The organism is Persicitalea jodogahamensis, from assembly GCF_014651615.1.
GTDB classification, from domain to species: domain Bacteria; phylum Bacteroidota; class Bacteroidia; order Cytophagales; family Spirosomataceae; genus Persicitalea; species Persicitalea jodogahamensis.
In genome coordinates this window covers 1,700,475-1,758,145 of record NZ_BMXF01000001.1, presented here as the reverse complement: position 1 = coordinate 1,758,145, position 57,671 = coordinate 1,700,475, and the positions used below count along the sequence as shown (strand labels likewise).

At 50.3% G+C, this 57,671-nt stretch carries 36 protein-coding genes (2 of these 36 cut by a window edge); 21 read left to right on the top strand and 15 right to left on the bottom strand.

Annotated elements, in window-relative coordinates; translation table 11 throughout:
• The 7 genes from IE117_RS07220 to IE117_RS26530 form a co-directional block, all read left to right on the top strand.
• Positions 1-2,004 carry the 3' portion of a ferredoxin-like domain-containing protein gene (locus IE117_RS07220; protein ID WP_189563629.1) on the top strand. 192 nt of this gene lie to the left of the window's left edge, so only the last 2,004 of its 2,196 coding nucleotides appear in the window; its start codon lies beyond the left edge, outside the window; it ends in the stop codon at positions 2,002-2,004.
• Between the two features lie 95 nt (positions 2,005-2,099).
• Complete coding sequence (gene cobA / locus IE117_RS07215; RefSeq protein WP_189563628.1) at positions 2,100-2,861, top strand: uroporphyrinogen-III C-methyltransferase; 762 nt, start codon at positions 2,100-2,102, stop codon at positions 2,859-2,861.
• Positions 2,862-3,000: 139 nt separating this feature from the next.
• On the top strand, positions 3,001-3,981 hold the full coding sequence (locus IE117_RS07210; protein ID WP_189563627.1) for a sugar phosphate isomerase/epimerase family protein: 981 nt from the start codon (positions 3,001-3,003) through the stop codon (positions 3,979-3,981).
• 337 nt (positions 3,982-4,318) lie between these two features.
• The gene (locus tag IE117_RS07205) at positions 4,319-5,479 is read left to right on the top strand and encodes a glycosyltransferase family 61 protein (RefSeq protein ID WP_189563626.1); all 1,161 of its coding nucleotides are present in this window, start codon (positions 4,319-4,321) and stop codon (positions 5,477-5,479) included.
• Positions 5,480-5,852: 373 nt separating this feature from the next.
• Entirely contained in the window at positions 5,853-12,449 is a 6,597-nt protein-coding gene (locus tag IE117_RS07200) for a polyketide synthase (protein ID WP_189563625.1), read from the top strand.
• 6 nt (positions 12,450-12,455) lie between these two features.
• Complete coding sequence (locus IE117_RS07195) at positions 12,456-16,532, top strand: non-ribosomal peptide synthetase (RefSeq protein ID WP_189563624.1); 4,077 nt, start codon at positions 12,456-12,458, stop codon at positions 16,530-16,532.
• A 15-nt stretch (positions 16,533-16,547) separates the two neighbouring features.
• Positions 16,548-17,339, top strand: a complete 792-nt coding sequence (locus tag IE117_RS26530) for a 4'-phosphopantetheinyl transferase family protein (protein ID WP_374757952.1) — start codon at positions 16,548-16,550, stop codon at positions 17,337-17,339.
• A 33-nt stretch (positions 17,340-17,372) separates the two neighbouring features.
• Here the strand turns inward: IE117_RS26530 and IE117_RS07185 are convergent, their stop codons facing one another.
• Positions 17,373-18,533: a Gfo/Idh/MocA family protein gene (locus IE117_RS07185; protein WP_189563622.1), complete on the bottom strand. Its 1,161-nt coding sequence runs from the start codon at positions 18,531-18,533 to the stop codon at positions 17,373-17,375.
• A gap of 209 nt (positions 18,534-18,742) precedes the next feature.
• Between IE117_RS07185 and IE117_RS07180 the strand changes: the two genes are divergently transcribed.
• From IE117_RS07180 to IE117_RS07155, 6 genes are all read left to right on the top strand, one after another.
• Positions 18,743-19,654, top strand: coding sequence for a glycosyltransferase family 2 protein (locus tag IE117_RS07180; protein WP_189563621.1), 912 nt, complete (start codon positions 18,743-18,745; stop codon positions 19,652-19,654).
• Between the two features lie 4 nt (positions 19,655-19,658).
• Positions 19,659-20,864, top strand: coding sequence for a glycosyltransferase family 2 protein (locus IE117_RS07175; protein ID WP_189563620.1), 1,206 nt, complete (start codon positions 19,659-19,661; stop codon positions 20,862-20,864).
• Positions 20,861-21,718, top strand: coding sequence for a glycosyltransferase family 2 protein (locus IE117_RS07170; protein WP_189563619.1), 858 nt, complete (start codon positions 20,861-20,863; stop codon positions 21,716-21,718). Before IE117_RS07175 ends, IE117_RS07170 begins: the two co-directional genes overlap by 4 nt.
• Before the next feature lie 33 nt (positions 21,719-21,751).
• Complete coding sequence (locus IE117_RS07165; RefSeq protein WP_189563618.1) at positions 21,752-22,525, top strand: glycosyltransferase; 774 nt, start codon at positions 21,752-21,754, stop codon at positions 22,523-22,525.
• Positions 22,526-22,892: 367 nt separating this feature from the next.
• On the top strand, positions 22,893-25,292 hold the full coding sequence (locus tag IE117_RS07160) for a T9SS type A sorting domain-containing protein (RefSeq protein WP_189563617.1): 2,400 nt from the start codon (positions 22,893-22,895) through the stop codon (positions 25,290-25,292).
• A 17-nt stretch (positions 25,293-25,309) separates the two neighbouring features.
• Positions 25,310-27,934, top strand: a complete 2,625-nt coding sequence (locus tag IE117_RS07155) for a hybrid sensor histidine kinase/response regulator (protein WP_229580447.1) — start codon at positions 25,310-25,312, stop codon at positions 27,932-27,934.
• Here IE117_RS07155 and IE117_RS07150 read toward each other — a convergent pair.
• The 8 genes from IE117_RS07150 to IE117_RS07115 all read right to left on the bottom strand — a co-directional run bounded on the left by IE117_RS07150 (position 27,897) and on the right by IE117_RS07115 (position 39,072).
• On the bottom strand, positions 27,897-29,114 hold the full coding sequence (locus IE117_RS07150; protein ID WP_189563615.1) for a glycosyltransferase: 1,218 nt from the start codon (positions 29,112-29,114) through the stop codon (positions 27,897-27,899). The genes IE117_RS07155 and IE117_RS07150 overlap by 38 nt on opposite strands.
• 38 nt (positions 29,115-29,152) lie before the next feature.
• Positions 29,153-30,520 (bottom strand): flippase, encoded by a 1,368-nt coding sequence (locus IE117_RS07145; protein WP_189563614.1) that lies wholly within the window; start codon positions 30,518-30,520, stop codon positions 29,153-29,155.
• 315 nt (positions 30,521-30,835) lie between these two features.
• Positions 30,836-32,293: an O-antigen ligase family protein gene (locus IE117_RS07140; protein WP_189563613.1), complete on the bottom strand. Its 1,458-nt coding sequence runs from the start codon at positions 32,291-32,293 to the stop codon at positions 30,836-30,838.
• Between the two features lie 192 nt (positions 32,294-32,485).
• Positions 32,486-33,679, bottom strand: a complete 1,194-nt coding sequence (locus tag IE117_RS07135; protein WP_189563612.1) for a glycosyltransferase — start codon at positions 33,677-33,679, stop codon at positions 32,486-32,488.
• 2 nt (positions 33,680-33,681) lie between these two features.
• Positions 33,682-35,862 (bottom strand): exopolysaccharide transport family protein, encoded by a 2,181-nt coding sequence (locus IE117_RS07130; RefSeq protein ID WP_189563611.1) that lies wholly within the window; start codon positions 35,860-35,862, stop codon positions 33,682-33,684.
• The gene (locus IE117_RS07125) at positions 35,859-36,518 is read right to left on the bottom strand and encodes a TolC family protein (protein ID WP_189563610.1); all 660 of its coding nucleotides are present in this window, start codon (positions 36,516-36,518) and stop codon (positions 35,859-35,861) included. The genes IE117_RS07130 and IE117_RS07125 overlap by 4 nt, the downstream gene beginning before the upstream one ends.
• Positions 36,519-37,276: 758 nt before the next feature.
• Positions 37,277-38,560 carry a sugar transferase gene (locus tag IE117_RS07120; RefSeq protein ID WP_189563609.1) on the bottom strand — a complete coding sequence of 428 codons (1,284 nt, stop codon included), beginning with the start codon at positions 38,558-38,560 and terminating at the stop codon, positions 37,277-37,279.
• 113 nt (positions 38,561-38,673) lie between these two features.
• Positions 38,674-39,072, bottom strand: a complete 399-nt coding sequence (locus tag IE117_RS07115) for a response regulator transcription factor (RefSeq protein WP_189563608.1) — start codon at positions 39,070-39,072, stop codon at positions 38,674-38,676.
• 382 nt (positions 39,073-39,454) lie between these two features.
• On the opposite strand from IE117_RS07115, the gene IE117_RS07110 reads away from it, so the two are divergent.
• Complete coding sequence (locus IE117_RS07110) at positions 39,455-42,226, top strand: M14 family metallopeptidase (RefSeq protein ID WP_189563607.1); 2,772 nt, start codon at positions 39,455-39,457, stop codon at positions 42,224-42,226.
• 144 nt (positions 42,227-42,370) lie between these two features.
• Complete coding sequence (locus IE117_RS07105) at positions 42,371-43,546, top strand: sialidase family protein (protein ID WP_189563606.1); 1,176 nt, start codon at positions 42,371-42,373, stop codon at positions 43,544-43,546.
• A gap of 10 nt (positions 43,547-43,556) precedes the next feature.
• Here the strand turns inward: IE117_RS07105 and IE117_RS07100 are convergent, their stop codons facing one another.
• Positions 43,557-43,877 carry an antibiotic biosynthesis monooxygenase family protein gene (locus IE117_RS07100; protein WP_189563605.1) on the bottom strand — a complete coding sequence of 107 codons (321 nt, stop codon included), beginning with the start codon at positions 43,875-43,877 and terminating at the stop codon, positions 43,557-43,559.
• Between the two features lie 2 nt (positions 43,878-43,879).
• On the bottom strand, positions 43,880-45,118 hold the full coding sequence (locus IE117_RS07095) for a multidrug effflux MFS transporter (RefSeq protein WP_229580445.1): 1,239 nt from the start codon (positions 45,116-45,118) through the stop codon (positions 43,880-43,882).
• 177 nt (positions 45,119-45,295) lie between these two features.
• On the opposite strand from IE117_RS07095, the gene IE117_RS07090 reads away from it, so the two are divergent.
• Entirely contained in the window at positions 45,296-46,873 is a 1,578-nt protein-coding gene (locus IE117_RS07090; protein ID WP_189563604.1) for a sulfatase family protein, read from the top strand.
• Positions 46,874-46,882: 9 nt separating this feature from the next.
• On the opposite strand, the gene IE117_RS07085 is transcribed toward IE117_RS07090, so the two are convergent.
• On the bottom strand, positions 46,883-48,469 hold the full coding sequence (locus IE117_RS07085; RefSeq protein WP_189563603.1) for a sulfatase family protein: 1,587 nt from the start codon (positions 48,467-48,469) through the stop codon (positions 46,883-46,885).
• 137 nt (positions 48,470-48,606) lie between these two features.
• Here IE117_RS07085 and IE117_RS07080 point away from each other — a divergent pair, with 137 nt between their 5' ends.
• From IE117_RS07080 to IE117_RS07060, 5 genes are all read left to right on the top strand, one after another.
• Positions 48,607-50,016: a sulfatase family protein gene (locus tag IE117_RS07080; RefSeq protein WP_189563602.1), complete on the top strand. Its 1,410-nt coding sequence runs from the start codon at positions 48,607-48,609 to the stop codon at positions 50,014-50,016.
• Between the two features lie 23 nt (positions 50,017-50,039).
• On the top strand, positions 50,040-51,821 hold the full coding sequence (locus tag IE117_RS07075) for an SGNH/GDSL hydrolase family protein (RefSeq protein ID WP_189563601.1): 1,782 nt from the start codon (positions 50,040-50,042) through the stop codon (positions 51,819-51,821).
• 83 nt (positions 51,822-51,904) lie between these two features.
• Positions 51,905-52,879 carry a hypothetical protein gene (locus IE117_RS07070; RefSeq protein WP_189563600.1) on the top strand — a complete coding sequence of 325 codons (975 nt, stop codon included), beginning with the start codon at positions 51,905-51,907 and terminating at the stop codon, positions 52,877-52,879.
• An 85-nt stretch (positions 52,880-52,964) separates the two neighbouring features.
• Positions 52,965-54,293 carry a Gfo/Idh/MocA family protein gene (locus IE117_RS07065; protein ID WP_189563599.1) on the top strand — a complete coding sequence of 443 codons (1,329 nt, stop codon included), beginning with the start codon at positions 52,965-52,967 and terminating at the stop codon, positions 54,291-54,293.
• Positions 54,294-54,345: 52 nt separating this feature from the next.
• Complete coding sequence (locus tag IE117_RS07060) at positions 54,346-55,269, top strand: DUF6454 family protein (RefSeq protein ID WP_189563598.1); 924 nt, start codon at positions 54,346-54,348, stop codon at positions 55,267-55,269.
• 1 nt (position 55,270) lies between these two features.
• Here the strand turns inward: IE117_RS07060 and IE117_RS07055 are convergent, their stop codons facing one another.
• From IE117_RS07055 to IE117_RS07045, 3 genes are all read right to left on the bottom strand, one after another.
• Positions 55,271-56,116 (bottom strand): HAD-IIA family hydrolase, encoded by an 846-nt coding sequence (locus tag IE117_RS07055; protein WP_189563597.1) that lies wholly within the window; start codon positions 56,114-56,116, stop codon positions 55,271-55,273.
• 1 nt (position 56,117) lies between these two features.
• The gene (locus IE117_RS07050; protein ID WP_189563596.1) at positions 56,118-57,164 is read right to left on the bottom strand and encodes a hypothetical protein; all 1,047 of its coding nucleotides are present in this window, start codon (positions 57,162-57,164) and stop codon (positions 56,118-56,120) included.
• A 172-nt stretch (positions 57,165-57,336) separates the two neighbouring features.
• Positions 57,337-57,671, bottom strand: partial view of a glutamine synthetase family protein gene (locus IE117_RS07045; RefSeq protein WP_189563595.1) — the 3' portion only. The gene runs 1,024 nt beyond the window's last position; only the last 335 of its 1,359 coding nucleotides appear in the window; its start codon lies off the right edge, out of view; the stop codon is at positions 57,337-57,339.

Here is a 57,671-nt window from a genome sequence, read left to right as displayed (position 1 = left end):
GGCTACGTGACTGCCGACCAACTGGTACGCATCGCCGACTGCTCCGACAAGTACGCCACGGGCAACCTTCACGCCACCACCCGGCAGGATATTCAGCTACACTTCGTAAAACTAGCCGATTCACCGCAGTTGTGGGCCGACCTGGAAGACGCCGACATTACCCTGCGCGAGGCTTGCGGCAACACCGTTCGCAACGTGACCGCTTCGGCTACTGCGGGTATTGATCCCGATGAGCCTTTTGACGTGTCACCTTTTGCGCAGGCGATTTTTGAGTACTTCCTGCGAAACCCCATCTCGCAGGAAATGGGGCGTAAGTTCAAAATTTCCCTTTCCTCTTCGGAGAAAGATTCTGCATTGGGCTTCATGCATGATGTCGGACTGATTGCCAAAATGGGCAAAAACGAAAATGGCCAACCCGTCAAAGGTTTCAAAGTCGTGATTGGGGGTGGACTCGGAGCGCAGCCGTTTCCGGCCCAAACTGCTTACGAGTTTTTGCCCGAAGATCAGGCGATTCCGTTTATCGAAGCCGTCATCCGGGTGTTTGACCGTTACGGCGAGCGCACGCGGCGCCACAAAGCCCGCATGAAGTTTCTGCTCAATGACCTGGGCCTGGAAAAAATGATGGAGCTCGTGCAGGAAGAGCGGACTGCCTTAAAGAACAAGGTATACCCTGTCCAAGACATCGCCTATTCCTGGAAAAATCTTGGAGAAAGAGTCCCGCTGGCAAAGGAAGAAATCTTGGCATTGGCTGATGCCCAGCTGGAAGATTCGGAGAAAGAACTATTCCAAAAATGGCTGGCTACCAACGTATTCGAACAGAAACAAAAGGGTTGGTACGGCGTGTCATTGCGCGTACTATTGGGTGACATGCACTCCAGCACTGCCCGCAAACTCGCGGACGTCATGCGCCAGTACGCCGCTGACGACCTGCGTGTCACTATCAATCAGGGCTACCTGCTCAAGTTCGTGAAAGCCGAAGATTTGCCCGCCCTGTTTAAAGCACTCAGTCAACTGGGGCTGGCCGATCCGGGCTTCGACAGTACCGCCGACATCACGACCTGCCCCGGCACGGACACCTGCAATCTGGCAATTTCGAGCAGCTATGGTATCACGCGGGCCTTGGAAGTGATGATGAAGGAGGAGTACCCCGACCTGATTTATAATAATGATATCAAGATAAAAATCAGCGGCTGCATGAACGGCTGCGGCCAGCACAGCGCGGCCAATATTGGCTTCCACGGCAGCTCAATCAAGAATAAGAAATTGGTACTTCCGGCTCTGCAGGTCATTTTGGGCGGTGGATTTACGGGTGCCAACAGCGAAGGGCAGATGGGTGACAAGGTCATCAAACTACCCTCCAAGCGCGGCCCCGAAGCGATGCGGACACTCCTGGACGATTACCAGAATAACGCTTACGAGGATGAGTACTTCAACCAGTACTACGCCCGGCAAACCAAGAATTATTTCTATCAGCTCCTCAAACCCATCGCTGACCTCAGCGAAGTGAAAGACGACGAGTATCGCGACTGGGACCATGATGAGCTTTTCAAAACCGAAGTTGGCGTAGGCGAATGCGCGGGCGTGATGATCGATCTTGTTGGCACGACGCTTATTGAAGCGGACGAAAAGCTTTCTCTGGCTCATGAAATGCTGGCCGAGGGCGTTTGGGCCGATGGGATTTACCACGCTTACAATACCTTCATCACGGGGGCGAAGGCGCTGCTGATCGGTGAAGGCATCTCGACCAATTCCCAGCACAGCATGGTAAAGGAATTCGAGGAAAACTTTGGCAAGACCTTCTATCCCGAAGCCGGTGATGATAGCAAGCCGTTCTCGCAGTTGGTGTTCAGCATCAATAAGAATGAACCGACAGAAGCATTCGCGCGCGGATTTGTGGGCAAGGCAGAGGATTTTTTGAAAAACGTGAAAGCCTTCCGCGCCGGACAACTGGCCGAAAACTCAATTCCCGCATTGCAGGAGTTGGTGTATGGGCAGGACAGTTGATCAACGAATAATTGACCGTGGAGAAGTGATAATTTTCACGACCAGGTAATTTTCTGATAAACTCAGAGAAACCCTGTGTCCGAAAATCAGAAAAAATGAAATTAACTCTTATAGGTGCCGGACCCGGCGACCCTGACCTGATCACTTTAAAAGGTGTGAAGGCTTTACAAAAAGCGAAAGTCGTACTTTACGACGCCCTGATCCACCCCGATTTGCTCGACCATTGCCCCGAATCCTGCGTGAAAGTCCATGTAGGCAAGCGATTCGGCAAGCACAGTTGCAGCCAGGATGTGATCAACTACCTCATCGTTGAATATGCCTACCAGTACGGTGATGTCGTACGATTGAAAGGCGGCGACCCTTACGTATTCGGGCGGGGCTACGAGGAGGCGGAGTATGCCGCCAAACATGGCATCGAATCCGAAGTCATTCCGGGCATTTCCAGCAGCTATGCCGTTCCTGCCCTGGCCGGAATTCCGCTGACGTCGCGCGGCGTGAGCGAAAGCTTTTGGGTCGTGACCGGCACCACTAAATCGCACAAAATATCGAGCGACCTAGTACTTGCCGCGCAATCCACCGCGACGGTAGTCGTGTTGATGGGCGTCAACAAACTACCTGAGATCGTCGAGATCTATTCAGAGCTGGGAAAACTGAGCGAACCCATTGCCATCATCCAGAATGGTACTTTGCCAGACGAGAAAATAGTGACCGGAAAAATCAGCAATATTTTGCCCCTGGCCCAGGTCAGTGGCGTTGGCTCACCGGCCATAATTGTCATTGGCCCGGCGGCCGCTCTGCCCGATACTGCAGTGGACTATGCTCAGAAAGTAGCCAACCAGACGGATTTGATGTCATAAATTCAGGCTACTGGATTTCGGGGTAAAGCAGCTCCTCCGATGCGTTTTATTTTAAATAATTCCCTATGCGTAGGTTAGGCCCGCGGCTTTCTTATCTTTTGAATAAAAACGAAGGCGATTTTTATTCAAACCTATCCATATGAAAGATCAAGAGTTTTCAAGAAGGAAGTTTCTGGGCAATGCGGCATTGGCCCTGGGCGGTGTGACGCTGCTGCATGATAAGGGATTCGGTATGCCTGCCTACATTAGGAATCTGGACAAGCCCAATTCCAAATTCAACGGTGTGCAGGTGGGAGCCATCACCTACTCCTGGCGGAGCATGCCCAGCGATGCCGAGAGTATTTTGCAATACTGTAAAGACTGCAACATCAGTGCCATCGAGCTGATGGGTTCGACGGGAGAGCCTTTTGCCGGTGCACCCGAAGGTCCCTCCTTTCAGCGCGGCGGACTCACCGCCGACCAGAAACGCGAGCAGGAGGAATACTACGGCAAACTGGCCGCCTGGCGCGCTTCGGTGTCGATGAAGAAATTTGAACAGCTCCGGAAAATGTACAACCAGGCGGGAGTCAGCATTTACGCTTACAAGCCCAATGCCCTTGGCCCCAACAATACCGACGCCGAAGTTGACTACGCCCTCCGCGCTGCCAAGGCGCTTGGTGCTACCCACGTTACCGTGGAACTACCCAGAGATGCCGCCCAAAGCAAACGGTTGGGTGATATTGCGGCCAAAAACAAGGTTTACGTTGCCTATCACGGTCACCTGCAGCAAACTCCCACAGCCTGGGATGAAGCCATGGCACAGTCGAAGTACAATGCCATGAACCTGGATATGGGCCATTACGTGGCGGCGGGCTACGACCCTCTGCCACTCATCAAAGAAAAGCATCAGCAAATCCTTAGTATGCACACCAAAGACCGTAAGTCGAAGGAAAACGGTCAGGCGAATGTATTTTGGGGAGAAGGCGACACGCCCATCGTGGCCGCGTTGCAACTGATTCGCGACAACAAGTACAAATTCCCCGTCACCATCGAACTCGAGTACCCCATTCCCGAAGGCTCCGACGCCGTTAAGGAAACGGCCAAATGCGTAGAATACGCTCGTAAAGCTTTGATGGCGTAGAAAAGAATAAATCCCAAACATAAAAAAAGTCGTTGAGCGAAATCGCGCTCAACGACTTTTTTTATGACCTCCCAAATAGCTATTCCTTTGCGACGCTTTGATTTTATTTTTATGTACTACTTTACAGACTTCAGCGCGGACTTCTAACGTATCATCGTATTTTGCAAAGTCATGCAATATTATGCGGTCAGATAACCTGAATCCAACCGAACCTCAAAGTTTTCGAATCAATTTTAGCAGGGAAAAAAATTCTTCGCGAAACATATTTCAAACTCAAGAATCTGAGTCAGTGCAATACCATCAGCGAACTGACCTTGCTTCCTGTACTAAGTAGACGATGATTACACACCTATTCCGCACACTAAAGAGCCGGGGTCGACGGTATTGGCCCGCAATTGCCCGTTGGCGGTACCGATTGAGTGGAGTCACGTTTCTGGACGCCGGCCAAACCGAGTCGTTTCTTGACAGCCATCGGATTAGCAGGCATCCCGCCGACACATTTACCTTACCCGAAACGGTGGACTTAGGCCAACCGGCCAAAAGGTACTTTGTGACTGAACAGATTGCCACACAGGCAGTCTCGGTCTGGCTTTATGAGGGTCCAGCCGAAATTGCGAAACAGTATCCCTACGGCAGTATCCAGATTGGCAGGAAACTCTTGTGTCTGGATATTAACACGGATGATTTTCACCGTAATCTTTACCCCCCGATCAAAAGAAAGACCCGGTCTGCGCCAACGCTGATTGCTCCATGGAGCCATTATTTGGACGGAGTCATGTGGGGAGGCTATTATGATTTTGTCTTTTTGGTAGCCGCCAAACTATGCCGAATCAAGGAGGCCCTACCCGAATCCGAATTTAAGGCGGCGTTGGTATCCTACCCATTGTTTGGCACCGCCTACGAGCGTGATTTTCTGGCGTTGTTGGGCATTGACTCAGACCACGTGGTGGATAGCCGCACTACGAACGTAACTTTTGAACGGTGCGTACTTGCAAATGCAGGTCACTGGTTTTATCCTAATACAGCCGACATACTCTCCCTCCGTAAGTACGTGTTGGCTCAGATTCCACCCACCGAGAAGCCACACAAGCGGATTTACGTGAGCCGATCAGGCCGTCGACGCATCCTGAATGAATCGGCGGTAATCGCGCTCCTGCAAACCTATGGGTTTGAAACTATCGAGGATACTCCCCGTTCCGTCACCGAGCAGGTACAAATATATCAGAATGCCGAGTTTATCATTGGCCCGCACGGGGCATCCTTCAGCAACATCATCTGGTGTCAACCGGATACCCATCTGTTTGAAATCTTCGCTCCCGCGTATACACCTGGTTTCTTCCGGTATCTGGCCCACACCCTGGACCTTGGTTACTCGGCGTATTATCACGGTCCGGCTGGCACAGGAGACTGGGCATCAGGGTTGGAAGATGACATTTACGTGTCGATGCCGGAGTTGGAGCTTTGCCTGAAGGAATGGTTGCCTCCCAACTCGCCTTAGTTTACCTTGTTTACATTTCGCCTCAGTAACTGTTCGTTCAACGATGCGATGATAACCGTTCTCTTACTTACTAGTACGATACAAAAACGGCGCTGAGGACGAAATAGAACTATTCGAGTAACCATGCCTGCCCGGTATTTGGAGAGCATAAGTATCCTAAGATTTTTATGCGCACCTGCAATGTCAAATCCGATATAATTTCATATTATTGTGTTTAGGTTTAGGCAAGTAGGCTTTAATCGAGCCTGCAGACTCCGGTTATAAGAAACTTTTCGGTTTTGGCCTGAGAAGGGGAAAATACCCGATTATACACACATTAAGAATCTAGATTAGGACGGATATCTTTGTATATTCTTCGTCCCCCTCCCATGTCATGAAACTCCATTCTTTGCTAATTCATGAATTGGTAGAGGGGGCGGCACATCTGTATGCCGACCAGACTGCCATCGTTTACAAAACCGAAACGTTAACTTTCAGGGCACTTAATAAGCGCGCAGACGAACTTGCCCAGGCCATTCTGCACCAGTTCCCCCAGGACGATATAATAGGTGTAAGTACTACCCGAAGTATAAGTATGGTAGTGAGCGTTTTGGCCGTTCTCAAAGCCGGAAAAGCGTATCTACCTCTCGACCCTACCTACCCTACCCTAAGGCTGGAGCAAATAATTGCTGATTCCGGTGTAAGCGTATGCCTGACCAATGCCACTGACGAAGCTTGCTTTGCAGGTTTACGTCTGACTGTGCTCAGGGCTGATTTGGATTATGATCTTGATCCCCTGCCTGTTCTCCGTCGTAACTCCACGGCTTGTATCCTCTACACATCAGGCTCGACCGGCAAACCAAAAGGCGTGTGCCTGGGCCAGGCCGGACTGGCCAATCTGCTGAATTGGCAGCAGGGTCACGCAGTTGCCGGACCAGGGCTTCAGACGCTGCAGTTTTGCCACCTGAGCTTTGATGCTTCCTTTCAGGAAATATTCCTGCCCCTCATTACGGGCGGCACCATTCATCTGATCGACGACAGCATCCGGTTGGATGCCGGACGGCTACTGAATTATATTCGCCAAAACCGTATTCATAGGGTTTTCCTGCCTTACGTAGTGCTACAATATCTGGCAGAAGCTGCCGACGAGGAGCCGGATGTTACGGACAACCTCCTGGAAGTAATTACGGGCGGCGAGCTCCTGAAAATAACGCCTCAGATCGCCCGTTTCTTTGCCGCCCGCCCCGAATGTACCCTCATGAACGTGTACGGACCCACCGAGGCCAGTATCTGGGTGACAACGCTGCGGCTGAAAGGCGATGCGCAGGACTGGCCAAAAGTACCTAGTATCGGCCAGCCAATTGCGGGTGCTGACGTTCTGATTCTCGACGAAGCCCACCAGATAGTACCCGCTGGTGAAGTGGGTGAAATTGGGATTAGTGGCGTTTGTTTGGCGGATGGGTACCTCAAGAGGCCTGAGTTGACCGCTGAAAAGTTCGTATCCTGGACCCATCCGCAAAAAGGGCCGGCAACTTTGTACCGAACCGGGGATCTGGCGCGCTATATGCCCGACGGCTCCATTGAGTTTCATGGGAGGAGAGATGATCAGGTAAAAATAAGAGGAAATAGGGTTGAACTCGGGGAAGTGGAAGTTGCCTTGACCAGGCAGCCCGGTGTCCGGCAAGCTGTGGTAGTGGCCCGCGAAGATATTCCCGGGCAGAAGCAACTTGTGGCATATGTAGTCACGGCCGATGAGCTTGACCCGGAAAAATTGCGAAAGGGGGTAGAAAAGCAATTACCCGATTTCATGGTACCCGCGCACTTTATCCGAATGGAGGATTTTCCCCGAACGATAAGTGGCAAAGTCGATAAAAAGCAACTACCCAAACCTGGTAACCAGCGTCCCGCACTGGGTGTTTTGTACCGGGAACCGGTTTCGGAACTCGAAAAGCAGATGGCTGCCTTGTGGGGTACCATCCTGGGCATAGAACGCGTAGGGCTGGATGATAATTTTTTCGAATTAGGGGGTAATTCGCTGTTAGCCCAAAAAACGATTGCCGCCTTGAAGCAGCAACTCGGGCGCACCTTGCTGATCACCAGGCTTTATCAGTACCCTACCATTGCGGGGATTGTTGCAGCCCTGGAATCTAAGTCACTGGCACCGCAGCCAACTGCATCAGATCGAATACGACCCACTGAATCCGCTGATGTGGCCGTTATTGGGATGGCGGGCCGCTTTCCTGGTGCTGATACCATTGCTGAACTATGGGAAGTACTTAAAGACGGGCGCGAAACTATTCAATTCTTTGATTTCGAGGAGTTGGATGCTTCTATTTCAGAAGTGGCCAAACGGGACCCCTTGTATGTAAAAGCGCGCGGGATAATCGAGGGTGTCCAGGGGTTTGATGCGGCCTTTTTCGGGCTGACGCCAAAACTAGCCGAAGTGATGGACCCTCAGCAACGGGTCTTCCTCGAAATCGCTTGGGAAGCACTGGAACAAACCGGGTACTTACCTCAACTCTACCCCGGGCGAATTGGGGTGTATGCCGGATGTGGCAACAATACCTACTACCTCAACAACGTCCTGCCGAACCAAGCCGTTGTCAACCAGATCGGGTCATTTCAGGCCATGACCGTCAACGAAAAGGATTATATCGCTTCACGGACGGCGTATCAATTGGATCTGAAAGGACCTGCTGTAAGCGTTTACTCGGCATGTTCCACCTCGCTGCTCGCTATTACGCAGGCTGTCGAAAGCCTGCGCAAAGGCCAGTGTGACCTGGCACTGGCCGGAGGCGCCAGTGTAACGGCTCCGGTCAACAGCGGCCATTTGTATCAGGAAGGGGCTATGTTTAGCCGTGACGGCCACACTAGGTCGTTCGATGCCAATGGTACCGGAACCGTCTTTAGTGACGGAGCGGGGGTAGTTTTGCTTAAAAATCTGGAAGCCGCCCAACGGGATGGTGACCGGATTTATGCCGTAATCAAGGGGGTTGGGGTCAACAACGACGGAGGCGGCAAGGGTAGTTTTACGGCACCCAGTACCGAAGGCCAGGCTGCGGCTATACGGATGGCACTCGACGAAGCCCGGGTGGACCCGGCCACAATTGGGTACCTTGAAGCGCACGGGACCGCCACGCCTCTGGGCGATCCCATTGAACTGGAAGGTTTGATGATGGCCTTTGGGCCCCAACCACGCAATCAGTATTGCCCTATCGGTTCGATCAAAAGTAACATGGGCCACCTGACCCAGGCGGCGGGCGTGGCGGGTTTCATTAAGGCCGCGCTGGCGTTGCACTATAAACAAATTCCGCCTTCGCTGGGCTTTGAGCGACCTAATCCCAACATCGATTTCGCGAATAGCCCATTTTTTGTTCCGACAAAACTGACCGACTGGGCTTCGGAGGAGGTACGCCGAGCGGGGGTAAGTTCCTTTGGTGTGGGGGGTACCAACGTCCACGTAGTTTTGGAAGAAGCGGTAAACGCACCGGAGCAGTCCGGCGATAGCCGCTCCCTTCAACTGCTGACATGGTCGGCCAAGTCGGCGGAAAGCGCCACCGCTTACGCCGGACGGCTTGCTGATCATCTTCGGCAATACCCTGACCAATCTCTGGCTGATCTGGCTTACACGTTGCAAACTACCCGCGCAGGCTTCCAGCAAAGGCAGTTTGTGGTGGCATCTGATGTACCAGAAGCCTTAACTACCCTGCCCAATCCAACTGTCAACACCTTAACGCAACATCCTGGTGCACTGGCATTTCTGTTTCCAGGACAAGGCGCACAGTACCTCAACATGGGCCGGGAGCTTTATGAAAATGAAGCGGTGTACCGAAAGTCGGTCGATGAATGCGCCGAATTGTTGAAAAGTGAACTTGATTTCGATCTACGGGATGTGGTATACCCCACCTCGCCTGATGCAGAGGCACAAGCCCGTCTGACGGATACGCGCTATACTCAACCAGCACTGTTCGTGACTGAATACGCGCTGGCGCGGTTGTGGATGAGCTGGGGGCTTGGGCCCACCATTTTGTGCGGGCATAGTATCGGAGAATTCGTCGCGGCTCATCTGGCCGGGGTTTTCTCATTATCCGATGCGTTGAAATTAGTCGCGGCCCGGGGGCGCATGGTGAGCGAATTACCTCAGGGTAGTATGCTGTCGGTTCGGATGGAGGCCAATGCGTTGCAGGCTATACTACCTGAAACCCTATCCATTGCGGCCATCAATACCAAGCGGTTATGTGTAGTGGCTGGTCCCGACGATGCGGTAGCTTCTTTTGCCGGGCAACTGAATTTGCAGGAAGTACCTAATCGACTACTGCCCACGAGCCACGCATTTCACTCAGCTATGATGGACCCCATCGTACCGCGTTTTACTGCGCTAGTGGAGAGCGTGCCATTGCAGCGGCCCCAGCGCCCTGTCGTTTCGACGGTGACGGGTACATACCTAACTGATGCCGAAGCAACGGACCCGGTTTATTGGGCAAATCATCTTCGGCAAAAAGTCAGCTTTGCCGACGCAAGCGAAACCCTGCTCGAGCGCAACCAATCGGTTTTTCTGGAAGTAGGACCCGGGCAGGCATTGACTACGATGGTTCGGCAGCAGGCCGGTTCGCGTGAAGTGACGGCCCTGAACAGTCTGAAACTACCCAAAGCGGATTCCTCCGAGTACCGGATGGTCTTGGAGACACTCGGGCAACTCTGGCTCAATGGGGTCGAGCCGGACTGGAGCCTATTTTATGCCGGACAAAAGAGGTCCAGGCAGGTACTTCCCACCTATGCATTTGACAAAAAACGTTGCTGGATTGACACGATACTCCCCCCAACTGTTAGTACTCCCACTGTCAGTACATTGAATAGTACTCCCGTAAGTGAGGTCCCACTTATCAACGAAGAAACGAAAGTAATGAGAAACGATATTTTGCTGGCAAAAGTCAAAGCCATCGTAGAAGATGCTTCGGGCTTTGAGATGGCGGATGTTAGGCCCGACCAGACTTTTATTGAATTGGGACTGGATTCGTTGCTGTTGACGCAGGTGGCAATCGTCCTGAAAAAAGAATTCGGTCTTCCATTGACTTTCCGGCAACTGAATGAAGAATACGCATCACCCAATCTGTTGGTGGCCTATCTCGATCAGAATCTACCTGCCGGGGCGTATCAGCCCGCGCCATCGGCTCCAGCCACTCCTGCTCCGGCGATGGCATCGACTGCGCCCATCAACTACGCTACGAACCAGGGGGGCGCCAATCCGGCAATTGGATTGATTGCGCAACAATTGCACATACTCTCGCAGCAGATTGCCTTGCTACAGGGGACTAATCCCGCCCTGCCGCTGTCCGCGCCGGCTGCGGTTGTTCAAGGCCATGATCACGTCAACGGAAAACAACAGGCGAACGGACTTTCGAATGGAGAGGCTTCGGCCGTCACCGCAACCGATCTGACCGCCGAAGAGGCGGTTGAAATTAAAAAGCCTTTTGGCGCGGCCGCACGAATCGAACGGCAGGAGACGGAACTGACTGCTCCACAACAGGATTTTCTCGATCGATTGACCGAACGATACACGAAGAAGACTGCCGGCAGCAAGTCCTACACGCAGAAGCACCGTCCGCACATGGCTGATCCCCGTGTGGTGTCGGGCTTCAAGCCGCTGACGAAAGAATTGGTGTATCCCATTGTGGTCAATCGCTCAAAAGGCAGTCGGTTGTGGGACATCGATGGGAACGAGTACATCGATATGCTCAATGGGTTTGGCTCGAACATGTTTGGCTACCAACCCGATTTTATAAAAGAAGCACTGCACAAGCAGGTGGACGATGGCTTTGAGGTCGGCCCCCAACACGAATTGGCGGGCGAGGTTTGTGAGCTGTTTTGTGATATGACCAGCTCCGACCGGGCCGCATTGTGTAATACAGGTTCGGAAGCTGTTTTGGGAACCATGCGCATAGCCCGAACGGTAACGGGCCGATCGCTGATTGTGGCCTTTACCGGATCGTACCACGGTATCATCGATGAGGTGATCGTACGTGGAAGCAAGAAATTAAAGTCGTTTCCGGCTGCTCCGGGCATTATGCCGCAGGCTGTACACAACATGCTGATTCTGGATTATGGCACCCAGGAAAGCCTGGAAATCATCCGCGAACGGGCGCAGGATATTGCTGCCGTTCTGGTAGAACCCGTGCAGAGCCGACGTCCGGAGTTCCGACCCGTTGACTTTTTGAAGGAATTACGCACCGTAACCGAAGCCACCGGAACCGTGCTCATTTTCGACGAAGTAATAACCGGTTTCCGAATGCACCCGGCCGGAGCGCAAGGTTTGTTCGGTATTCAAGCCGATTTGGCGGCGTACGGAAAAGTGGTGGGAGGCGGGTTATCCATCGGGGTGATTGCCGGAAAGAAACGGTTCATGGATTCGCTCGACGGGGGATTCTGGGACTATGGGGATCGGTCGTTCCCGGAAGTGGGCGTCACGTACTTTGCCGGAACGTTCGTGCGTCACCCTCTGGCGCTGGCCTCCGCCCGGGCTTCGTTGCGTCACCTGAAACAGCAAGGCCCGCAGTTGCAGCGTAGCCTGACTGCTAAGGCTGAGCGCCTCGCCGACGCGCTCAACACCGAATTCAGGCGTCAGCAACTACCGCTCTTTGTCGCGCAATTTGGCTCGCTTTGGAAAATAAAATTTCATCAGGAAATTGCTTACAGTGAGCTATTGTTCACGCTGATGCGGGAAAAAGGCATTCATATTTGGGACGGCTTTCCCTGCTTTATAACTGAGGCCATGACGGACGAAGAAATTGAGCGGGTGATCCAGCTTTTTTGTGAAAGCTTAGCGCAAATGATTGAAGCTGGCTTCTTTAAGGCCATGTTACCGGAGACAGATGAGTTAAATCGACCACCGGCTCCGGGGGCTAAGCTAGGCCGGGACCAGGCAGGTAATCCGGGTTGGTTCTTGGCTGACCCGGACAGGCCCGGAAAATATTTGCAAATCGGAACAAAATAGGCTCTTATGGTCGACTCCCTCCTATCTGACACCACCACTTCGCTAGAATTCAACCCATTTGAGGGCCCTGAAATAGACCGGTTGACGCTGAGCACTGAGCCGCAGCTGGAAATCTGGACGGCCTGCGCATTGGGCGGCGATGATGCCAACCGGGCCTACAACGAGTCCGTTTCTTTGCGCTTTCGGGGCGTTCCCGAGCGGGCTGCCCTGGAAGAATCAATACGGATGCTCGTTAAGCGACATGAGTCGCTGCGCTCCGCTTTCAGTGCCGATGGCCGGAAGATGATTATCTTCCGTGACTCGCCTGTAGCGGTGCATTTCGAAGATTATACCCAAAAAACGCCAACTGAACAGGCCCAAGCGGTGGCCGATTATCTACGGCAGGAGGCTGAGTACTGCTTTGATCTGTTGCAGGGTCCTTTGTTCAGGGCGGCTTTGCTGACGATCTCAGCGGATGATTCGTACCTGGTGCTGACTGCCCATCACATCGTCTGCGATGGCTGGTCGATTGGCATTTTAATGCAGGATTTGAGCGCATTGTATTCGGCAAACGTTCAGAACCAATTCGTCGATTTACCCGAACCAGTTCTGTATGGCGACTTTGCCGATGCCCAAAATTCATTTGAAAGAAGTCCAGAATACGCACAGATTCAAAAGTTCTGGCTAGATCTCTATCAAACAGGCGTTCCTATAGTTGATGTGCCGACTGATTTTCCTCGTCCACGCGTCCGTACTTACAAAAGTCATCGACTGGACTTTACTCTGGACGAAACGTTGGTAGCCGCCCTGAAAAACAGGGGCCGCGAAGCCGGATGTAGTTTTGTCACCACGTTAGTGACGCTTTTTGATGTATGGCTACACCGGTTGACTGGTCAGCAGACCATCAGCATTGGGTTACCGGCCGCCGGGCAATCCGTGACGGGCGACTACCGACTCGTTGGGCACTGCGTCAATTTGTTACCCCTGCGTTCGCATCTGCCGGAAGGAATACGGTTTATAGATTTTCTGAAGCAACGTAGATCCGAATTGATCGATGCCTACGATCATCAGCAACTTACCTTTGGTAGTTTGTTGAAAAAACTTGCCATCGCCCGCGACCCATCACGGATCCCACTGGTACCGGTCATTTTCAACGTCGATATGGGCCTGGCCGATGGCGTCAACTTTTACGGGTTGGATTATCAACTGATGAGTAATCCGCGGGCGTACGAAAATTTTGAGTTGTTTGTGAATGCGTCCGGTTCCGAGAAATCGTTGACTTTGGAATGGTCGTACAATACCCAATTATTCAAACCTGAAACCATTCGCGCGATGATGGCTGGGTTTGAGAATCTGCTCCGTGAAGTCGTAGCAAGCCCGTCTATACGTGTTGATGCCTTGAACTGGGCTGCGACCAATGAGCCCTTGAAATCGCTGATACAGGTGAAATCGCTGATACAGGCGGAAACGCTGATTCAGGAAGAATCGGCGCCCGCTCCGCAACAGCCGCCGCTCCACCAACTATTGGCCCAAACCGCAGCGCAGTTTCCAGAAAAAATCGCCCTTGAATTTCAGGACCAAAAGCTGAGTTACCAGCGTTTGCACGAAACAGCCAACCAGTTAGCTGGGTACTTGGTAGAGAGTGGCATCCAAAAAGGCGACATCGTTGGGGTGGTTCTCGACCGTTCACCCGAAATGCTGATTTCGCTGCTGGCTATCCTGAAAGCCGGCGCAGCTTACCTACCCCTTGACCCGGCCTATCCACACGACCGGATTGCCTACATGCTGACCGATTCTTCGGCCCGGATGGTCATTACAACGCAAAAATATGCCGGTCGGTTGAATATGGCAATCGTAGAAGTGGAGGTGGAAAAAGCATTGGCCGGATCATCTGGTTTGACCAGAAGTGAGCCGGCCATTTCCACCGAGAGCAACGATTTAGCCTACATTTTGTACACTTCCGGCTCAACGGGTAGGCCCAAGGGGGTATTGATTGAGCATCAAAACCTGGTCAACCTGCTAACGAGCATGATCGACTGGCCGGGTATCACGCCGGACGATCGCTTGCTGGCGGTCACAACGATTTCGTTCGATATCGCCGGTTTGGAATTGTTTCTGCCATTGCTGGTCGGAGCGACGCTCGTGCTCGCCGACACCGAAACTACCCGAGATGGTCGCCTGCTGCTGGAAGCGGTTCAAAATGAGCAGGTGTCAATGATTCAGGCTACACCCGCTACCTACAAAATGATGCTGGCGGCTGGCTGGGAAACACCCCAGCCGGTAAAGGTGCTATGCTGTGGAGAACCCCTGTCGAAAGATCTGGCCCAAAAGCTCATGGCTCGTTGCGCTTCGCTGTGGAACATGTACGGACCAACGGAAACAACCATCTATTCGACTGGTAAGCAGATTCTTCCATCTGATCAGTTAATTACCATTGGCCGGCCTATTCATAATACTCAGGTGTACATTCTGGATGATACCGGAAAACAATTGGGCATCGGGTCGGTAGGCGAAATCACCATCGCCGGGGCCGGCGTAGCGCGTGGATATCACAATCGACCCGAGCTGAATGCGGAAAAATTTGTCAATAACCCGTTTGGCGATGGATTGCTTTATCGCACCGGCGACTTGGGCAAATGGACGTCCACGGGTGAGATTCATTGTTTGGGCCGAATGGACCAGCAAGTCAAGATCAGAGGGTATCGCATTGAGCTCGGCGAAATTGAGCATGCCCTACTGGCGAATAGCGATATCAAAGACGCCGTAGTAGTAGCCCGTGAGGATCGGCCCGGCTTCCAGTACCTTGCCGCCTATGTGGTGCCAGAAACTACCCCTGACTCACTCACCCACAACGTACCGACCGCATCAAATGAGCGGATACAAAGTTGGAAGCAGCGGGTAATGGATTTGTTGCCGGATTACATGGTGCCGACCGAGTTCGTCGTCCTGCCCCAACTACCTCTCACGCCCAACGGGAAAATTGATAAAAAGGCACTACCTAAACCGGAAAGCGAAAACAAATTGGCGAATCCGGCGGAAGTTCGGCCACCATCCAGAGAAGAAGCGTTGGTAGCGGCCATCTGGTCGGATGTACTTGAGCTGGAAACCATCAACGATACGGATGATTTCTTTGAGCTCGGTGGTCACTCGCTGATTGCCGTACAGGTCATGACGCGAATCGAGCAAGAAACCGGTAAACGACTGCCTCTTTCCACCCTTTTCGAGTATCCGACCGTTCAGAAATTAGCCTCATTGCTGCAAAATAATAAAAAGGCAACCACCTGGAAATCGCTCGTACCCATCAAACCGACAGGTACCAAGATGCCCATTTACTTCGTCCACGGCCATGGATTGAATCTGATGAATTTCAACAGTGTGGCCAATAGTATGGACCCGGACCAGCCGGTCTATGGATTTCAGGGGCGGGGGCTCGACGGACAGGATGAGTTACTGGAAAGCATAGATGATATGGCTGCTTTCTACGTCAGCGAACTACTTGAACATAACCCGTCGGGTCCCTACGCGCTGGCAGGGTATTCATTTGGAGGATACGTAGCCGTAGAAATGGCCCGTATTCTTTATGAAATGAATAAAGACGTTCGTCTGCTGGGCCTTCTAGACACCGATGCCGAAATTATCAATTCCCAGGTATTGGATGCCAGCAACCTTTACAAGCGTATCCGGCGGCAATTTCCCAAGCTGATTTGGGTGATTCGTTCTTTCATACGCGATCCCGCGCAAACGGTTGCCTACCAGAAGTCTTTTTTCAAACGCAAATTTAAAGAATTTGGAGAGGCTGTTGGCCTGCGGGAAAAACCGAAGCCAGACAGCGCCATCTTGCATCATTTGGATCAGATTGAGTTCATTTCGGAAAACGCGTACCAAAAACACATCATCAGGCCTTTTGAGGGTCAGGTCACCTTATTTCGAGCCCAAAAACGCCCTTACTTCGTGGCGGATTTTGTGTTTCTGGGCTGGAAACAATTTGCGCTAAAAGGCGTGAAGATCTATGAAGTACCCGGCGATCACAAGACGATGTTTGAAGCGTTGCACGCCCAGGAAACTGCTCAAATCATTCAAACGGCTTTGAATGAAAGTGCGTGAAAAACAAAATGGCTCATGAGTACCTCAGGCACAAATTTACACGCACAACAGGCCCCCAGCTCAATCGTATGCAAAAATTATGGACGTGTCAAATGGCACGATTGGAGGAGGTGTTTATACACGGATGATATAGCGGTATTTCGATTTTATTATGCAGAGGACGCTATCCCCCCAGATTGGCCTGTACTGCTTCACACGGATGAAATTGAGCGGGGTGGACGCTACCATCGAAAGGATGACCGTTTACGTTCGCTGTATACACGAAGTCTTTTAAGAGCCCTGGTTGGGAGATACACCAATCAAAATCCGTTGGCCATTCACCTGACTAAGGGTTTGAGAAACAAACCTGAATTATCGGATAGTCTCGGTTGGCACGTAAACGCTACTCATTCAGGAAACTGGATCTTACTGGCTATTGGCAAGTATAGCGTGGGCATTGATGTGGAAGAAATAAAGCCTGATTTCGCTTTCACAGAGATGATTCCCATCAGCTTCAGTGCACAAGAGCAAGAGTACATTGAAGCTGATGGGAAGTCGACAGTCCGTTTTTACGAGTTATGGACCAGGAAAGAGGCGATTGTGAAGGCAATTGGCCGTGGTATTGATGAGGCTTTCTCTCAGGTTCCGGCCCTGACTGGAACCCACACCTGGAAAACTACCCTGTTGGAAGCAGCTCAAGATTGGATAATTGATAGCTTTCACGTTGCTGAGGAATATCCAGCAGCGATTGCGTATAATCGCTATCCTAAAAATATCCGGTTTTATACACTTGACCATGGTATTTTCCCTTCCCCCGACAGGAGGTAGAAAAAACTCAAATGCCAGCCGTTTCAACTACCTTCAAGACAGCTTAATCCGCTCCGCTTCCGCCTGCGCCTTCAGTGCCAGTTCCATCGTCAAAAAACAATGGGCCTGCGTCATGGCCGTCTCCGTTCGGTTGATCACATCGTCCACCAACTGCCGCCCGTAGGGCAAATCCACGTTGCTGGTGTCGATGGTTTTAGTCTCCTTATTATCCACCAGAAACAGGTGATTTCCCCCTGGACTACCGCTGATGTCTACATTCTTACGAATCTCGATAAAGCCCTCCGTTCCCAGAATGGTCAGTCGTCCGTCGCCCCAGCTTTTCAGGCCATCGGGTGTGAACCAGTCCACGCGCACGTAGCCCATGCCACCGTTGCCGCGCACCATCACGTCGCCAAAGTCCTGCAAATCCGGATACTGCGGATGGCCCACATTACCCACCTCCGAAGCTACGACATGCGCCTCGGTACTTCCCGTAAAGAACAGGAACTGATCGAACTGGTGCGAACCGATGTCGGTGATGATGCCACCGTAATCGCTCATTTTGAAAAACCAGTCGGGCCGCGACTTGGGGTTCATGCGGTGCGGGCCAAGGCCGATGGTCTGAACCACCTTTCCGATGGCCCCCGCCTTCACCAACTCGCCTGCCTTGACGGTTGCCCTGTTCTCAAAGCGCTCGCTGTACATGATGGAATAAATCCGCTTGGTGGCTTTCTGCACCTTTCGGACCTCCGCCAGCTGCGCCAGCGAAGTGATGCCCGGCTTATCGGACATGTAATCTTTCCCGCTCTTCATCACCCGGATGCCCAGCGGCGCACGCTCCTGTGGGATGCCGGCGCTCAGAACCAGCTGAATTGATTTATCGTCCAGAATCTCTTGTTCGCTGGCTGCCGCCTTGACCTTGGGAAAGCGTTTTTTAAAGTCATCCATCAACTCCTTTTCCTTGGCATAATAAGCCACCAGCTCTCCCCCACCCCGCTCGACGGCATTGACCTGTCCGTAGATGTGGCCATGGTTCATGCCGATGACGGCGAATTTGATGCGCGGAGCGACGTAAGGCCGATTTGTTTGTGACGCTTCAGTAGGTTCGGCAGGTATATCGCCAGCTTTGCCGATCAGTGGCACCATCATTAACCCAGCCGCTGATTGCGCGGAATGAAGCAGAAATTTTCTTCGATTTTCGTTTTTTGAGCTCATAGTCTTTTCTGATTATATAGATAAGAAACCAAAAAACTGTAATAAATACTCAAAACAGCGGCGGATTAAATGTAAAGAAAAACTGCCCGACGAGCGGGTGGCAGGGTATCGGACAGCAAATAAGCTATATCAGTCGCCGACAAATGATCTCCTGAACTTTATTTGTATTTTTGGCGGATACAGGCATTTTCACCGTAAGGCACACACTCATGGATTTGGTTTCGATCGTCACTGTGAACTTCAATCAACCCGCCGTCACGGAAGAGCTCCTCCAATCCATTCTACAATTCAATACACATCCTGCCATCGAAGTCATTGTGGTGGACAACGGGAGCCGGCAGGATTGGACAACCGACTGGCGGGCGCGTTTTCCAGATTTTACGTTTATTCGGTCGGAGGAAAATTTGGGTTTTGCCGGAGGCAATAATTTAGGCATAGCTGCAGCCCGGGGAAACTACTATTTCCTGATAAACAACGACACCGAAATTACGGACGGCCTGATCCAAACCCTGGTCAAGACATTCCAACTTCATCCGAAAGCTGGCATGGTTTCTCCCAAAATACTTTACGCAGAGGATCGCCATCTCATTCAGTATGCGGGCTACACAGCTATGAATTTCCTGACGGGCCGAAACAAATGTGTCGGGCAATATGAAACCGATGCTGGACAATACAATGGTGTGAGCACCGAAACGGGCTACGTTCATGGTGCCGCCATGATGGTCAGAAAGACAGCCACCGAAAAGGCCGGACTCATGGATACCAACTATTTTCTGTATTACGAAGAACTGGATTGGGGGGAGCGAATAAAAAAAGCGGGCTATGAGTTGTACGTTAATCTTGACGCCGCTATTTACCACAAAGAATCCGTGTCAGTGGGAAAACGGTCGGCATTGAAGGAGTACTTCATGACCCGCAACCGCATCCTGTTCATGCGCAAACACGCCTCTCCACTGGCCTTTCTGGGATTTTGTGCCTACTACGCTTTTGTCGTAACACCCCGAAATATGCTGACTTACCTCAAAAACAGGGAATACGGGTTCATCAAGGTATTTTTTAGTGCCATACGCTGGCATTTTACCCACAAACCGGACAGTCCCGACCTGGGATATCCACTATAACCGGATGAAAATTCTTTTTTGGGTTTCAGCTTTTACGGTCCTTTACGCGTATGTCGGCTATGGGCTGGTACTTTTTGGCTTGGTTCGGGTGAGACGTTTGATCAAAGGCAAAAGGGGTGCGATGGCATTGCCCGAGGGTAGTCATCCTTCGCTGACGCTGGTAGTTGCGGCGTACAATGAGGCCGACATTATGACGGCTAAAATTGAAAACACCCTCGCGTTGCGTTATCCCGCCGAAAAGTTGTCTTTGCTTTTTATTACAGACGGATCAACCGATGGCACCCCGGAGGTGGTAGGTGATTATCCAGACGTAGAGCTTATGCACTCACCGGAGCGGAAGGGCAAAATCCACGCCATTCACCGGGCCATGCAGCGGGTAGAGGCGGAGGTAGTAGTTTTTACCGACGCCAACACTTTTCTCAATAAAGACGCCCTGCTGCTCCTGGCCAGACATTATCAAGACCCAACAGTAGGAGCTGTTTCGGGCGAAAAGCGCGTCAGGATAGAAGAAGATGCGGATGCGACGGCTGGTGAAGGCATGTATTGGAAATACGAGTCTACGTTGAAAAAGTGGGACTCAGAACTCCACTCCGTAGTGGGGGCAGCGGGCGAATTGTTCAGCGTTCGGCGGTCGCTGTATGAGGATGTTCCTGACGATACCATTCTGGACGACTTCATGATATCGATGCAAATCGCGCAGCGGGGCTATCGTATCGTATACGAGCCCGAAGCGTACGCCACAGAGTTATCGTCCGAGAACATCGGCGAAGAGTTGAAGCGGAAAATCAGAATTGCCGCCGGAGGAATCCAGTCCATTAGTAGGCTGAAAGAAGCGGCCAACCCGTTTCGGAACCCGCTGCTCACCTTCCAGTACATCAGTCACCGGGTGTTGCGCTGGACGGTGGCTCCTTTCCTGATGATACTGGCATTGATTACCAACCTGCTCATTGTCATAGCCACGGGTGAAAAGCCATACGCGATTCTACTTTCAGCCCAGCTGCTTTTTTACTGTATGGCCCTGGCGGGTTGGTTTTTGGAAAATAAAAAGGTAAAGAGTAAAATCCTCTTTGTACCTTATTACTTTTGTATGATGAACTACGCGGTCGTGATGGGAATCAGACGTTACTTTTTTGGTAATCAGAGCGCCGCGTGGGATAAATCGAAGAGAAAAGCAGCCAATCAAACCCAGGAAAAAATCCGTCGATTATGAGCTTATTTTCATTACCACAATGGGTCAGGCCTCATTTATTTGAGGATAAGCAGTTCAAAGATTTGTCGGTTGGGGAAATAAGCAACATTCAAAACGCTCTCCAGCGTTTCAATTCTTCCGATCCGGAAGTCAGTGTGGTCATTCCCGTTTGGAACGAAGAAAATAACATCTACCGGACATTATCCTCCCTAGCGGCTTCCAGTTCCAAGCTTGCCGTCGAAATTATTGCAGTCAACAATAACTCGACGGATGATACGCAGAAAGTCCTTGACACTCTTGGTGTAAAAAGTGTCCAGCAGCCTGTGCAAGGGACACCCTATGCCCGACAGCTTGGGCTGGAAAATGCCAGAGGCAAGTATCACCTTTGTGCCGACTCGGATACTCTTTACCCTCCTGATTGGATTGATCTGATGGTAAAGCCAATGCAGGACAGCGAGGCAGTCACCGGAGTTTACGGTATCTATTCATTTCTCCCTCCCAAGGGGCAAAGCCGCTTGGGGCTTTGGCTTTACGAATCAATCGGCAGCTTGCTCATTCGCTATCGCAGAATGAACAAAGAATACCTGAACGTCTATGGGTTTAACATGGGTTTAGTCACCGAAACTGGTCTTCGTAACGGGGGCTTTCTCGTAAAAGGCAACCGTGTGTACGCAGACCAGGTATCGGGCAGTGATTTTGTCAACGATTCCGAAGATGGCCGAATGGCTATAAATTTAATGAAAACAGGAAAACTATCCTGGGTGACGCACCCAAAGGCCCGGGTATTTACCTCTTCTAGGCGGCTTATGGACGATGGCGGCCTCACCAAAGCATTTATAAGGCGGGTCAAACGCCAGTTTGGAGTAGTATCTTGATTGGAAGCTGTAATGATTTATTAAACCGCACCAATGCACACACACTCATTTCCCGAAATCACGCTATTGATTTCTCACTACAATCGTAGCCAGTCGCTGGCGAGGCTCGTACATTTGGTTGACGAACTGGGTCTGGAATTCGGCAACATCATCGTCACTGATGATGGCAGCCGCCCGGAACACGTCGAAAAGCTGCAAAACCTGCAACGAGAGAAGGGCTTCACGCTGCTCACCGTACCAAAAAACATGGGTATGGGGCATAATTTCAATAAAGGGCAAGATGCGGTAAAAACAGAGTATACGCTCTTCATCGAAGAGGACTTTGTGCCCAACCCCAGTTTTGTCCCAGCTTTGTCGAAGGCCTTGTCCATCCTCAAAGAAAACCCCGAAATGGACATCGCCCGCTTTTACGCCTACTTTAAGTATCCTTACCTGCGTCCCATCGGCGATGGATTTGCCGAAATGCAGTTCAGTCCTTTTAAGGCGGGTTATCGGAAATTCTTTATGTACAGTGACCATCCCCACCTGCGGCGTTCCACATTTTTTCAAAAATTCGGAAGGTTCAGGGAAGACACTCGGCCTGACAAGACCGAGTACCTGATGATGATGTCCTTTTTACACAACAAGGGGAAAGGTGTTTTTTTTGAGGCGTATCAGGACTTATTGACCCAAAGCAACAGCAGCGAAGAGCCAAGTACCATCAGCCGGGAATTTTGGCGGCAGACCGACAATATTTTTGTTACCGCAGCCCGTAATCTATACCGCCACTTCAAGATGAATCGGGATTACCTGATGGGTAGGAAGTGAGTTATTTTATGTGATTAAAGATCGCAGTACTTTTTGTGGAGTACTGCTGAAGTACCTTTCTAATTCTAACTATCCCCTGCAACGATAAATTTGCCAAGGCTCGCTTTTATTCAAAGCAATTTGCGGGGGTGTAAATGGACTTTCTTCCTCTGGTCGGCGTACATAACTACGGTATGTTTGACCGGACGCCAAATCGGCCTGCCCTCTTCGACCTATTCGCACAGCATCGGTATCCGACTGGTTTTTTTTTCAAATTCAGAGTTGGCGAAGTTGACACAAGTAGAAGAATTTGTCAAAAAATCACCATCTTAGCAGTATAGTTTTCAAGTCATAAGCTATTGGCTTGCAGCGCACACACTACAATATCATGAATAAAGTCTTTAACTTTTTGTTAAAAGTCACACTATTGCTGGGCTTGGTGCTGATCACCACAGCTTCCCATTTCGGAATCGTTACCTGCTCTACTGCCGAAGGTACAGCCAATAGCCAAGAAGCTGCGTCCAAAGCCGCCCTTGATCCGGCCCGCCGGATTCCCATTGACCCCACAAGATGGTACATCCTCAATAACACGACCAGCAATCTGGCCGGACTATTCGATGGGGAGACCCAGAAAAACGTCCAGCTGGGGTACGGGCTGGTACTCAATACTTATGATGCCTATTACCCGCTGCGGGAAGGCGAAAGTATGAGCATCGATCACATTAGAATGTTTGATTTCGAGGACACTTTTGTTAATAAACCAGCCCGTCTCTCAGTGATTACTTCGGACTGGAAACGGGTCCCTCTCGCTACATTTACGGGCAGCATTTACAATGACTGGGTTGGTCCTTCTCCCGACCGCAAAGCCAGCGGGGATGCAAAATTCAGCCTGGACACCCCGGTACAAAATATAAGGTATCTCGTCCTGACCATTCAAGGTGGTCTTCCCACCGAACTTGAACTGTATGGTGACTACAAGCCCGGTAGTTCCCCACCAGTAACTCCGACAGTCCGCCCCATAAAACTCCGCGATATGCTGGGAGTAAACGCTTATGAATGGAATTTCCTTGACCCAGACCTTCCTTCACAAATTGTGGAGCCGAAAATGGAACTGGCCAAAAGTTTCTCCGGGATCCGACATTACATGGATTGGCAAAGGCTGGAATCCACCGAAGGTGTCTTCTCGTACAGCCCCACTCTGAGCGGTGGGTGGCATTATGACAAGATTTACGAGCGGTGCAAAGCTGATGGTATCGAAGTACTGGCCTGTCTTAAGACGCTGCCCGACTGGATGCTTGCCACCTATCCGGCGGCAGAGCGGGACGCCGAGAACGTCCCTGTACGTTACGGGCGCCCTTTCGACAACCCCACCTCCTACCTCGAACAGGCCAGAGTCGCTTTTCAATACGCTGCCCGCTATGGGAGCAACAAAGGGGTCGACCCCAAGTTGCTTAGTGTTTATGAAAAACCTCGCTGGCCCGGTGATCAGCCAAATACGGTAAGGATAGGCACTGACCTGATCAAATATATCGAGTGTGACAATGAAAGGGACAAATGGTGGAAAGGGAGAAAAGCCTACCAAACCGCCCGGGAGTACGCGGCCAACATGTCCGCCTTTTACGATGGTCATAAAAATAGCATGGGAGCGGGCGTCGGCGTGAAAAATGCCGACCCAAACATGAAGGTCGTCATCGGCGGGCTGGTTTCCGGAGCCGATTACGTCCGGGCCATGGTTGACTGGTGTAAGGAGTTCCGGGGTTACAAAGCCAACGGTCAGGTGAATCTTTGCTGGGACGTTATCAACTACCACATTTATACCGATAATGCCTCCTCTTCCCAAAGTGGTACTTCCACGCGTGGTGCGGCTCCTGAAAGATCCAATGCCGGAGCAATAGCAGACGCTTTTATCCGGGTATCGGATGAACTATGCGATGGACTTCCTGTATGGATCACTGAAACAGGCTTCGACATAAATCAGCAAAGTCCGATTAAAGCCATTCCTATAGGCCAAAAGTCGCCCCTGATCACCCAGGCCGACTGGATCCTGCGAACGTCCTTGTTTTCGGCGCGGCACGGGATTCAGCGAGTGTTTTTTTATCAAATGTATGATGACAACGAGTCCGGAACCATGTTTTCGACATCCGGACTCCTGAATACCAACGGAACACGACGCCCGGCGGCTGATTATCTACGCCAGACCAAAAACTTATTCGGCGCCTACTACTACGTGCGCACCCTGAATCAGAATCCCATTGTAGACGAGTATGCAGCGCAGGGAACTCGTATGTATGCTCTTGTAGTGCCGGATGAAGTGGGCCGCACTGCGCTTTACGATTTGCCAACCGGAAATGCAAGCGTGGCTCGAGTTTACCGTCCAACGGCGGGCCGTGACGACATGGCGTGGACCGACGTTACGATTACGAACGGCAAAGCCAGGATCGAAGTGGGAGAGACACCAGTTTTTGTCGTGCTTGACCCACCTGACACGCCGCCCACACTGGTTACCGGAGTAAATCCTTTGGATGCGCAGTTGGAATTGATCGTGTATCCTAATCCGGTGATCAACGGACAATTTCGGGTAAGGGTGAATAACGAAGGAAATGGTGAAGTTTTAATCAATATTTTCAGTGCATCGTCCGGTCACCTCCACAAACAAGTAACTTTGCCCGCCGGAACTAAGAAAATCGATCATTTTATTGATCTGTCGAAACTGCCCGCAGGGGAGTATATCTTAGAGCTCAGGCAGAATGAAAAGCGGGCCTTCAAAAAAGTAGTAAATCTCAACTGATTGGAGTTATATTTCATATGAGCAGTCTGGACAGAAGAATGGTATCCTATTTCAGCATTTCCCTTGGAATGTTGCTGATACTACTGGCCCTTTCCTATGCCTATAAAAATCTCGGCCACCTATCATCGCAGAACTTACTGGTCACCAACACGACTTATGTGGTCAATCAGGTTTCCAGGTACAAGCAGGTCACAAAAGAAATTGATTATGATCTGCGTGAGTACCTGATCACTAAGGACGAAAAGCTACTGACGGGAATTAATAGCTCCCGCTCTCAACTGACCTCAATCAGCAATATTCTTCTGGAGCTGTCGAAAGATGACGCGCCCCAGAGGATTCGTATCAAAGAAATGATGGCTGCTACAGAAGAGCTCGTCCATTTTTCAGAGTCTGTACTTGATACCTACCGAACGAGCGGGGCACAATCAGCCTTCGACCTCATTAATAGCGGGAAAGGAAGTTTGTTGTTTGAAAAAATAAAGAGCGAAATCGAAGAATTTGAAGAGCAAGCTGAAATCGATCTAACTGCCCGTCGGAATCAGTTCAATCGAAACCGGCAGCGAGCCACGATGTATATTATCATCACGGGTATCGCCGGCTTTGGCATTACGCTTTTGTCGCTGTATCTGCTGTTTATAGACCGTAAAAAACAGCTCGCTCTCAGACGTCAGATTTTTCAAAAGGAACGTTTGCTCAATCAATATCTGGAGGCTATTCCGGACGGTATAATGGTTATCAACCCCAGGAAAGAGGTCACGTTCATCAACCTTTCGGGGCGCATCATGTTAGGCCTGCCCAAAAACAAAAAAATTCAAAATCTAGATGATTTGCTTGCCGAAACGACGCTCAATAATCCGCTGACGCAAGGCGAAAAGTTCAAGAGCGATGATTTGCCCATTTGCCAGGGTCTCGCGGGAAACAAGGCCATCGGCAACAGGATTGATATTAAACAGGGAACAGAAGTAATTAAGGTAGAAACCAATGTCGAACCCATCTACGAATTGGACGGGGAAATCGTGGGCGCCATCTCGATTTTTCGCAATGTTACTGAGCAAGAGGCCTATGCCATGAACCTCAATGCAGCCAGGAATCTTGCAGAGCAGTCGGTCAAGACGAGAGACGTTTTCCTTTCCAATGTCAGTCACGAAATTCGCACTCCGCTGAATGCCATTCTGGGTTTCACCAATCGGTTGATACAAGAAGGTACAGGCGGCAAAACGGGCGAGTACGTCGGCTATATCCAGGTAGCCAGTCGCAATCTCCTGGAACTGATCGATGATTTGCTGGATATTTCTAAAATTGAAGCTGACCAGATCCTTCTCGACAAAGGCCCCACCTCTATCCGGGAAATCATTGATTCGGTCGGGATCATTGTCAAGCAAAAAGCAACCGAGAAGAATATTTCCTTTCAGCAACATTTTTCTCACAATTTGCCCTATGCCATTCTCACAGATAAACTACGGCTTACCCAAATACTGCTGAACATTTGTGGGAATGCTGTCAAGTTCACTGAAAAGGGGTACGTCAGGCTTGACGTAATGCCACTCGGACAAATCAGAAGAAACGTTCAGCGCATTCAGTTTACAGTAACAGACACCGGTATTGGAATTCCGAAGGACAAACAGAAGCAAATTTTCAACCGATTTGTCCAGGCTTCCGAAAATACGAGGAGCAAATACGGAGGTACGGGCTTGGGGCTCTCCATTACGAAGGCCTTGGTAAAACTTCTGGGGGGAGATTTGAGGCTTGAAAGTACCCTTGGCAAGGGAACGAAATTCACCATTGAGTTCGATTTTATCATTCTGGAAGACCAGGTTAGTCCTGAATTTAACGATCTGGAAAATTCATCGCCTTGCCATCTGGCCTCGCTCAATATACTTGTGGCAGAGGATAACTTACTTAACCAAAAGCTCATACAAGCTATATTTGATCGAGCTGGTGCCGATATAACAATCGTTAATAACGGCTTGGAAGCCATCAAAAAACTGAAAACTCAGTCATATGATGTCGTGATCATGGATGTGCAAATGCCGGTCATGGATGGCTATGCAGCTATTAAGGAAATCCGGAATACCCTGGGACTCGACGTCCCGATCATTACCTTAACCGCCCACGCTATGGTAGGCGAGAAAGATGAGGGAACCCGGATAGGAGCCAATGGCTATATTTCAAAACCCTTCAAAGAGGCCGATCTCTTTCGGGAAGTAATCAGTCTTACGCAGAAGACGAAACCTTTGACCACAAACGAATCAGAGAATAGTTCGACACTCCCCGCGGGAGAATCGCTGATTGATGTCGATTATCTGAAGGAGATTACGGCGGATGACGAAGGGCTTCGAGACGAACTGATCGAACTGCTGGAAACCAGCAGCCCGGTACTTTACGAGCAAATTTATAAAGCGGAAAACGAGAAAGATTATCTCAAGCTATGTAAACTTATTCACGAATTGCGCTCTTCTTTGATTTCAGTAGCCCTGCTCTCGACGGCGAATAAATTCAGGGATATCGAAAAAGCCTTAAATGCTAATTCACTCCCTGATAACTTACTGGAAAAAATATGTGAACTTGAACAGGAGTTGATAGCCGGATTGCGGGAGTTGCAAGCTATGGTTTCCCCACAGTTTGTTGCGCAAGCGCCGTAGCAATTAGGCCGGAGAAGTCTTTGGCCCGTTGCTTCCAGGTATTCTTCGAAGCCACGCTGATTCGTTCCGCTCTCCGCTCGTCGGAGTCATTGTCCAAAGCTTCCTGGATGGCTTCTACGAAAGCAGCCGGAGTGGCACACATCGCCACAGAGCCGAGGGTAAAATCCGCCAGATCGGGGTTGAAGTCAGAGATGACTACCGGCTTTCCTGCCCCCAAATATTCAAATAGTTTCAAAGGAAAAATCGATGCACTGTGCTCATCCTTTTTAAATGGAATGATGCATAAATCATATCCTTTCATGACACTAGGCGCATCAGAGAAACGAACTTTACCGGGAAAATACACATTGGGGGCGCGTTTCAAAACTTCCGGTATGGCAGCATAGATCGGCCCGACCAGCACAAAACTCTTGTCGGCATGTTGCTGGACCAAGTGTGTCAACAGGGAAAAATCCATCCGGTGTTCGATGCTGCCAAGATAACCAACAATGGGGTGCGGTACATTGGCCAACAAAGGCGACGGTAGCAAACCGGGGTCCAGGGCACGACGGCTATGTTCCAGATCGGCAGCATTGGGCACAAAATAGGTTTCGGGATTTACGGTGCGTTTCTCCTGAAACAATTGCCTGCTGCTGCAAATAATGAGATCAGCGTTTTCCGACAAATGCCTCTCCGAAATCAGGCCGTGGCGCCTGTCGAAATCACCGACGATCGGGTCGAGGCAGTGGTAGACTGTAAGCTGCGGATGCAGTGGCCCGGCCACCCCGGGAAAATGGAAATTAAAAGAGTTGATAAAGACAAAATCATGTACCCCCCTCTTCTTGAGGATATGGCGGATTTTAGTGCGGATCAGGTATTCGTTGAATTTTAAAAGGGTGCGGTAAATTTTACCTTCGGGCAAAAAGCGAATGGACAGTAACACGGGCAGGATATGGATCTCGATAGAGCTGCCGGGATAAGCGATGGGTTCATCCGAAAAGAGCCCGAATTTGCCCTGTCTCGTCCGGAACGCAGGCGTTTTTCTCTTCTTGACCCAATCATTGAAGGTATAGGCGTTGTCGAAGTAGTACACATTGTTTTCCAGCGCAAGCTGCCGGGCCAGAAAAAATGCCGTAGACTCGATATCAGCGTCGAACCGGAATAAACTGAAAAAGACTATGTTTTTTCCCTTGAGATCCATGCTGTTCAAGAACGAATTATGAGCTGGCCGTCAGACTTTCAATTGCTATGAAACTTCGCCCAAGTTTTGAGCATAATCGGTCGGACGTACTGGGTGAAGAACTCAGGATAGAAGCGAAACATGTAAATGAATGTATTCAACACATTGACCGAAGCTTCCTTCTTCAGGATGATCTGGGCAATGATAAAACCTATGAAGTTGGAGGTCAGGGTGGCGTAGGCCGCGCCCATAATTCCTATCTTTTTGATGAGCAAGAAGTTCAGTCCCAGATTAATTACCGTGTTGAGTAAAACCACCAGAAACGTTATTTTAGTTTTTCCGATCGAGTCGAGAATATTACCGAATTGACGACCGAAGGGAACCAGCAAAGAATACAACAGCGTGATTTTCAGCAATGGTATGGAGTCGTCAAACCGTTCGCCCGCAATCATATTGATAGTCCAGTCAGCGAAAAAATAAAGAAACAGAATCATCGGCAGGAGTATGGCCAGGGTAATGCCGACCGACCGCTCGTAGAGGTACTTAATGGCCGACTTTCCCTCTTCTGCCATCCGTTTCGCACTTTGTGGGAATACCACCACGGCCATCGCATTCGTTGGGATGTCGGTCAAATTGGCAATTCTGACCGCAATGTTGTACGCCCCCGACGACGCCGGGGAGAGCATAGCTCCGAGCATCATCTGGTCCAATGTACCAGACAGCATTGAGCTGATCAGAGTCCCAAACGCGTACTTGCCGTACCCGAATAGCTTACTGGTCCATGCCCGGCTGTCGGCCAGCGAAAAACGTAATTTATCTTTAACAAAAAAATAAGCCAGGATGGCTGCCGCCAGCAGGCTGAAAACCTGCACCCAGACCAGTTCAATCAGTTGAATCGGGTAGTCAACGAAAAAAGCGACGGCCACAAAAAGAAAAAAAAGGGCTTGACGCACCAGATTGGTCAAAAATATGCCTTTGAAACTTAGATAGGCCTGCTCTATATAGTTGAACAGGTTTAGAAATCCCGACAGGATAAAGCCGATATTATACACCAGAAAAAGGTCGACGAGTTGGGGCGAATCCCAAAGGGCAGCAAGGTAGCCGGAAAAGAGTACGTTAAGTACCACACACAGAACCGTAACAATTCCGCTGAGTATTGCCGACGCGGTGATGATCGGAGGGTGTTTATCGGGCTCGTTGGCTGCCAGGTACCGAATGAGGGCCGTTTGGATCAGTCCGGTGCGGATAGACTCCATGATCATGATCGTGGACATGAAGAGCACCCATGAGCCGAAATCCGATTTGCTGACGCTGCGTACCAGGATGAAGAAACTGGCAAATCCGAAAAGTACCCCCGAGAAGTTCTGGAGTATCGAAAGGGTACCCGATATCAGCCAATAGTTGTCTTTCTGGTCGGAATCCTTCATACGATTGTGAAACAGGAGTACTGAGGGTGCATTCGCACGTATTTCTTCATGTTTTCATCTGAAATAGTGTACAATGTGGCGGCGCTGCAACGAGTGTATGGTTCTGGAGAAGCTTTCTTGTATTTGACAATGAATCGATGGCTGCATATTTTGGCCAGAACCGCAAAACCGTAAAGCATAACATTAGCCGTGTAGCCTTCAAAAATGCAAAGAAATCGAATTTGCGTGAGGATTAGGGCTAATTATAAAATAATAAACAGTCTGCCATTAATATCGGACTCCTGGTTCTCAGGTCCATTATCGCACGCCACCATGCTATCCGGGTACTTCCGAGGCTGAGATCCTGGCGTCAAGCCCCAAAGAAACCTGAATGATTGCCGCTGCCAGGTAAAATAGTATGTTGGAAGGAAACTGCACGAATGCCTCCTGCGGATAACTACCAATGCCTAGCACAAATATCACAAGTGTCATCGCCAGGCAATAGGTCTTTATTTCTTCATTCCGAATCAGAAAAAAATGGTCGATACCTGTCTTGAGTATAATGAATATCATTAGGCAAAACAGGAACAGCCCTATCCAACCCATTTCTACCGCTACACGTACGTAACCGCTGTCGGGTGGAAAATTAGCCAAATAGGAATCCGGCGCAAATCGCTGACCCCAAACTCCTGTCGCTCCCAGCCCCCCACCGATGGGATGTTGTTGAATATACGGCTGAATGCGCTTTTGGTTCATAATGCGCAAGTTGAAAGAGTCGTCGTCGGATGGTTTGAAGGCCGTTTGAAAGCGGAACAAAGTAGGGTTGCTGGTAGGAATCATAATCAGGACAGCGAAGGCAAAAGCTCCCATGGCCGCCAGTACCAACAAAGTACGGTTGAAACGGAGTATGAAAAACATTGCGAGTCCGGCTGGAATCAGCACATAGCCCCCCCGGGTTCCCGAATAAAGCATGGAGGCTGCACAAAGTACCGCAATAAGTACCAAGCCCAACTTTCGAAAGAATCCTTTGCTTATCTTGAGCAGGCAAATGCAAATCAGCGCGGCCATCACCATGTTGTAGGCAAAGGCTACGGGGTCGGAGAAGACCGAAAACTTGCGCCAATGCCCGAATAGGAACATCAGCTCGATCAATTTTGGGTCGGAAATAAGCTGTTGATACTCCATATCGGTAAAACCGATAAATTCTTGCTTCAAGCCGTACAATGCCCCCAGCAGAGCTAATCCCACCCATATTCCAATCAGCCATCGCAGGTATGTCAGGGAGTCGATATGGGAAACAAACACATAGTACATTAATGTAACTGCCCCCACGGTCCGGACGGTGTAGAGCCATGCCATCTGCGATTCAGCCCAGGGATTGATGACCTGTAGCAGGGTGTAAACCACCCAGACAAGCGTTATAATGCCGATGGAACTGTTGAAAACAGACTTTCCCGTTTCACGGCGCCGGGCCAGGATTGTACCCAACACCAGTAGCCACTCGATGCCATCCATTACCGTCCCCACAGGAAAGTCGACGCCCAGCCTGCTGACAAAAAAGAGCAGGTAAGCCGCAACGATGAACACCACTATTCCAAACTTCGGAAAAGCGATTATTCCAAATAAGGTGGGAATGCCCACCAAAGCCACAACCAGCAAAAGGCCAAGCAATAAACCAAAGGAACCTACCAAGAAGGCAATACCCGCCCCAAGCAATGCAAGTACCCCTGCCCCAAAAGGGTTAAGGAGTTTTTCTTCCCAGATACTTTTTCTCAGGAAATCTACTGCAGGCATAAACGAACCGGGGTGTCAATGGCGAAGTTTTATCAGAAAAATAGGAGCTTTAAAAAAAAGACAAATACGCTTACAAAAGCCACTATTATAGCCGTATAACGCTGGATAACTTTCATGGGTGGCAGCTCGGCCAGCCGTCTCTTCTTCTCACTCTGCTCAACTCTGGGGTAGACTTTCATAGCGGGGCAGTGTTTACATTCTGGATTTGGAAGCGTCGGGATCGCCGTGTCTGGTGGCTACGGATATCTTGTTTGCCCGCTTCACTTTAAGCAAAGCGATTAGCTGATAAAACACAAAGCGAGGAGCATGGGCCAGAGAAGCATAGATGCGCTGATCGGCCTGCGAATGGCGTAAAGCCACCAAAAAACCTACTACGAAAGCAACAAGTCCCCCTGCCCAAAATAATGCCATGACTGGGAAAACTACCAGGTCGATGAGTGCGAAGATAACCGCCGCCAGCAAAAAAAGGAATAGCGGTGGTCGCAGCAACACGATTCCGAACAGGATCTGATTGCGGTCCCATCTCCACAGACCCCGACCCAAAATTCCAAAACCATAAGAAAAATAGCGGAACCAGGTATTAATCCACCGTGCCCTTTGACCGACAAGTTGTTGGGAGCCTGTCGTTTTCTCGTCGTACACAATAGCCTCGGGGGCAAAGGCAATCCGCTCTCCACGCCGCACGATTTCGGCTTGAAGTACCTTGTCGAAACCAGCCCCCTCTACCGGGCTATTGCCCAGACATTGCTCATACAAATCTACCTGAAAGGCCATACCCGATCCAGCCAGGGTGGCCGAAGAACCTGCCCCGAACAGTAGCTTCCCATCGTAAAAGTGATAGTAAATATCGCGTGCGGCGTCGAGCCGGGCCAGGTCGGTGTCGATGTTCTTTGCTTCTCTCACCCCCTGAACTGCCTGAAAGCCCTGATCAAATCGTTCATTGAGCCGGTTCAGCAATTCCGGATCTACCAGATTGTCACTATCAATGATGACAAGCCTTTCGTGCGGACGCTCAAAACGACGGATGGCGTAAAAATGGGATCGGGTATTGCTGGACAGTACGGATTCTGGACGCAGCACCTTCAATTTGGGCTGTTCCGGTGGAAGCTTATCGGGATCGCAGTTATCGCCTACAAGGTAAATATGGTAGTTGTTGTAGCGAAGTCGCAACAGTGACTCGATTACCTCCGGCAATTGGTGCGTCTGCTGGTAGGCCGTCACAATGATGGCATAGTCGGCCTCCCTGGTAGAACTTACCAGCGGCGATGCTGCCCTGGCCACATGACTTTTTCTGAAATGGTACAATCCGTACAGAATCAGCGGAAAAACCAGGTTAATACCTATGGCCGCCTGTAATAGCACAAAAAGGAAGAAAAAGATTTCCATCGTCAGATTTTCTTCAGGACTCTTCCCATGGGTTCTATTTCATTGTCCGTTCCGGTCAGTATCCAACCGGACAATTGCCCATTCCGGCTTCTGAGGTACTCGAGTTTACTCTTATCATCTTCCATAAACGCCCTACCATACCTGAAAACTACCACGATCCGATCCGCAAACAACATCCATTCTTTGGCCTGGTTGGTAGTGGTGAGCGCCGGCGTTTCGATTAGCACTACGTCATACTGTTCCTTCAAATGGGCAAATTTCTCCCGCAATGTCCGTTCATCGGCAATTTCCAGTAAAGACATATCACCGCCGACGGTAGAAAGAAAATCCACGCTATCCGGGTAAAGATAGGAATCCTGACGGGTAAAAAAATCTCCCAATTCCGCTTTGGCCTTGGCCTGACTGCTGATCGTGGGCTGACTGAAATTACCATCGACAACAAGTACCCGTTGGTTTATGCGGGCGTAAGCCCACGCTAAACCGTAGGTCAGGTCGGTCTTTCCCGCATGGTCGTGCAGGCTGCTAACGGCAACGATTTTCGGATTAGCTACTTCTTCATCTATTTCGTACCGGATCGAACGCACCAAATCCTTAAACAGTAAGGTAGACTCGTCACTTGCCTCCAGCTCATCAAACCCCCGAAGTGCTCCGTTATCAGAGATTCGGTTGATTCGCCCCAGTACGGGCAAACCTGTGGCATCAGCCAATTGCGCCGTGGTTCTCACAGAAAAGTCCAGAAAATAGGTGAGTGAGAAAGCGAGAAGACAAAGTAAAAATGCAGCTACCCCTGCTACCAGAAGCAGAATAATTTTCTTGGACGGCTGTCGCTCCCCAAGGGTGGCCCATTCCACAATCGTCAGTGTGAGGGGGGAATATGATTCCAACCGGGCATCATTATACCGCTGGAGCGCATCGCTATACTCCTTACTTGCAATCTCTATACTCGCTTCTAATTGCTGAATACTAGCCTCATCCGGAACCATTCCACTGTATTTCTCATCGAGTCTGTTCACTTGGGCATCAATGGAAGCAATGCTACTTTGAGCCAGTTCCATGGCAATCTCGAGCTCCAGTTTTCGGCTGACCAGGTCAGCTTTTGCCGACTGCGGACTGTAAATCGGCTCGTCGGAGGCAATACGGATCTGTTGACTAAGAATTTCCTGTAATGAATCAACCTTTGCCTTCGCGCCGGGTGAAAAATTACTTCTTATATATTGATCATTGGCACTCTGAAGTTCATTGCGGGTTCGCGTGATGCGCTGATTAGCGTCAGAAAGAGCACTTTCCACAAAGCGGCGATCTTTCGGATCGAAACGTTGATCAATATTCTTCAGGGCTGCCCGATACGCAACCACGTCCTTCTTAGCTACCTCACGACGAGTCTCAAAGTCAAGAATTTGTGCGTACAAGCCTCTGGCCTGCTCATCCAGATTGAGTACATTGTTTCTAATCTTGTAGTTCTTGAGGGCATCCATGCGTTCGTTAAGAGCGTCGCGCTTCCGCAGCACCAGATCGTCCAGGAACTCTAAGGACCGATTGCTGCTTTCCAGCAACCGCTGTGTGTACATTTCCTTAAAATTGGAAATATGGGTATTCACGACGAATGCTGTCAGCCGGGGGTTTTCTGCCTCAAACTCCACTTCAAGGTAGTCACTCGTGGCAAGGCGATAAATATTGAGCCTTTCCAACAGCGAGTTCTCGTCGTATTCCATACTTTCGAGAATGTCCTTCACGGCCTTCATTCTCGCCTCGGATAGCTTGTCCGGTACAGGGTCGGGCAAAGAATCCTCTCTCTGCCGGAGCATATTCGCTATCCTTTGCTTGGTCGTGGCGCTCAGGTTTTCCAGTTTTTCCGACGGAGGTAGAAAGACAGAATCCTTGGGTACCGTCAGGTCGTGTATCAGTAATCGATGAGACACCCGATCCATGATCTTTTTCATACGCATCATCTGGACCAGGTTGTCGAAACTCTGGACAATTTCCGACTCCTGCACTTGCATCTTATTGGAGACAAGCTGACTAGTTTTATCGACAATGCCCGTCGCGATACGCCCTCGTGAAATATAGGTGTCGGGTAACCGCCGAATAAGAAAATAGCATACAATCATCGCCACAAGCGGGATGACCACTAGGAAAGAAAGTCTCCTTCTCAGGAATTTTAGAAAGTGGCTTATTTCGTTCATCGAATCTCTTCCAGTTTCTTGCCCAGCAGTTCTTCCAATCTGCTTTTCGCAATCAGGATGTTGGCCGCCATGGTTATTTTGCTTTGCTGTTGAGTTGCCCTTTCCAGCAGAGCCCGGTTGTAGAGATCAAAGGTAATCTCACCGCGCTCGTAACGATACTTAGTATCTTCAGCCAAACTCTGCGTGTCGAGGAATGACTTCGATACGGCACGGTACAAGGCTTTGGTTTTGGCGTATTCAAAATACCTTTGCCTCACTTCGGCTTCCAGGCTCAACAAGTACGCGTTTTTTTCAAAGTCTGCCACCTGAAGCAAGTCGTTTGCCTGTTTGACCTGCGTTGGTTTCTGAAGTAAGCTACCGATGTTGACAAAAAAGCCGAATTGGTAACCGCTCAACTGATTGGGATTAATGGCCTGCGAACTGCCGAAGGGAGTAAGCAGATACGAGAAGGAAAAGATGTCGAAATACGACAGGCGCGCCTGTTTCATCCCCTTTTCGGCAATCTCGACTTTAGTGTCGAACGCCTTTTTGGTGGGGTAGTTAGCTTTGGCAATCACAATCAACCTTTCCAATAGTGGATAGGAGATTTCATCCTGAATATCAATTTCATCCTGACCAGCAGCGGGCAAGTTGTTCAAAAGCAATAATAATGCCAAACAAACGGAGATTCTTACGTTACATATGCTGCCTGGACCTCTATTATTTGCGTTGAATACAGAAGGTAAAAGCGAAATCATCAATAGGTTAATTAGGTGTGATCACAATATATCGGTGATTCGGATTTTAATCTTATAACTTTCTCTGTTTGAATTTAAGCCCAAAGAAAAGGTTTTCTACATTCCAGAACCAAAGAAATTCAACTTCTGGATACTATTTCCCTTCCTGTCACCAATCCCATTTATGGTCTTATTTTGGGTTTTCATCTATTCCACTACAATCCGGAATGCTTCCGCAGTGAGTATTAGGAGAATGTGCTGCTCTCTTTAAGGATTATGTCACTACAAAAAAGTAGCGCCGAAGACTTTGAGAACAGCAAATTTGGGGCGGGCGAAAAGCAAACTAGAAAATGTTTCAAGTTTGACAATAAGTAAGCAATTATCGATCCGATTATCACCTGAATAAATGCAAATCTGACGCAAAAGGTCATATTACCCGATTGGAATCGCCTGTGCCGTCCTATGCACATTTTTTATCGAAGGCATGGCAGTATATTTTGCTAATCATAAACACAATTGAATTATGCCTTTCCAATTGCCTGTATAACCCATTTAACATAATAAGGCGAGTAAAGTGCCTGAGGTCTATCAATCAAAAAGATTCCCGACTACTCGGTCGTAATCGGGAATCCGGCCCAGGGGATGAAGACCGATAAAGCTGGCCAATGTACCTGGGTCAATGTTGGTTGAAATGATTCTTAAACGTTGGCCGACTGAACCAAGGCGGGGAAAGTCTTAAGCATGATTTTGAAATCAAGCCAGAAGGAGAAATTTTTGGCATAATAAATATCCATCTCAATTCTCTCTTTCTCCGTCATCTCGGCTTGCCCTTTTCCACGTTTCGTTACCTGCCAGTAACCCGTCAGGCCAGCTGGTCCCGCAAACCTGGCAATCTTCTCGTCAGTAGTCAACTTCTCGGCTTCATAAATTGGTAATGGGCGATTCCCGACCAGCGACATATCCCCCCGCAGGATATTGACCAGCTGAGGCAATTCATCTAGGCTGGTGTTTCTAATGAAGTGCCCTACTCTTGTGATTCTGGGGTCATCCTGGAATTTAACAAATGCCGCTTTACGGTTTTTTTCAAACTGATAGGTGCGCTCACAAACTTCCTGACCATCGAAAAACAGTTTCTGCTGACAAACTCCTAAGTTTTTTGAGCGGCAATTTGCGCAAAGCTCGGACGAACTGTCCTCCATGACGGGAGATGAGGCCTGATCGTACATATTCTGAGCAGCCATACTTTTGACCAACTTATCGGAATCCTTCCGCATCGTGCGGAATTTGTACAGGTCAAATACTTTAAAACCGCTTCCGGCCCTCTTCGACTTATAGAAAACCGGCCCCTTGGAATCGATCATGATGGCCAGGGATACCAACAAAAAAACAGGAGATAAAAGAAGCAGTGCAATACTGACCAGAAACACATCGCTGATGCGCTTCCAGAAGGGAGTCCTGGCTTTAAAATGGCGGGCCATGGGTGAAGCAAAATCAGTAGCGTACCATTTTTTGCGCAAAAGGAATTGTAGTCTCATCACCAGATCTCCTTCTGTAAAATCCTCGTCGAAAACGTCGTCGGCCCTTTGAAGTCTGGCCTGCTGAATTACGTCCGGAGAAAGTTCCTTCGCCAGCATAATGACCGGAATATGGGAAAGCTTGGCATTCGAACGAATCGTTTTCAATACTTCCCACCCTTCGCCTTCGGTACTAGCCACTATGGCATCAGCAGGATAACCTGCCGCCAGGGCATCAAGTAGTTTTTCGCCATTGGTGAAGCTTTTGATATCCAATGAGCCGGAAAAACGTCTTGAGAAAGACGAATGCTGTTCTGGGCAGGTACCCAGCAGGACGACGCGGCACAGCGCATCTACGTTAAAAAGTTGTTTGGATTCTTCGGGGCTCACCCTGGGGGAGCCCGCATCACCGGATACAGTGATGCCTCTGTCCGGCCCGAACGGGCCATTCTTTTGGTTAGGTTGCATTATTAGTGTGTGTGTTGTTTACTTTGTTAGCCTTCTTTTAGGAAGGCCCTCTTCAGCCATTCGGGTGGAATTCATTCCGCTCTTTAATGAATGACTTTAAACTGTTCAAAAAGTCACGCAGATCCTTTGTACCTACGTAGTATTACTTGAATTTTGGCCAGAACTTCCGCCGGATTGAATGGTTTTTCAATAAAATCATCCGCTCCTTTGTTCAAGCAATCGATTCGTTCACCGCTTTCGCTCTCGGCCGAAAGTATGATCACGGGAATGTCTTTATAAAAGTTGCTTGAACGAATAATCTGCAAAAATTCTTTCCCATCCAGATTGGGCATTTTCAAATCAGCGAGTATCAAATCTACCGAGTGGCCTTCGTCAAGCCACTCCATACCCTCCATTCCATCGTTTTTTAAAACGAGCTCATAGTCCTTTTGCAAGTGGACTGATAAAATTTTTTGAATTCCGGGTGCGTCGTCCATAATCAGGATCACACGCTTTTCGGCCTTACGAAACATATTGGATCTAACGTTGATTATCAGCCTGGGCTGATTTGAAACTCTGATCGGACCAGTTGCCGGTTGGTAGTCGGCTCGAACCTGATTGGATTCAAAATTTCATGAGGGTGGACTTACTGATTTCCAGTTTCTCAGGAAACAGTGCAAGTTAATTATTAAACGTTAAAATTTAGGATTTTCTTTATATCGTTGGGATTTTTAGGTGAAAAACAAAGGAAAGGTACACAATAAAAAAATTTAAAAACAAATCAACGCCGATAAAATCAAAGAATATTTTTTCGATTACCTACTTTTATGCGTGTCGAAAAGTGATCCACGGTTTGACTACAGCTTTTGTTATATTTGTTCGTTTGACAATTCTAAAATTTTTTAAAAAAAGGGAATGGATACAATCTATACGAGAATTTCGAGTCTTTGGTTTCTGACAATGGCTCTTTTTGTCATAAATCTGTCTTCAACCTTCGGTCAGAAGATTCCAACCCCCAAGGAGCATTTTGGGTTCACCATTGGCGATGACTACCATCTGGCCACCTATACCCAAACGGAAACATATTTCAAAAAACTTGCCGCCGCCTCCCCCCGGGCCAATTTGGTGGATATGGGACTTACCGAAGAAGGACGTCATCAATACATGCTTGTCGTTTCGTCGCCGGAGAACTTAAAAGATCTTGCCAAGTACAAGGCGATTTCGCAGCAACTGGCACGCGCTGAGGGCCTGACAGATGAACAAGCCCGCGCCCAGGCGAAAGCAGGCAAGGCGGTGGTCTGGATTGACGGTGGACTGCATGCTACTGAAACCGTGGGGGCGCACCAACTAATCGAAACTGCTTACCAGCTTGTAAGTCGTCAGGATGCTGAAACTAAGCGGATTCTGGACGATGTGATTATTCTTATGGCCCACGCCAACCCTGATGGACAAGAGTTGGTCAGCGACTGGTACATGCGGGAAAAGAAAGACGAGAAAAAAAGCACAGACTTCTTGCCCCGGCTTTACCAGAAGTATATCGGCCACGATAACAACCGCGATTTTTTCATGATGAATATGAGCGAATCATGGAATATAGGCAGGCAATTGTATGTAGAGTGGATTCCGCAGATCGTGTACAACCATCACCAATCGGGTCCGGCGGGCACCGTGGTAGCCGGACCGCCTTACCGGGACCCATTCAACTACGTATATGACCCGCTGATAATCACCAGTCTCGATGCCGTGGGCGCCGCTATGAACTCCCGGCTGAACGCCGAGAACAAACCTGGCTACACGCAGCGGGCGGGCTCCGTATACTCCACCTGGTGGAACGGCGGTCTGCGTACAGCGCCCTATTTCCACAACATGATCGGTATCCTGACCGAAATCATCGGTAGCCCCACCCCCGATACGATTCCGCTGGTACCTCACCGTCTTATTCCCAACGGCTCCCAAACTTTTCCGATCGCACCCCAGGTGTGGCATTTCCGCCAGTCGATCGACTACTCGGTTTCACTCAATTATGCCGTTTTGAATCACGCTTCCCGAATGCGCGACGAATTGCTTTTCAACGCGTATCGTATGGGAAAGAATGCCATCGAGCGTGGTCAGCGCGACTATTGGGCGCTTTCGCCCAAGCGAATTAAAGAAATAGAGGAGAGTTATGCAGAAGCCAAGAAAAAGAACAGCAAACTCAAGCTAACCGAAGCCTTCTACGACTCGGTAATGACCGATCCTGCCCTTCGTGACCCGCGCGCCTACATTCTGTCTGCCAGTCAGTCCGATTTTCCCACGGCAACCAAATTCGTCAATGCACTTATCAAGTCGGGCGTGCAGGTTCATCGCGCTACGGCTGATTTTACAGTAGATAAGAAAAAATACCCCAAAGGCTCTTACGTAGTCATGACCGCCCAGGCTTTCCGGCCGCACGTGCTGGACATGTTCGAGCCGCAGGACCATCCCAACGATTTCCAGTACCCCGGTGGTCCGCCCGTGCGACCATACGACGCAGCGGGTTGGACACTGGCCTATCAGATGGGCGTTCAATTCGATCGCATTCTGAATGACCTCAAAGGCCCCTTCCAGCCGATTCCCTACGGCGAGTTGCAGCATCCGGCGGGTACTTTCGAGGCCGTCAACCCCCTGGCCGGTTACTTGCTCAACCCTGAAACCAATGATTCTTTCACGGCGGTCAACGACCTGCTCAAAGCCAATGTAGACGTTTTCCGTACCACCGAACCTTCGGATTTGGCACTGGGTACTTTCTTTGTACCGGCGGGCGAGCAAGCTAAAGCCATGCTGGGAAAAGTCTCTAACGATCTCGGTATACATGTACAGGGGGTCAAGCAGCGCCCCACCGTCCCGATGGTGAAAGTCGAACCGCTGCGCGTAGGGCTGTGGGATAACTACGGAGGTTCCATGCCTTCGGGCTGGGTTCGCTGGCTGAGCGAGCAGTTTCACTTTCCGGTAGAGGTAGTTTACGCCCCTACCCTTGATGCGGGTGATCTGCGTAAGAAATTCGATGTACTTCTGTTTGTGACGAGCGCTATTCCCGCACCACCAGGCGGAGAAACCGGGCGTTATCGGAGTCAGAGGATGCCCAAGGCGAATGATATTCCCAAAGAATACCGCGACCAACTGGGCAGGATTTCGGTGGATACCACGATCACCGAGCTGAAAAAATTCCTGGAAGCAGGCGGCACGGTCCTGACTATCGGCAGCAGCACCAACCTGGCTTACCACCTGAAACTACCCGTGCGGAACAAATTGGTGGAGATCAATAGCGACGGCAAAGAAACCCGCCTTCCGAGCGAGAAGTACTACATTCCCGGCAGTATTCTACGCGTGAGTGTGGATTCTACGCGTGCTATCAGTTGGGGGATGCCGTCCCAGGCGGATGTGTATTTCGAGAATAGTCCTGTCTTCGACGTTGCACCGGACGCCCTGGCCAGAGGCGACATCAAGCCTATTCTCTGGTTCGACACCGCCACACCACTCCGAAGCGGCTGGGCCTGGGGGCAGTCCTACCTTCAAGGGGGTGTGACAGGCTTCGAGGCCAAGGTCGGCGCGGGTAAGCTATACGCCTTCGGACCGGAGATTACCTTCCGGGCGCAGTCGCACGGTACGTTGAAACTGGTTTTCAACGCGCTATATTCCACCGGCACTACGGTTGGAGGAGCAGATTGATAATATATTTTGATTCTTCTGGTAATTCTCAATTTCAGCTTCTACCACCTCCCATAGTGACAACACCAGCAATCGCCTAGCCGTGGTTTAGCGATTGCTGGTGTTATAAAACTACCCATCTTGGCTTTTAACCCAAAAAACAAGATGATCTATTCCCTTTGCCTCTATTTCCTGTTGCTTCAGGTCCCCGCCATTGTTGCCACGCCGACAGGTAAAAGCAGTCCTGCCGTTGTAAGCAAGGTAAAGGACATTATCATATATGAAGACAGTCGTTTTCACGCCGCGTTCCCCTCGGTCATCAAACTCCCTAACGGTGAGCTGCTCCTGGCCTTTCGGCGCGCGCCGGAGCGAAAAATGTTTGGCGAAAAAAGTACCAATCATGTCGATCCCAACAGCTATCTCGTCAATGTACGATCTCGTGACGGCGAAACCTGGTCGCCTGATCCCCAACTCATGTACGCCCACCCATTTGGCGGCTCACAGGACCCATGTTTGCTACAACTTCGCAATGGCGAGATTCTGTGCGCCAGCTACGGCTGGGCATTTCTGCGCCCCAACGGACTGTCCAACCTCCGGCAACCCGTATTTCAGAATCAAAACGGATCGGTATTTCTGGGTGGCTACCTTATCCGGTCTGACGACGGCGGGATTTCCTGGAAGGGGCCAGAGTACCCACCGCATATCGCTCCCGAGGTCAATCTCGATCCATTCGGAAAGCCCGTACCTGCCTACAACCGGGGTGCGATGTGTGAAGGGAAAGACGGACGTATTTTCTGGGCCGTAGCTGCCAACGATTCTCTTTCACCCCGGAAAACATCGGTTCATCTACTCATTTCGGAAGACAAAGGCAAGCATTGGAAATACAGTAATTCGATAGCTGTCGATTCCCTTGCCTCTTTTAACGAAACATCTCTCTACGAGACTCCGAAGGGCCACCTGATAGCCTTCTTGCGAACTGCCGGACTCGACGACCAGGCTTGCATGGCCCGCTCGACCGATGGTGGAAAAACTTTTGAACCCTGGCAAAAAATGGGTTTCCAGGGGCATCCGCTGCACGCCCTGCGTCTGCCCGACAATCGGGTACTACTGACCTACGGCTACCGCCATAAACCGTTGGGCATTCGGGCCCGGGTACTGAATGCCGAATGCACAGACTTTGCCACGGCCCCGGAAATAATTCTCCGCGATGATGGCGGCACAACCGATTTGGGGTACCCCTGGGCTGTACCACTGGACAATAAGCGCGTGTTGGTGGTTTATTATTTTAATATTGCAGATGGTCCCCGCCACATCGCAGGGACCATTCTGGAACTAAACTAGAAGCTCAAAATCAGGTGAGGAAATCGTAGTCCCGCTCCACGAGGCAAATCCTGACTTTGTAGGCCGAATACCAGTGGTCCCTCCCCTTTTGCTGAGCAAACAGGTGCTCAATATGCGCTTTCCAGTCCCGAATCGCCTCCAGACTTTTCCAATAAGACACCGTGATTCCTACCTCTTCCCGTGCACTTTCATGGCCGAGGTAACCGGGCTGTTGTTCGGCGAGCTCGACCATGCGACTGGACATAGCGGCGTAGCCATTTTCACCCTCGGTTCGAAGACTGGTGAATATTACGGCGTAATAAGGAGCCGCAGGTGTAGTGGCGATAGACATAATCAGCTATGATATAGAATGGCCCGCCGTTTCAAAATTATCCTCTGACCTAAAATTAAGCCCGCGCTCGCCAAGGCGCAGCCTGCCATGACGCCCGTCATGGGCAGGGCGGTGTGGTTATGCAGCGCACTTACCAGGGCCGAAGCAAGGGCACCGAACAGCATTTGGGTAAATCCGATCAAAGCCGATGCGCTTCCAGCATTTTCGGAAAAGGGTTCCAGCGCCAGGGCCGTGGTGTTGGGGCCGAGTAGTCCGCTCACGAAGAGGAACAAGAATAGAAATACCAGCATTACGTACCCCGAAATGCCAGGCGTTACGGCACTTACGACCATCAAGAAGCCGAGTACTGCCACGACCAACGAAGCCATTTCGGCAACGCGAAGACTGTCGAAGCGCTTTAATAAAACCCGATTAACCTGACTACCGCCAATGTACCCGAAAGAGTTGAGACTGAAAAGCAGCCCGTACTCGGTTTGGGTGAAGTTGAATTTTTCCATGTAAATGAAAGGCGAGCCACTGATGTAGGCAAACAGGCTCCCCAAAGTAAATCCTCCCGCCAGGCCAAAGACGATGAAAGCGGGCTGTTTCAGCACTTCGTAGTATTTCCTGGTGACCGCCGCCGGGTTGAGTCGTACGGTTTTATCTGAACCCCGGCTTTCAGGCAATAACAACAGTACGCCCATCAGCATGGAAGCACTTATCACGGCCAGCGTTATAAAAATAGCCCGCCAGCCCAATGCCGTCACCATCCAGCCTCCTACGCTGGGGGCGATCATCGGAGCTACCCCCATGATAAGCATCAGCGTGGAGATCACCTTGGCAATATCTTCAGGTGGGAAAAGGTCACGCACTACGGCCCGACCCGCTACCATGCCCGCACAGCCCCCGATGGCCAGAAGTCCGCGCAAGCCGATGAGCCAATTGATACTGGGTGAGAGGGCGCAGCAGATGGCCGCTACCGTGTAAAGTGAAAGTCCGAACAGTAAGGGCTTCCGGCGTCCAAAACGATCTACAATAGGCCCGTAAAGCAACTGCCCCACGCTGATCCCTATAAAATAGCTGGTCAGCGAGTAGCCTACTTCGGGAATAGTGGTGTTCAAATCCTCAGCGATGGCCGGAAAGCCTGGCAAGTACATATCAATGCTGAATGGGCCAAGGGCAGACAATACCCCCAATAGCACAACGATCTTATTTAACTCCTTCTTGGTCATGGCTTTTACTGCGGTGAAGATACCGCGCAAAGGTAGGATTTTAGGTACTATCAATAAACGATGATCTAGCGAAGAATTGGTATTATTCTAATATTATATCTTCTCGCTTAGGTAAATTGTACGAATGAAAGTCTCCTTATGATAAGGAAGTTCATTAACCGCAAAGCAATTTCCCTCACCCAATAGAAAACGTTCTCCAATCTTTCGATGAAAAAGCTAATCCCCATATTTTTTCTTTTCCTAGGTGCCGGATTGCCGGCATTCAAAAATACCACGCCTGCAGCTCCCGATAAGCCTAACATACTATACCTGGTAGCCGACGATGCCGGGCGGGATATGAGTGCCTATGGCGTAAAGTGGGTTAATACGCCCGCCTTTGATCGCATAGCGCGGGAGGGAATCCTGTTCAACAATGGCTACACGCCCAACGCCAAATGCGCCCCTTCACGCGCTGTGATGCTCACCGGCCGCAATCCCTGGCAGTTGGACGCAGGCATGAATCATGTCAATTATTTTCCGAATTATTTTAAAACCTACCCCGAAGCTTTATCGGACCATGGGTACTTTGTCGGAAAGACGGGAAAGGGCTGGGCACCTGGTATAGCCCTGAATTCCGACGGTTCCAACCGAAATGTATTGGTTAAAAATTACGACGACCAGACTACCACACCACCTGCCAAGTACATCAGCAACAACGACTACGCCGCCAACTTTGCCGACTTTGTGAAGCAAGCCGATGGCAAACCCTGGGCTTTCTGGATCGGCTTTATCGAGCCGCACCGGGCCTATGAGTACGGCGCAGGTATCAGAAAGGGAGGAAAGAAACCCGAAATGATCGATCGCGTTCCGGCCTATTTTCCTGATTCCCTCACCGTCCGCACGGACCTGCTCGATTACGCCTACGAGATCGAATACCTTGACAGCCACGTGGCACGGGTACTGAAAACCCTGGAAGAAAACGGGCAGTTGGAAAACACGCTCATCGTCTATACCTCCGACCATGGAATGCCCTTTCCGCGTGTGAAGGGCAATGCCTACGAGAATGCCAACCACGTGCCTTTTGCGGCTATGTGGAAAAACGGCATCAAGAGTCCGGGACGAAAGATCGACGACTACGTGAACATGACCGACCTGGCTCCGACGTTTCTGGACGCAGCGGGTGTCTCACCTCAACAATCGGGCATGCACCCGATGATCGGGAAAAGTTTGCTCAGCTTATTCAATAGCACAAAGAGTGGCTGGATTGAAGAAGATCGAAAATTTCAGCTCGTGGGGCAGGAGCGCCACGACTACGGGCGTCCGCACGATGTGGGCTATCCGATTCGGGGGATGCACAAAAACAGTATGCTCTACATAAAGAATTACGAAAACGACCGATGGCCGGCCTGTAATCCCGAAACGGGCTACCTCAACACGGACGGAAGCCCGACCAAGACGCTCATCCTGAACAATCGCCGCAACGGGGTAGACAAAACCTATTGGAACATGAGCTTCGGAAAGCGTCCGACGGAAGAGCTATATGATTTAAAAAAAGATCCTGATTGCGTGGTCAACCTGGCCGCTTTGCCTAAGTACCAGGCTACAAAGAAGTCAATGGAAAAGGAAATGGAAGCCAAGCTCCTCGCTCAAGGTGACCTGCGCATGATGGGTTTTGGGCATATTTATGAACAGTACCCGTTCAGTCAGGATGTCAACGGCTTTTATGAACGTTACATGAAAGGCGAAAAAATCCCGACTGGCTGGGTAAACGACAGCGATTACGAGAAAGGTCCAATCGAAGATTGAAACCTGACACTACTTTAATTCCAAATCCTCCGTATTGACCTTGAACTGATCGCCGACTGCCTTCTGCATGGCGTCCTTCATCGCTGCCAGTTTGTCGGGTTGAGCCTTGGCCAGATTATTCCTTTGGCCGGGATCTTTGCTAATATCGAACAGCTGGGTTTCGGGGGCAAGCCCTGTTTCGATATTGACCTGTTTGTTTACGGCATTGCCTTTATAAGCAGGAATAAGGATGTAGTTTCCCTGCCGGAAAGCCAGCCTGCCCGTGGCTTCCAGCACCAGCTGATCTCGACCTTCTTTCGATTCGCCCATTAAAGCCGCCATTGTGTTTTTGCTATCTTCAGAGGGATTATTCTGACCGACCAGCTCAGCAAAAGAACCCAGCAAGTCCAACTGACACACCAGGGCATCCGATACCTGCGGCTTGATGTGACCTTTCCAATAGGTAATGAACGGCACCTTGGTACCCGCCTCAAACAGACTGTACTTCCCGCCGCGCAGCGGACCGGCAGCTTTGTGGTTGCCAATTTTCGTTTCCGCGTCGTCGTTGTAGCCATCGTCCAATACCGGACCATTATCACTGCTGAAGACGACTATCGTATTTTCGGCCAGGCCATCGGCTTCCAGTTTTTTCATGATCTCACCCAGGCACCAATCGGCCTCAATTATAGCATCGCCGCGCGGTCCCATACCTGACTTTCCTACAAAGCGGGGGTGCGGCACACGAGGTACGTGTGGCTGCTGCAATGCGTAATAAAGAAAGAAGGGCTCGCCCGTTTTTTCGGGGTTATTATCGTCGATGAATGCTTTGGCTTTATCCAGGAACACGTCGGCCATGTCCTCATCCTGCCACAGGGCTGACTTGCCACCTTTCTGGTAGCCGATGCGCGGGATACCGTTGTGCACCGACTGGTTGTGACCGTGACTCCACGTTTGTTTGGTCATCAGTTCAGGATTTGAGATGGCCGTGGGTTCGCCGGGAAAGTTCTGTTTGTAGCTGACCTGAATCGGATCGTCGGCGGTCAGGCCCACCACGCGGCGGTTCTCGATATAGACCGTCGGTGTGCGGTCGGTGGTGGCGGCCATAATGTAGGAGTAGTCGAAACCCACGTCATTGGGATTGCCGTGCAATTCCTCGTTCCAGTCTACGCTGCCATCACCAATGCCCAGGTGCCACTTCCCAACTACCCCCGTGCGATAACCCGCATTTCTCAGCATCTTGGGTAAAGTGACAATCGTCGTGTCGATCAACAGCGGCGCGTCGCCAGGAAGAATTCGGGCCTTTTCATTGCGCCAGGGGTAGATACCCGTCAGCAAGCCATACCGACTGGGCGTGCAGGTGGCGGAAGTAGCATAGCCATTCGTAAAACGGACACCGCCTTTGGCCAGGGCATCAATGTTGGGAGTCGGCAGCGTGTTCTGGCCGTAAGCACTCACGTCGCCATACCCCAAATCGTCAAGGTAAACGACAAGAATATTGGGTCGCTCCGACGCCCCGGCTCTTTTTTCAGATTTTGCATCTTTCCCACCCGTGTTTGAACAGGCAAGCTGATTAAAACTAAGTATTCCGATTAATAAGATCGACAGAATGGAACGCATGGATTTTGATTTGGGGAGATAATTTTTCAACTAAACAGGCTATTCACTATATCTAAGGACCTTCAATTGATATTTACCCATTTGAAGTAGGTCAATGATTGATTTTTCTTTTATTTGAATCATCCTTCCCCCGAAAAATGAGACTAAACTACCGACGCACCTGCCTTTTTCTTGTGTACCTGACAGCCCTGATTGGCTTTTCCTGCAAAAACTCCTCCCAACCCGCCAATGAAAAAAATAGCCGGGATACCAAAACTACCCATCCCAACATCCTCCTCATCCTGACCGACGATCAGGGCTATCATGATGTCTCGTACTATGGGACAAAAGATCTTCGAACACCCAATATGGATCAGATCGCGCGGGACGGAGTGCGGTTTGACAACTTTTACGCCAACTGCCCTGTCTGCTCTCCTACCCGCGCGGCCCTGCTTACGGGTCGTTACCAGGATCATGTGGGTGTACCCGGCGTCATCCGCACTCACGCCGATAATAGCTGGGGGTACTTCGATCCCAAAGCCACTACCCTACCGACCGCCCTCAGACAAGCAGGCTACCACACGGCCATCATCGGCAAGTGGCACCTCGGGCTGGAATCGCCGAATACGCCCACCGAGCGCGGCTTCGACTTTTTCCACGGCTGGCTGGGCGACATGATGGACGACTACGTAGCCAAACGCCGCCACGACATCAACTACATGCGCCGCAACCAGCAAACCATCGACCCAGAAGGCCACGCTACCGATCTTTTCACCCAATGGTCAGCGGACTATATCGAAGAAAGATCAAAATCTAAACAGCCTTTCTTTCTCTACCTGGCTTACAACGCACCGCATTTTCCGGTGCAGCCCCCCGCCGACTGGCTCAAAAAAGTGCAGGAACGCGAGCCGGGCTTGCCACCCAAACGCGCTCAACTCGTCGCCTTCATTGAGCATCTGGACGACGGTATCGGCAAAGTAATCCAAGCATTGAAAGAAAGCGGCCAGTACGAAAACACGCTCATTATCTTCACCAGTGACAATGGCGGTCACCTGCCCAGCCTGGCCAACAATGGTCCTACGCGCGACGGCAAACAGAGCATGTACGAAGGTGGCCTGCGGGTTCCGACGGCTATCAGTTGGCCGGGGAAAATTAAGCCGGGTATGGTATCCGATCAGGTCAACCTTTCGATGGATTTGTTTCCAACTCTACTGGATGTGGCCGGAGTACAGGCCAAACCGGGGATCGAAGGCCGGAGTTTTTTGGGTACTTTGTTGGGAAAAACACCCGCAGCCGAGCCAAGTCGGCCACTTTACTTCACCCGCCGCGAGGGAGGGAATGCCTACGCCGGACAATGTAGTTACGCCTTGCGGTTAGGTGACTGGAAACTGGTAAAGAATACGCCCTTTCAACCTTTGGAATTATTCAATCTAAAAAATGATCCAATGGAAACGAAGGATTTAGCCAAGAGTGAACCAAAAGTTTTCAAACAATTGTCCGCTGAGCTGATGCTTCACATCCAGCGCGGGGGCCGGGTACCCTGGCAGAAGCCGGAAATCCAGCCTTAACTTTCCTCATTATCTTAGATTCTATGAAGCTCCGTTACCTATCATTTGCGATTCTAGGCAGTATTCTTCTCAGTCCTTTGCTGGGTCGGGCGCAAGCTACTACTTCGCCGTCCTTTATCTGGTGGAATCCCTCGGAGGCCACCTTCCCGGTACTTGAAGGAAAAGTCTGGCCGAAGGATACTAAAGATTTCTACGACCGACTGCCGGCGCGGGCCGAGAACAAAATACGCAAGGCGGTCTGGAATCTTTCTCAGGAATCGGCGGGACAGATGCTGCGCTTCCGGGCAAATTCCGATCAAATTAAGGTACGCTATGTTACTGAAGGCCGCCACAATCTGCCTCACATGGCTAAAACAGGTGCGAGCGGGCTGGACTTGTACGCTATTTCGAGCGACGGCGACGGGCTATGGTGCGCCGGAAAATTCGCTTTCGGCGATACCATCGAATATCATTTCCGTAATCTTGAACCCAACGATGCCTACCACAAGCTGGGCCGTGAATATCGTCTGTACCTACCCCTCTACGACGCCGTGAAATGGCTGGAAATCGGTATCCCGGACAGCACGCTTTTTACCCCGCTGCCCGTGCGGCCCGATCTGCCGATCGTGGTCTACGGTACGTCCATTGCTCAGGGCGCCTGCGCCTCGCGGCCCGGTATGGCCTGGCCCACCATCCTTTCCCGAAATATGGATCGCCCGCTCATAAATCTTGGCTTTTCGGGCAACGGACGGCTTGAACCGGAAGTGCTGACCATGGTTTCCGAAATAGAAGCCAAAGTGTATATCCTTGACTGCCTGCCCAATCTGGTGAACCAGGAAGACTACCCGCTCGATACCGTTCAAAACCGGATACTGGAAGCTGTCAGAATGTTACGCCAAAAACATCCAAACACACCGATCGTGCTGGCCGAACATGCAGGCTATACTGATGAGGCCATAAATCCCACCAGCCGGAAACGCTTTTCTGAACCCAACGAGGTACTTCGCCAGGCTTTTGCTCAATTACAATCCGAAGGTAACCGGGAACTGTACCTGATTCCCCGAAAGGATTTTAACCAGGATGTCGAGACGATGGTAGATGGTACCCACCCCAACGACCTCGGCATGATGCGCTACGCCGAAGGCTACGAAAAAAACCTGCGCCAGATCCTGCACGAACCGCAGGGCGAGGTAAGTACCACCCGCCCTATCATTCAGATGCGCGAACCCGGCAACTACGACTGGGATGCCCGCCACCGCGAAATTTTGCGGATGAACCGGGAAAACCCACCCGAAGTACTGATGATCGGTAATTCCATCACCCATTTTTGGGGCGGACTGCCGAAAGGTCCGCGCGCCCGCGGTGCTGATTCCTGGGAAAAAGTACTTGATCCGCAGAATACCCGCAACCTGGGCTACGGCTGGGATCGTATCGAAAACGTCCTCTGGCGGGTATACCACGGCGAGTTAGACGGCTACGCGGCGAAGCAGATTTACGTCATGATCGGCACCAATAATTTCCACCTCAACACCGACGAAGAAATCCTGACGGGCTGGCGGCTCCTCATCGACGCCATCCGCCAACGCCAACCCACCGCCACACTGACGATGGTGGGCGTGTACCCACGCCGCCAGCAGGAAAAACGGGTACAGGAGCTGAACCAACGATTAGCCGCCTTGACTCAGGAAATGGGCGTCAAGTACCTGGATTCAGGAAAGGTACTTTTAAAAGCGGATGGGACAATCGATGAAAGTTTATTTACGGATGGGCTACATCCGAACGAGGAAGGCTATCGGCGGTTGAGCGGGGCGTATGGGGGGAAGTGATTTTGCTTTTTTATCAAAAGTACCTCTTTACCAATGTTTTATAAATTAAATATTTTTACAACCCACCATTCAAACGTTGGCTGATGTTAAGACATCGTTTATTGATTTTTTGTGTTTTTTCTGTCCTGGTAAGTTGTTATTCGGCAGAGGACATCTTTTTAGATCCAGGTATTCCGCATTTAGAAACGCCTCATGATAAAATTGCCACCGTGCGCACAAAGTGGCACAATGGCAAGCACATCGAAACTACCTTTCTCGATAGCCAGGATCGGGCTTTGGAAATATTCCGATTTGGGCGAACGAATATAAAGGAGTTGAATCAGTATGAAGGCGCGAACAATACGCTCACAGTGAAGTACTACCACAGCGATAGCTCCCCTACTGGGTATGTCCAGATAGATAGTGTACGCAGAAAGTTTGATTCAACAGGACAAATGGTTGCCCGGCTACTGAGCGGCGGCTCTAACAATGGAGGAGGTTTTTCATTCGATCCTAAGTATCGTAAGAAGCAATCATTTACTTATACAGAAACAGGAGATACCATAGTCAAGACAGTGATAAAGAAAAGCGCAATTCCTGACACTACTTTTTCCTCAAGAAAAGAGTTTTGGGAAAAAGACAACCAGGGCCATCTCGTTTACCATTACAAGCTTTATGTATATAAAGGTCAAGATGGGTCAAAAGACACGATCAACCATTTTGCCCAACGCTACGCCTACGATTCTGGTGGAAAACTAGCCATGAGCTGGTTTGATCATATGCATTTGGGGCAGTTTTATAGGCCAGAGGGGCCGGATACTATTTGGTACAAGTACGATGGCCAAAACCGCCTTGTAGAAGAGGTACACCGGTATACGACCGATATGAGCAATAAGAGCGAACTCAGTGCCGAGGGCCTTACTAAATTTAATAAAGAGAGTAGAGACCGGGACAGGAAAAGGTTTTTGGAGGGGGATGAATATTCTCCAAATAATGACAAAACGGATACGGTTAATTACAAATACGAAGTGTTCAGGCCGGACAAACATTTGCCTTTGAAGATACCCACGAACCTTTAAGGTCACTTCTTTGGAGGTTCTTTATCATAAGCGGTAGAAGTTTAAACTAACGTGCCTTTGGTAGTAAACCTACAACCTCATTCCCATGCCAACTACCCGCCGCCAGTTCCTGAACAACTCCACCAAAATCGCCGCTGCCGCCGGATTGGGTAGTTTGGCCTATTCACCGCTGCAAGCACAACGCGCCCGGAATGCCAACGAAAAAATTGTCGTTGGGCTGGTCGGTGCCCGAGGCCGGGGCTTCGGGGCTTTACAAAATGCTTTGAACATAGCCGGCGTGGAATGCGCCGCCCTTTGCGACATCGATGATAAGGTCTTGGCCGACCGTAGCGCGGACGTACTCAGAATTCAGGGTAAAGCACCCAAGCTGTATAAAGACTACCGCAAAATGATGGACGACAAAGACATCGACGCGGTCATCATCGGGACGCCCGATCACTGGCATTGCCTGCCGTTCGTGGCCGCTTGTGAGGCGGGAAAAGATATTTACGTAGAAAAACCGTTGGCCAACAGTATCGCCGAGTGCGACGTGATGGTGGCCGCCACCCGAAAGTACAACCGCGTAGTGCAGGTGGGTCAGCAGCAGCGCAGCGGTACTCACTGGATGAAGGCCCTGGACATGATTCGTCAGGGCAAGCTGGGCCAATTACGAAAAGTGAATGTCTGGGCTAATTTCATGTACGGCATTGGGCAACCCATAGTACCCGATTCACCCGTGCCGCCCGGTGTGGACTTCGCGATGTGGCTCGGTCCGGCTCCCGAGCGTACTTTTAACCAAAGCCGATTTCATGGCTCCTGGCGTATGTTCTGGGATTATGGCGGCGGATTGATGACCGACTGGGGCGTTCACTTGCTGGACATGGCCTTATGGGTGAAGGACGTCAAGGAGATGCCGATTTCCATTACGGCATCGGGGGGCAATTTTGCTTATCCCGACCATGCCCACCAGACCTTCGATACCATGAGTGTCAACTACCAGTTGCCGGATTACGTGATCAATTGGGAAAATATCGCGGGCGTAGAGAGCGGCCCTTACGGCAAAAAATATGGTCTTTCCTACGTGTGTGACGACGCTACGCTGGTCATCAACCGTGAAGGCTGGGAAATTATTCCCGAGCTTAGTGGCGATCGGCTTTCGTACAAAGTACCCCCGGTCCCTTACCAACCCGGCAAAAACTACCACCAGGAGCATACTCAAAATTTCATCGACTGCATCAAATCCCGCGCCGAACCAAACTGCCCCATTGAAAACGGTCGTCTGGTAGCGGCCTGCGCCCATGCGGGCAACATTGCATTGCTGACGAAGTCACAATTGAACTGGAACGAGGCCAAGAAGAATTTCGGGGACAATGCGGCAGCGAATGCTCTGATCACGCCGAAGTACCGGAAGCCGTGGGTATTGCCGAAGGTATAATCGGTAGGGTACTTCCCCACTTTCAAGTCTCAACGATTCCTAATCTACTGCAATGAACCGACTTTCGGGAAAAGGATGGCTCTTACTACCCTTTTTGCTATTTCTCTTTTCAGGAAAAGTCTGCGGGCAGTTGCCGATTCATGACTTGGGAAAAAAATTTCTGCTGCTTCGGGATACTACTACCTGGAAACAAATAGCTTCCATTCCCCTTTTATTCCCGGCTCACCATCCACAGGGCATGGTGAAAATAGGCACCAATTTTTACCTATCTTCCGTAGAGGTACTTGACAGAGCGGCTGGCGAAGGCATAGGACACCTTTTTGAATTCGATGCCAGTGGCAAACTACTCGCCGACCTCAAATTGGGAGAAGGGCCGATGTATCATCCGGGCGGAATTGATTTCGACAGAGAAGCTATCTGGGTACCCGTCGCCGAGTATCGTCCCGACAGCAGGTCCGTCGTTTATAAAGTTGATCCTGCTACGCTTGCGACAACGGAAGTGTTTCGCTTTGCCGACCATATCGGCGGAATCGTGCACGATTTTGTGTCGCACAAGCTGCATGGAATAAATTGGGGTTCAAGGCACTTTTACCAATGGGCACTTGGTGCTGGTGATAAAGTACTAACTCAATTATCGCCCGAGAAGCTCCGTGTGGCCAATCCAACTTACTACATTGATTATCAGGATTGCCATTATATCGGCAATCATCGAATGCTCTGCGGTGGTTTGAAAAATTACCGGAATGGCGACTCGGTTTTCCGACTGGGCGGCCTGGAAATGGTCGATCTGCTAACCCACCGGGTCATTCACCAAATTCCCGTCCAATTGTGGTCGCCATCGGGAAGACCCATGACCCAGAACCCCTTCTGGCTCGAAAGTACCGAGGAAGGCATCAGGGGGTACTTTGTACCTGATGACAACCAGGCAACAATGTATGTCTATGAAGCAAAATTACCGGTAGCCGATGGCCGGTAGCCTATATTACTGCCGATTCGCAGATGTAGGTGGGGATAATCCCTGTTGTATGTATCTTAACCTCAGCCTCTTTCGCCTGCGTGTTGCCGCTGAGGACAAGTGCCGTATCCAGTCCAAATTTATTGCCGCCCAGAATGTCGGTGTGCAGGGTATCCCCTACCATCAGAATACTTTTCTTGCTTACATCCGGGTAGTTTTTAATGTGCTCGTAGGCAAAAATAAACATTTGGGCATCGGGCTTTCCGAAACGGATAAAGTGCCTGCCGATAATATCCTCAATCATAGTAGCTACCGCGCCGATGGCAATGGAGACGTACTTTGGCGACATTGGATAGTAGCGATCGGTATTGGCCACAATAACCGGGATATTGCGCCGACGGAGCAGGTTGACAGTCTTGCTGAGATCACGGTTCCAGTCGAAGCCTTCGTCGTCGAGCATGACTAGAGCGGTCACCTCATGGGCGAAATCGAGGTTCAACTCGCCAATCGGAAGCGTCTTCATGCCAAGGGTTTCCAGGTAGTGTGCCGACTTCTCGGTGCCCAGGTACGCCACTGTGCCGCCATCCACTTTGAGTTCCAGATAGTCGCGTGCCAGCATGCCGGAAGAAATGATACAGTCCGGCACGATGTCGTACAACCCCAGGCGGTGGTAGGATTCCGCCAATGCATTCGGACTGCGCGAGGCATCGTTGGTCAGGACATAAAAATCCTTTTTCTGTTCCCGCAGATACGCGAAGGTTTTCTCGATTCCAGGAATCAAGGCATTGTGCGTTTTTAGAACGCCAAAAGCATCGAAGAAAACGACATCATACTTTGAAACTACGGACTTGAAAGAGGATAAACGCATTCTATCGAATTTTTAGGTGGTTCAAGATTTTCTCAGCGTCGAATTCTTTTTCGATACTGGGAAAGTAAATTTTGTAAGCCTCACGCTGAAGCTTAATGGCGTAGGTGCGGTGAAAAAAGTAGCGACCATCCTTGATGACGTAATTAAGGATAAAAAAACGATACGCTTCTTTAATAAAAAGGACTTCGTTTCGGGTAAGGGGGTAGATTTTGTGGTACTCTTCCAAAAAAATCATAAAGCGATCTTCCATCAGAGGACCAATATAGTAGCTAAACACCGTGCGGTCACCCACATCGGATACAACGCGGCTCAGAAAGTAGAAATCCATGATCCGCGACGATACCCGGAACCAATCGTAATCCCAGCGGGAGAACAGGGTACAGTCCTCTTCAACCGAAAAATTACCAATGTTCCAATCTACAAACACAGGCAGGAGATCGAAAGAAATAACGTCGAGTTTCTGAATATTCTTCAAGAAAAGTCCACATTGTTCTCGCAGGAAATCAACGTGCATGCGGTGCTCGAATTCCCCGGTTTCGGTGGCCAGGATATCCAGCAGATGTTGAATATCCGTCCTCAATTTTTTTGAGGCTTTGGGAAGTACCTTGCTCACCCGAAAGCAGGATTTGTGGAATTTGGCAATTTCCCGCGCCAGGCTACGAATCTGCTCTTCGTTCAGTCGCTTGGGCAGTCGCTCTTTTGTCCGAACCGGATTGTAAAACACCAGCCAGGCATCGACCATGGCATCCTTAAAGCGGTAGGTGTAAACCTGGTTGTTTTTAACCAAAGATTTGGCCAGCACATTCTCGAATGGGTACAGAAGATTGGTCGCCAATGCGTGGATAATCCGATGATCTTCTTTGAAATGCTCGAATTTGCCAAAATACGAGAGCTTGGCAATGACCATCTCTTCCGTGTCCAGCCAAATCCTGAAAACGTGGTTGGTGGACACCATTGCACTGATATCCGTTATGCTAACGATCTTCTTCGAGGGGTCGAACCCTTCCCAAGCCTCTCTTATTATCTGGTGATAGTTTATTAAGCGCATTGTCGGAGGGGCAAATTTTTGGGTCGCAAAGGCACACATCGAAGGTTGCCTTTAGTGAAAAGTAATCCATATACTCCCTATTCCGGGAACAAGCCTTATGTTGGAAGAGTGTGCATCTACTGCCAAAGTAGAAAGCGGATCATGTGTTTTCGCCACTTCTTACCTCTTCAAACTAGATTATCTCGAAATACCGGCGCAATTCCCAATCGCTGACCTGGCGCGCATATTGTCGCCATTCCCAATCGCGGGTGGCCGTAAAATGGCTGACAAAAGGCTCGCCGAACAGCTCAATCGCGATGGTACTTTCTTTCATCGCCTGGGTGGCCTCTTTGAGATTCGCGGGTAATATACCATTTTCCTTGTTCTGGTAGCCATTTCCCTGGGTGGCCGGTACATCGAGCGGTAGTTTTTTCCTGATTCCATAGAGCCCTGAGGCAAGTGCGGCGGCCATCGCCAGATACGGGTTAGAGTCGGCCCCGGCCACCCGGTGTTCGACGCGCGCGTGCC

Bases quoted from the DNA above. Each gene is read 5' to 3' on its own strand.
- IE117_RS07110 (WP_189563607.1), top strand. From the start codon at position 39,455: ATGGATACAATCTATACGAGAATTTCGAGTCTTTGGTTTCTGACAATG.
- IE117_RS07175 (WP_189563620.1), top strand. From the start codon at position 19,659: ATGAAAATTCTTTTTTGGGTTTCAGCTTTTACGGTCCTTTACGCGTAT.
- IE117_RS07080 (WP_189563602.1), top strand. From the start codon at position 48,607: ATGAGACTAAACTACCGACGCACCTGCCTTTTTCTTGTGTACCTGACA.
- cobA (WP_189563628.1), top strand. From the start codon at position 2,100: ATGAAATTAACTCTTATAGGTGCCGGACCCGGCGACCCTGACCTGATC.
- IE117_RS07135 (WP_189563612.1), bottom strand. From the start codon at position 33,679: ATGGAAATCTTTTTCTTCCTTTTTGTGCTATTACAGGCGGCCATAGGT.
- IE117_RS07195 (WP_189563624.1), top strand. From the start codon at position 12,456: ATGGTCGACTCCCTCCTATCTGACACCACCACTTCGCTAGAATTCAAC.
- IE117_RS07065 (WP_189563599.1), top strand. From the start codon at position 52,965: ATGCCAACTACCCGCCGCCAGTTCCTGAACAACTCCACCAAAATCGCC.
- IE117_RS07165 (WP_189563618.1), top strand. From the start codon at position 21,752: ATGCACACACACTCATTTCCCGAAATCACGCTATTGATTTCTCACTAC.
- IE117_RS07145 (WP_189563614.1), bottom strand. From the start codon at position 30,520: ATGAAGGATTCCGACCAGAAAGACAACTATTGGCTGATATCGGGTACC.
- IE117_RS07075 (WP_189563601.1), top strand. From the start codon at position 50,040: ATGAAGCTCCGTTACCTATCATTTGCGATTCTAGGCAGTATTCTTCTC.
- IE117_RS26530 (WP_374757952.1), top strand. From the start codon at position 16,548: ATGAGTACCTCAGGCACAAATTTACACGCACAACAGGCCCCCAGCTCA.
- IE117_RS07205 (WP_189563626.1), top strand. From the start codon at position 4,319: ATGATTACACACCTATTCCGCACACTAAAGAGCCGGGGTCGACGGTAT.
- IE117_RS07050 (WP_189563596.1), bottom strand. From the start codon at position 57,164: ATGCGCTTAATAAACTATCACCAGATAATAAGAGAGGCTTGGGAAGGG.
- IE117_RS07140 (WP_189563613.1), bottom strand. From the start codon at position 32,293: ATGCCTGCAGTAGATTTCCTGAGAAAAAGTATCTGGGAAGAAAAACTC.
- IE117_RS07055 (WP_189563597.1), bottom strand. From the start codon at position 56,116: ATGCGTTTATCCTCTTTCAAGTCCGTAGTTTCAAAGTATGATGTCGTT.
- IE117_RS07185 (WP_189563622.1), bottom strand. From the start codon at position 18,533: ATGAGCTCAAAAAACGAAAATCGAAGAAAATTTCTGCTTCATTCCGCG.
- IE117_RS07210 (WP_189563627.1), top strand. From the start codon at position 3,001: ATGAAAGATCAAGAGTTTTCAAGAAGGAAGTTTCTGGGCAATGCGGCA.
- IE117_RS07130 (WP_189563611.1), bottom strand. From the start codon at position 35,862: ATGAACGAAATAAGCCACTTTCTAAAATTCCTGAGAAGGAGACTTTCT.
- IE117_RS07100 (WP_189563605.1), bottom strand. From the start codon at position 43,877: ATGTCTATCGCCACTACACCTGCGGCTCCTTATTACGCCGTAATATTC.
- IE117_RS07160 (WP_189563617.1), top strand. From the start codon at position 22,893: ATGAATAAAGTCTTTAACTTTTTGTTAAAAGTCACACTATTGCTGGGC.
- IE117_RS07060 (WP_189563598.1), top strand. From the start codon at position 54,346: ATGAACCGACTTTCGGGAAAAGGATGGCTCTTACTACCCTTTTTGCTA.
- IE117_RS07120 (WP_189563609.1), bottom strand. From the start codon at position 38,560: ATGCAACCTAACCAAAAGAATGGCCCGTTCGGGCCGGACAGAGGCATC.
- IE117_RS07070 (WP_189563600.1), top strand. From the start codon at position 51,905: ATGTTAAGACATCGTTTATTGATTTTTTGTGTTTTTTCTGTCCTGGTA.
- IE117_RS07180 (WP_189563621.1), top strand. From the start codon at position 18,743: ATGGATTTGGTTTCGATCGTCACTGTGAACTTCAATCAACCCGCCGTC.
- IE117_RS07200 (WP_189563625.1), top strand. From the start codon at position 5,853: ATGAAACTCCATTCTTTGCTAATTCATGAATTGGTAGAGGGGGCGGCA.
- IE117_RS07090 (WP_189563604.1), top strand. From the start codon at position 45,296: ATGAAAAAGCTAATCCCCATATTTTTTCTTTTCCTAGGTGCCGGATTG.
- IE117_RS07170 (WP_189563619.1), top strand. From the start codon at position 20,861: ATGAGCTTATTTTCATTACCACAATGGGTCAGGCCTCATTTATTTGAG.
- IE117_RS07150 (WP_189563615.1), bottom strand. From the start codon at position 29,114: ATGGATCTCAAGGGAAAAAACATAGTCTTTTTCAGTTTATTCCGGTTC.
- IE117_RS07105 (WP_189563606.1), top strand. From the start codon at position 42,371: ATGATCTATTCCCTTTGCCTCTATTTCCTGTTGCTTCAGGTCCCCGCC.
- IE117_RS07155 (WP_229580447.1), top strand. From the start codon at position 25,310: ATGAGCAGTCTGGACAGAAGAATGGTATCCTATTTCAGCATTTCCCTT.
- IE117_RS07085 (WP_189563603.1), bottom strand. From the start codon at position 48,469: ATGCGTTCCATTCTGTCGATCTTATTAATCGGAATACTTAGTTTTAAT.
- IE117_RS07115 (WP_189563608.1), bottom strand. From the start codon at position 39,072: ATGTTTCGTAAGGCCGAAAAGCGTGTGATCCTGATTATGGACGACGCA.